The sequence below is a fragment of the Micromonospora sp. NBC_01392 genome (assembly GCF_045040125.1).
Lineage (GTDB): Bacteria > Actinomycetota > Actinomycetes > Mycobacteriales > Micromonosporaceae > Micromonospora.
The window spans coordinates 6617533-6675203 of record NZ_CP109549.1; the positions used below are offsets into that span (position 1 = coordinate 6617533).

A 57671-nucleotide genomic window follows, 5' to 3' on the forward strand; every position below is an offset into this window, starting at 1 on the left:
CCAGGCGTGCACCACCAGGTGCAGCCGGTGCGCGTCCCGGATCACCGAGGTCGGCGCCAACAGCCGGCCGGCGGCGTCGCGGGGCACGATCAGGTTCTTGTTCAGGCCGACGCCGTCGGCGTACCGGGACACCCAGGCCAGGCCCGCGGCGGTGGCCAGATCGGCGTAGGTCCGGCGGTCCCCGGCCGCGGTGAAGTCGTAGGGTGCGCCGGTCGCGTCCATGAGCTGCACCAGCCGCACGTCGGTCATCGTGTCGAGCTTGCGCAGGTTGGCGGTCTCGAAGCTCTGCACGAAGACCGGGTCGTTGCGGTGGGTCAGCTTGTTCTTCCGCAGCGTCGCGACCAGCGGCTCCTCCAGCGCGCGCCCGATCGACGCGAAGTAGGTCGGGTGCTTCGTCTCCGGGTAGATGCCGATGGTCCGGCCGCGTGCCTTCGACTCGGCCCGCGCCAGGTCGATGACCTCCTGGAACGTCGGGATCTCGAACTGGCCGTCGAACGCGGTGTTGGTCACCCGCACCTGGGGCAGCCGCTCCTTGGCGCGCAGCGTCTTCAGCTCGGCGAGCGTGAAGTCCTCGGTGAACCAGCCGGTCACCGCCACCCCGTCGATGGTCTTCGTGGCCCGGCGGGCGGCGAACTCGGGGTGGGCCGCCACGTCCGTCGTACCGGAGATCTCGTTCTCGTGCCGGGCGACCAGGACGCCGTCCTTCGTCGACACCAGGTCCGGCTCGATGAAGTCGGCGCCCTGCCGGATCGCGAGCCGGTAGGACTCCAGGGTGTGCTCCGGGCGGTAGCCGCTCGCGCCGCGATGACCGATCACGATCGGCCGTTGGGTCGCGCGGGGACGCTCGGCGCGCGGGTCCGGGCCGGCCTGGGCGGCCACGGCCGGCACCACCACGGCCGCGGCCGCGAGCAGCGCGCCGGCCACGCCGAGGGCAGAAAGGGTACGTCGCAACGCCGTCTCCTGTCGTTGATGGGTACGCACAGCAGACCCGGCGTGGTTGACGTCCAGTTGGTCGGTTCCTGACCTGCCGGTGAATCTCCGGACGGAAGATGACCTGGTGCGCCGCCTGCTCCGGAAGCCGGTCCGGCTGGTGCCGCTCGGATTCCTGGCGGTGATCCTGGTCGGCACCGGGCTGCTCATGCTGCCCTGGGCCACCCGTACGCAGCACTGGACGCCGTTCGAGACCGCGCTGTTCACGTCCACCTCGGCGGTCTCGGTGACCGGCCTGGCGGTGACCGACACCCCGAACTACTGGACCGACTTCGGGCTCGTGATGATCACCGTGCTCACGCAGCTCGGCGGTCTCGGCATCCTGACCGGCGCGTCCCTGCTGATCCTGGCCGTCTCCCGTCAGCTCGGACTGCGCAACCGGCTGCTGGTGCAGGCCGAGACCGCCGAGTTCGGCCTCGGCGACGTACGCCGGCTGCTGCTCCGCATCGCGGCCACCGTCTTCGTCACCGAGGCGCTGATGACCGCCGTGGTCGGCGGGCGCTTCTGGCTGGCCTACGACTACCCGCCGGGGCGGGCGCTCTGGTACGCGGTGTTCCACTCGGTCCAGGCGTTCAACAACGGCGGCTTCGCGCTCTACTCCGACGGGCTGGTCGCCTTCGCCCGGGACCCGTGGGTGGCGTTGCCGCTCAGCGCCGGCGCGATCATCGGCGGGCTCGGCTTCCCGGCGTTGTTCGAGGCGTCCCGGGAGTGGCGGCGGCCGGGCCGGTGGGCGGTCGCCACCAAGCTCACCGTCTGGGGCAGCCTGGTGCTCACCGTCGGCGGCTTCGGCTACCTGCTGCTGGCGGAGTGGACCAACCCGGACACGATCGGCCGGTTCGACGTGCCGGGCAAGGTGCTGGCGACGTTCACCCAGATCGCGCTGAGCCGCACCGGCGGCTTCGACGTGATCCACGTCGGGCACCTCACCGAGGAGAGCTACCCGATGCTCATCGCCCTGATGTTCATCGGCGGCGGCAGCGCCAGCACCGCCGGCGGCATCAAGGTCTCCACGTTCTTCCTGCTCGGCTTCGCCATCTGGGCGGAGCTGCGCGGCGAGCCGGACACCACGGTCGGGCACCGCCGGGTGTCCCCGGCCAGCCAGCGGCAGGCGCTGACGGTCGCGCTGCTCAGCGTGGCGCTGGTGGCCGCCGGCACGGTCGGCCTGATCGCGATGACCACGCACGTCCGTTTCTACGCCGCGCTCTTCGAGGTCACCTCCGCGTTCAGCACCACCGGTCTGACCGTCGGCCTCGCCCAGCGGCTGTCGGCGCCCGGCCAGTACGTGCTGACCGCGCTCATGTACATCGGTCGGATCGGCCCGCTCACGCTCGGCTCGGCGATCGCGTTGAACACCCGACGACGTTTGTACCGCTACCCGGAGGAGCAACCCATTGTCGGCTAGACACGCGGACGACACCGGTGTCGTCGTGATCGGCCTGGGCCGGTTCGGCCACCACCTCGCCAGCTCGCTGGCACGCCTCGACCACGAGGTGCTCGCCATCGACCGGGACCCGGCCCGGGTCCAGCGGTGGTCGGCGGAGCTGGACCGGGTGGTGCAGGCGGACGCCACCGAGGAGATGGCGTTGCGGCAGCTCGGCGTGGCGGACTTCCACCGGGTGGTGGTGGCCATCGGCGCCTCGGTCGAGGCGAGCGTGCTCACCGTGCTGGCCCTGGCCGAGCTGGGCGTCCCGCAGATCTGGGCGCGGGCCACGTCGGACAAGCACGCCAAGATCCTGCACTCGGTCGGGGCGCACCACGTGGTGTTCCCGGAGGCGGAGACCGGTGAACGGGTCGCCCACCTGATCGTCAGCCGGATGCTCGACTTCATCGAGTTCGGCGACGACTTCGCCATCGCCAAGGTACGGGTGCCGGCGCCGCTTGTCGGACGCGCGCTGCGCGAGCTGTCCCCGCAGGAGCATTACGGGGTGATGGTGGTCGGCGCGAAGCTGCCCGGCCAGCCGTTCCGCTACGCCGGGCCGGAGACGGTGCTGGCGCCGGAGAGCGTGCTCATCGTGGAGGGCAGCATCACCCAGGTGCAGCGCTTCGCGGCGCTGACCTGACCGGCGCGGACCCCGACCCGACCGTCAGCCCTTCGGTCCCTTGCCCTTGCCTTTGCCGTGCCCACCCCCCTTCGGCTGCTTCACTTCCCTTTTCCCTTACCGCTCTCCTTGCCGCCCTTGCCCTTGGGCTTCGGCGGCTCGGCCTTGGGCTTCGGCGCCGGCTTCGCCCTGGTCGGCCCGCTCTTCGCGGCCGGCTTGGCGGCCGGCTTGACCGGCGCCTTCGTCTTCGCCGGCGCGGTGGTGATCGGCACCGAGCCGGCGATGCCCGACACCTGCACGCCGCACGTGCTGTTGTCGAGCTTGAACTCCACCGGCAGCGTGTTGCTCCCGGTGTAGCGCCCGCTCAAGGTGAGCTTCGTCGACGCGCCCGGTGCCAGCGTCGCGTCCGGCTTCGGGGCCGCCACCGACACGGTGCGCCCCACCTGCCGGACCGGCGGCTGCGCCGCGGTGACCGCCTGCTTGCCGGGGAAGCTGAAGCTCATCGTCCAGCCGCGCAGCTCCCGAGGGCCGGTGTTGGTCAGCGTCAGCTCGGCGGAGAAGTCCTTGCCGGTGTCGCGGCGCAGCGAGTAGTCGACCGCGCAGGGCACCGGCTCGGGCAGGCCCATCGACGCCTCGGTCGGCTCCACCCCGCCGCTGGCCGGGCTCCGCGACGTCAGCCCCCACATCGTCGCGGTCACCGCGAGCAGGCCGGCGGCGGCCACCCCGGCCTCCACCTTGCGCCGCCGGGCCGCCGCCCCCCGGGTCCGGGTGCGGATCGCCGAGTACGGCACCGCGTCGGTCGCCGCCGACCAGGGCAGGATGGTGGTGCCGGCGTTCGCCATCAACGCCGGGTCGATGCCGCCGAACGCCGGTGACACCGGCACGATCGACGCGATCCCCACCGCCTCGGCGAGCGTACGGGCCACCTCGGCGGTGGGCGGGCGGTCCTCGGGGCGCTTCGCCAGGCACCGGTGCACCAGTTCGGCGACCTGGCCGGGAAGGCCGGGCACCGGCGGCATCGGGTCCGGGTCGCGGTACATGTGCGCGCGCAGCATCTCGGTGGTGGTGCTGGCCTGCCACGGCAGCCGGCCGGTGAGCATCCGGTAGAGCAGCAGGCCGACCGCGTAGATGTCGGTGGCGGGCGAGACGTGGCCGTTGTCCAGCCGTTCCGGGGCCAGGTAGGCGGGCGTGCCGAGCAGCGCGCCGTCCGGCCCCTTGTCGCTCTCCCCCACCAGCGCCGAGATCCCGAAGTCGACGACCTTCACGCCGGTCCCGGTGAGCATGACGTTGCCGGGTGTGACGTCCCGGTGCACCACGCCCCGGGCGTGCGCGGTGGCCAGCGCGGAGGCGACCTCCGCGCCGATGGTCAGCGCCTCCCGCCAGGGCAGTTGCCCGTCCCGGCCGAGCCGGCTGCTGAGCGGGCCGCCGTCGACCAGCTCCATGACCACGTACGGCACGGTCAGCCCGACCTGGACGGACTCGCCGTAGTCGTACACGTTGGTGATGTTGGGGTGGCAGAGCCGCGCGGCGGCCTGCGCCTCGACGCGGATCCGGTGCCGGAACGCCTTGTCGCTGGCGAGCCGGGAGGCGAGCACCTTGACCGCCACCTGCCGGCCGAGCACCTCGTCGTAGCCGCGCCAGACCACCGACATGCCGCCGGCGCCCAACTGCTCGACCAGGCGGTACCGCTCACCGAGCAGTTGCACGCCGTTCCTGACCGGTCCACCCATGGTCGGTGCAGTTGCCCGAAGTGGCCCCCGCTACACCTGAACTGTCGGAATCGGTCAGAAACATCACCCGATCAGGCGGTCGCGAGGAGTTGGTCCACCGGGGCGTAGTCGTCCGTGAGCACCCGCGCGTCCCCGATCCACTCGGCGGTCGCCGCCTCGTCGAGCAGCTCGGCGGGCTCCGGGAGCGGCTTCAGGCCGGGCGGGATCGCGGCCAGCGGCAGCGGCGCGTCCGAGGCGACGATCACGAAGTTCGCGCCCTGCCGGCCGTCGACCGCGCCCGGCGGGGCGATCAGCGCGACGTGGTCGAACACGGCGGAGACGGTGGCCAGCTCGGCCCGGATGAACCGGCCCGGCGGGTAGTCGATGACGTTCTGCACGTAGATCCCGTCCGGGCGGAGCACCCGGCGGATGTCGGCGGCCATCTCCCGGGTGGCCAGGTGCCACGGCACCACCAGGTGGCCGAACGCGTCGCCGACGATGAAGTCCCGGCTGTCGGTCGGCTCGGCGCGCAGCAGCACCCGGGCGTCACCCACCCGGGCGGTCAGCTCCGGGCCGGTCCGCAGGCCCAGCTCCCGCCGGTCCAGCTCGACCAGGCCGCCGTCGACCTCGAAGACCAGGTTGTCGGTGCCCGGCCGGGTGGCGGCCAGGTAACGCGGCACGGTGAAGCCGCCGCCGCCCAGGTGCAGCGCGTCCATCCGCTGCTCCGCCGGCCGCGCCACGTCCGCGACCAGGCCGATCCACTGGGTGTACGCGTACTCCAGGTGTCTCGGGTCGGTCAGGTCGACGTAGGAGTGCTGGGCCGAGTTGAGGTAGAGCGTGCGCCCGTCCGTCCGGTCCGGGGCCGCCTCGACCCGGGCGCAGTGGTAGGCGGTCTCCACGTCGCACGGGTTCGGCGCCGCCGCGCTGAGCCCCGCGGCGGCGAGCCCGATCAGCGCCAGCGCCGCCTTGGCCCGACCCGGCGTGGACAACGCCGCGCCGGAGCGTCGCCGCAGCCAGAACCCGAGCACCAACCCGGTCACGCCGAGCACCGCGGCCAACGCCAGCACGATCACCGAACTGGGCAGCGCCGCCACCAGGATGAAGCCGGTGCCCAGCGTGGCGGTGATGCCGCCGAGCGTGCCGATGCTGGACAGCTTGCCCACCACCTGACCCGTGCGGCGCAGGTCGGCGAGCTGGAGCTTCACCACCAGCGGGGTGATCCCGGCCAGCAGCGCGGCCGGCAGCAGCACGGTCAGCGCGGTCAGCAGCAGCACCGCGCTCGCCGCGCCGCCGCGCAGCGCCTCACCGGCGTACCTGACGATGGGCAGGGTGACCGCGGTGGCGATGCCGGCCAGCACCAGCGCCGGGGCGAGCAGGGCGCGCGGGTCCCGCCGGTCGGCGAGCCACCCGCCCATCCACGCCCCGTACGCGATGGCGGCCAGCGCCATGCCGATGACCGAGCTGGTCACCTGGAGCGTCACCCCGACGTACGGGCCGACCAGGCGCAGCGCGACGGTCTCCAGCACCAGCACCGCCCCGCTGGAGAGGAAGACCAGGAAGGCGGCCAACCCGTTCGGCAGGGCCCGGGGCGGGGCCGGCGTCTCGGTCGCCGGCGCGGTGACGGTGTCGGACGATGTGCTGCTCACCGTGGCGAGGTTACGCGGCGTTCCTGACCGTTCGGGTCAGTACATCGAGATGTGAACATGGTTTGTGTGGTCGGCGGCCGGACTGCCGCCCCCGCTGTACGCCCGCCAACCGGTGTTCGGCATCCAGATCTGCCGGTACCAGATCACGTACATGATGCCGAGCCGGCCCGCGTTGTTCTTCGCCCAGTTGGCGAGGCTGTCGCCGTACGACTTGTCGCCGCCGGTCGCGGTCTTGTCCTCGAAGCCGCCGCTGGCGGCGGAGAAGTCGCAGGCCCGCCCCTTGGGGTGCTCGCCGCCGCCGCCGCTGCGGTGGCAGGACGCGTACCGCTTGTACCCGGCGGCCTGGGCCTGCTGGAGCATGTGCAGCGTGCGTGGCGTGATGCAGCCGTCGGCCGGCGTCGGGTCGCTCACCGAGCAGGACTCCGACGGCCACGACCCGTCCGAGTTGCGCGGCGCCGGCCTGGCCGACGAGGAGCTGCCGCTGAAGCCGGAGCCGGCACCGGAGCTGACCTTGGCGAGCGCGACCTCGGCGTCCTTCTTCTTCTTGGCCAGCACGGCGAGCTGCTTCTGCTGCTCGCGCACCTCGGCGTCGAGGGCCAGTTTCGACTCGGTCGCCTCGGCCTTCGCGTCGGCCAGGTCACCGAGCCGCTTGCTGTCCCGGTGGGCCATCATGTCCAGCTCGGCGGCCCGGTGCAGGAAGTCGTCCGGCCCGGAGGCGGCCAGCAGCATCGACGCCGGAGTCAGCCGGCCCTGCCGGTAGGACTGCACGGCCACCTCACCGGCCTGGGCGGTCAGCCCGACGAGGCGTGCCTCGATGTCCTTGAGCTGGGCGGCCAGCGCGGTCTGCCGGCGCTTGGAGTTGTCCAGCCGGTTCTTCGCCTCGATGTGGCCCTTCGCCGCGGCCTCCAGCGCGTCCCGGAGCTTCTTGCTGCCGCCCTCGTCGGGGGCGTTCGGGCTGGGCGCGGCGGCGGCCGGGCCGGCGGTGGCGAGGCCGGCGCCGAGCAGCACGGCCGTCGCGGCGAGCAGCGCGAGCAGCGACCGGCGGACGCGCCGGCCGGTGAGCCTGGTCCTGGGCACGTGATGGTCCTTCCGTCGACCGCCGGCCCCCGATTCGACCGTGCGCGGCGGCGGCTCCACCGGCGCCGGGCGGCGGCCTGCTGGCGGAGACCGCCGGTCACGATACCGGACCGGACGCGCCGCGCCAGGCCGGTGACCGCCCGGGACACGCAACGTCGACGCAGCGTGCCGCCGTCGACGCTCAGCGTGCCAGCAGTGCCGCGTAGACCTCGTCCCAGATCTCCGCGCTGGCCGCGACCAGCAGGCCCCGACCCTCGTCGGCCGGGTGGTAGTCGGTGCCGTCGAAGCGGCGGGCCACCCCGCCGGCCTCCCGCACCAGCAGCGTGCCGGGGGTGTGGTCCCACGGCAGCGTGCGCCAGAACAGCACGAACTGCTGCGCGCCGGTGAGCACGTCCAGGTATTCCCGGCCGGCGCAGTGCTGGCCGGGCAGCAACTCGCCGATCCGGCGGCCCCCGGCCTCGACGTCGCGGCGGAAGTCGGCGGGCAGGAACTTCGTCATCGCGGTGCCGCGCAACGCGCCCACCTCGGGCACCGGCCGGTCGGGCCGGACGGGCGTGCCGTCCAGCCGGGTGCCCGCGCCGAGCCGGCCGGCCGCCATCGTGTCGTCGAGCGGGTCGTAGACCCAGGACGCCGCCGGTACGCCGTCGGTGAGCAGCGCCACCATCAGCGCGAACGGCCGCTTCCCGGCGGCGAAGTTGGCGGTGCCGTCGACCGGGTCGACCAGCCAGACGTCACCGTCGCCGCGCAGGTGCCGGAGCAGGTCCGGATCCTCGGCGACGCCCTCCTCGCCGACCACCACCGAGCCGGGACGCAACCGGCGCAGCCCGTCGGAGATGAGCTTCTCGGCCTCGCGGTCGGCGACGGTGACCACCTCGCCGGGCGCCTTCTCGGAGATGTCGGACGGGTCGAGCCGACGGAACAGCGGCACCACGACCTCGGCCGCGGCCTCCCGCAGCAGCCCGGCGACGTCGTCCAGCAGGGGGTCAGCCACGCGGCGGCAGCTTGACCACGCTGACGAAGAACTCGTCGATCTGGCGGACCACCGAGATGAAGCGCTCGAAGTCCACCGGCTTGGTCACGTAGGCGTTGGCGTGCAGCTGGTAGCTGCGCAGGATGTCCTCGTCGGCCTGCGAGGTGGTGAGCACCACGACCGGGATCCGGCGGAGGTGCTCGTCCTTCTTGATCTCCTCCAGCACCTCCCGGCCGTCCCGGCGGGGCAGGTTCAGGTCGAGCAGGATCAGGTCGGGCACCACCGCGTCGGTGTACTGGCCCTCCCGGCGCAGGTAGGCCAGTGCCTCGGCGCCGTCGGAGACGACCGTCAGGCGGTTGCGGAGCTTGTGCTCCTCGAACGCCTCCTGGGTCATCAGCACGTCGCCCGGATCGTCCTCGACGAGCAGGACCTCGATCGGGCTCTTGCCGTCCGCAGGCGCCGTCATCCCACCGTCTCCTTCATGCCACCGTTGGTTTCGTGCCGGTCCGCCGCAACGGGCGGCTCCTCGCTTGCCGCGCCGTCCGGCTGCCGGGCGACGTCCACCGGGGCGTCCTCGGCCGACCCGGCGGCCCCGGTCTCCTCCGCCGCCGCGTTCTCGGCCGCCTGCGCGGCCTCGACGTCGGCCTCCAGCGCGGGCAGCGTGAACCGGATGGTGGTGCCTTCCTCGGCGTCGGTGTCCACCCAGACCCGGCCGCCGTGGTATTCCACGATCTTCTTGACGATCGCCAGCCCGATGCCGGTGCCCGGGTACGCGTCCTTCGAGTGCAGCCGCTGGAAGATCACGAAGATCTTGTCGGCGAACTCCGGCTCGATGCCGATGCCGTTGTCCCGGCAGCTGATCTCCCACTCGCCGTCGACCAGCCGGGCCGACACGTGCACCTTCGGCGGCACGTCCGGACGGCGGAACTTCACCGAGTTGCTCACCAGGTTGACCAGCAGGTTGGTCAACAACGGCTCCTCGCCGCGGATGGTCGGCATCTCGTCCCAGGTCAGCTCCGCGTCGGCGTACTGCCGGGCCGCCTCGGTCTGCCCGGCCACGTCACCCATCACCCGGTTCAGGTCGACCTCGGTGAAGCCGGTGGTGAGCCGGCCGATCCGGGAGAACGCGAGCAGGTCGTTGATGAGCCGCTGCATCCGCTGCGCGCCGTCCACCGCGAACGCGATGTACTGGTCCGCCCGCTCGTCGAGCTGCCCGGCGTAGCGCCGCTGGAGGAGCTGGCAGAAGCTGGCCACCTTGCGCAGCGGCTCCTGGAGGTCGTGCGAGGCCACGTACGCGAACTGCTCCAGGTCACGGTTGGAGCGGGTCAACTCCTCGGCCTGCTTCTGGAGCTGGTCGTTCACCCACTCGATCCGCTCCCGGGCCTGGCGTACCTCGTCCAGCTCCTGGGCGATCTTCTGGCGCATCTGGTCGATGTCGTCGGCGAGCCGCAGGAACTCCGGCGGGCCGGAGCCGGAGATCCGGTGCTGGTAGTCCCCCTCGGCCACCTCGCGCACCTGACCGACCAGCGCGGCCAGCGGACGGATCAGGATGCGGTCGAGCGAGAGCAGCATGACCGCGCCGGCCACCGCCACCACCAGCGCCGCGACGATCAGCAGCACCACCAGCGCGTTGCTCGTCGAGTTGACCCGGTCGGCGGTCTGCTTCCGGACGGTGAGGATCTCGTCCTGGAGCGCGGTGACGGACGCTCTTATCCCGTCGAACTGCTGCCGGGTCCGGTCGGTGATCAACGCCTGGCCGGCGGCCGGGCCGCTGCGCTCCGTGGTCGCGATCACCGGCTCGGCCACCTGGGCCCGCCACTGCGCCGTCTGCCGCTCGACCACGTCCACCTCGCGGCGCACGTCCGGGTAGCCGGCGGACAGACCACGGATCGAGGTGATCAACTCCTGCTCGCGCCGCACGCCCTCCTGATAGGGGGTCAGGTCGTTGCGGTCGCCGTTCACCGCGTACCCGCGGACCGCGGTCTCCTGGTCGAGCAGGACGCTCATCAGCTCCTGCGCCTGAACCCGCAGCGGGCCGGTCTTGAGCAGCACCGCGTCGATGTTCTGCCGGTTCTTCGCGGCGACCGCCGCCTCGGCGGCAGCCAGCCCGAGCAGCAACGCGAGGACCACGCCGAGCAGCGCGGCCACCCGCCGCCGCAGCGTCCACCCCTGCTGGTACCTCTGCACGGTCAGCGCCCCCCGCCCCGAGTCACCAACAGCATCGCCACGTCGTCGGCGAGCGGACCCCCGTTGATCTGCTCGGCGCGGCCGACCAGCCACGCGGGCAGCTCGGAGAGCGGCACCGCCCGGTTGGCCGGGTCGGCGAGCAGGCCGGTCAACCCGGGCACGTCGAGCCGTTCGTCGCCGCCGTCGACGCGACCCTCGATGAGGCCGTCGGTGTACATCAGCAGGGACCAGTCATCGGTGTCGAACTCCAGGTCGAAGGCAACGGGGCGACGGGGCCGGACGCCGAGCAGCAGCCCGCCCTTGGCCGGCACCGGGGCGACCTTACCGCCGCTGAGCAGCAGCGGCGGCGGATGACCGGCGAGTCGCACGGTGGCCCGCGCGGACGCCAGGTCGAGGCGGGCGGTGGCCACCGTCGCGAAGATCTCCTGGAGCCGGCGCTCGCTCATCAGCACCTGCTCCAGCGCCGGCAGCACCTCGTCGTCCGGCACGCCGGCCAGCACCAGCGCCCGCCAGGCGACGCGTAGCTCGACGCCGAGCGCCGCCTCGTCCACGCCATGGCCGCAGACGTCACCGACGATCAGGTCGATCCGGTCCGGCCGGGTCTGCACCACGTCGTAGAAGTCGCCGCCGATCAGCGCGGCGTGCCGGCCGGGCCGGTAGAACGTGTGCACCGACACCTCGTCGGTGGTCATCAGCGGCTGCGGCAGCAGACCGCGCTCCAGGCGGGCCGACTCGGCCTGGCGCAGCTCCACCTCACGCAGCCGGCGGGCGTTCTCGTCGGCGCGCTTGCGCTCCACCGCGTACCGCAGCGCCCGGGTCAGCAGCACACCGTCGACCTGGCCCTTGACCAGGTAGTCCTGCGCGCCCTCGGCGACCGCCACGATGCCCAGGTGCTCGTCGGAGCGGCCGGTCAGCACGCAGACCGCGGCGCCGCTGGCCATCTCCAGCACCCGGCGCAGCCCGTCCAGGCCCTGCGCGTCGGGCAGACCCAGGTCGAGCAGGACGCAGTCGACGCCCATCACCCGCTGGCGGGCCTCGCTGAGGCTGGTCGCGACCAGCAGGTCGATCATCGAGTTGGTCTCGGCGAGCAGCTCGCCGACCAGGAAGGCGTCGCCCTCGTCGTCCTCGACCAGCAGCACCCGCAGCCGCTCGCCGGGCGGCAGGCCGCCGGGCAGCCCCGCGCCGGCCCGGGGCACGACGGCGGCACCCGGAACGCCGGTCCCCCGGTGCGGCCGGGCCACCGCCGCGAGTCGCGGGAGGTCGCTGGTGATGTCGTGCTCCTTCCGAGCGCCGTGGGCGATCCAGGCTAAGACAAACGGCCGTAACCCACCCGACCGCCGTCGGCACCGGCGGTCGGTGAGCCCGTCCACCCGGACAGCGACGCGGCCGACCCCCGATGTTACGCGGGAGCGCGACCAGTCCGGCAGCGCACCGACGCCGGGAGTGCCGCCACGACGGGCGGGGGTGCAGGATGATCCCCACCCCCGTAGATCCACCCCCGAGGAGTCCCCGTGGGCGCACCCCCCACCCGCCCCGCCGACCGGGCGTTCGCCAAGCCCCGCCGCCGGCTGCCCGCCGCCGTCGCCGCGCTTGTCGCGCTGCTCGCCGTCGGGGCGGGCGTCCTGGTCACCCTGTCCACCCCGGCGCCGCGCCCGGCCGACGCGCCGGCCGGCGAGTTCAGCGCCGCGCGGGCGTACCGGAACGTCGAGGTGATCGCCGCCCGGCCGCACGTGGCCGGCAGCGCGGCCAACGACCGGGTCCGCGAGCACCTGGTCGGCACGCTGCGCGGGCTGGGCCTGGAGACCGAGGTGCAGGACGCGGTGGCACCCGAGGCCGGGCAACTGTCCGGCGCGGCCGGCGGCGCGACGCTGGCCCGGGTCCGCAACGTGGTGGCCCGCCTCCCCGGCACCGACCCGACCGGCAAGGTCTTCCTGGTCGCGCACTACGACTCGGTGCAGACCGGGCCGGGCGGCAACGACGACGCGGCCGGCACCGCCACCATCCTGGAGGTGGCCCGCGCGCTGACCACCGGCCCGCGCCCCCGTAACGACGTGGTCTTCGTGCTCACCGACGCGGAGGAGGCGTGCCTCTGCGGCGCGGCCGGCTTCGCCGCCGACCATCCGCTCGCAGCCGACGGCGGGGTGGTGCTCAACCTGGAGGCGCGCGGCTCCACCGGCCCGGTGATCATGTTCGAGACGTCCCGGAACAACGCGAAGCTGGTGGACGTGTTCGGCCGGGCCGCGCCGCACCCGGTGGGCACGTCGTTCGCGGTGGAGATCTACCGGGCGCTGCCCAACGACACCGACTTCACCGCGTTCTCCGACCGCCGCTTCGCGGGCTTGAACTCCGCCTACATCGACGGCGGCGCGATCTACCACACCCCGCTGGACGTGCCGGCCCGGATGGACCGGGGCAGCCTCCAGATGCACGGCGACAACGCGCTCGGCCTGGCCCGCGAGTTCGGCCGCACCGACCTCGGCGACCTGCGTGCCGGCCACGACGACACCTACTTCCCGGTGCCGGGCGGGCTGGTCCGCTACCCCGGCGGGCTGACCCTGCCGCTGGCGGTGGCCGCGCTGCTCGCCGTCGGCGCGCTCGGCTGGCTGCTGCGCCGCCGGGGCCGGGCCACCGTCGGCACGCTCGCCGCCGGCGCCGGGCTGGCCCTGGTGCCGGTCGTCGTGGCCCCGCTGGGCGCCTGGCTGCTCTGGGCCGCGATCACCACGATCCGACCGGGGTACGCCGAGCTGCTCGACCCGTACCGCCCGGTCTGGTACCGCCTCGCGGTGGTGGCGCTCGCCGCCACCGTGCTCCTCTGCTGGTACGCGCTGCTGCGCCGCCGCGTCGGCCCGGCCGCGCTGGCGTTCGGCGGGCTGCTCTGGCTGGCCCTGTTCGGCGTGCTGCTCGCCGTGCTCGTACCCGGTGGGGCGTACCTGACGACCCTGCCGGCGCTGGCCGGCGCGGTCGCCGGCCTCGCGGCGCTGGCCACCCGCCTGGACGGCCCGTGGCCGGTGGTCGCGGTGACGCTGGCCGGCGCGGTGGCCGTGGTGGTGCTGCTGCCCCCGGTGGTGCTCCTGTTCCCGGCGCTCGGCATGGGCATGGGCGCGGTGGCCGCGCTCGTCGCGGTGCTGCTCGGCCTGGCCCTGCTGCCGGTGGTGGACCTGCTGCACCCGCGCGCCGGCGGCCAGCGCGGCCTGCTGGCGCTGCGGGCCCGCCGCCTCGGCGCGCTGCCGGCCGGCGCGGCGTTCGTCGCGGCGGTGACGCTCGCCGGGGTCGGCCTGGCCGTCGACCGCTTCGACGCCGCGCACCCGGTGCCCACCCACCTGATGTACGCGCTGGACGCCGGCTCGAAGAAGGCGGCCTGGCTCAGTCACGAGGACATCCCGCAGCCCTGGACCGACCGCTACGTCGACCGGACCATCTCGGTGGCCGACGACTTCCCCGGCCTGGGCGACGGCGAACTGCGGGCCGGCCCGGCCCCGGCGGCGTCGCTGCCCGCACCGAAGCTGGAGACGCTCGCCGACACCCGCAACGGTGACCAGCGGGTGCTGCGGGTGCGGGTCACGCCGCAGCGGACGGTACGGCTGCTCACGCTGCACGTGGACACGCGCACCGCCACCGTCCGGTCCGCCTCGGTGGCGGGGCGGGACGTGCCGGTGAAGGCGCGCGACGGCCGGTGGGGCTTCGGGATCGTGTTCCACGCCCCGCCGCCGGAGGGCGTCGAGGTGACGCTGACGTTGACGACCTCGGCGGACACGGTCAACCTGCGCGCCATGGACGCCAGCGACGGGCTGTCCACGCTGCCCGGCTTCCGGCCCCGGCCGGCGACCGTGGGCGTGGTCGGCTCGCACACCTCGGAGATGCTGGCGGTGGCCCAGACGTACGCGCTCTAGCGGGCCGTTCCGGGGGCGGGCACCGCGTGCTCGGCGGCGCGGCTGACCCGCTCCCAACCGGCCCAGGTGTCCATCCGCCGGCGGGCGATGTCGAACGCCAGGTCGTACACCATGCTCCCGAGCAGCAGCCGCAGCGGCGGGTCGTCGCTGTCGACGAGTCGCAGCAGAGCTTCGGCGGCCAGCCGGGGCTCGCTGTCGACCGAGCCGGCCGCCCACTGTCGCGCCAACTCGGCGCGCAACGGCGCGTACGCCTCGATCGGGGTGGTGGCGCTGACGCTGGTGTAGAGGTCGGTCCAGTAGCCGCCCGGCTGGACGATGCTGAGTCTGACGTCGAAGGCCGCCGCCTCCATCGCGATGGCCTCGCTCATGCCTTCCAGGGCGAACTTGCTCGCGCTGTACATGCCGGTGCTCGGGAAGCCACCGAGGGCGGCGATGCTGGAGACCTGCACGATGTGGCCGGACCGTTGGGCGCGCAGGTGCGGCAGCGCCGCCTGGCTGACCCAGAGCGCGCCGAAGAGGTTGACCTCGAACTGGGCCCGCGCCTCCGCCTCGGTGAACTCCTCGACCATGCCCATGGACAGGGTGCCGGCGTTGTTGACGACGATGTCGAGCTGCCCGAAGTGCTCGACCGCGGTGGCCACGGCGGCGAAGACGGCCGCCCGGTCGGTCACGTCGAGGGTCAGGGCCAGCAGCCGGTCGCCGTGTCGCGCGTCGAAGTCGTCCGGGGTGACGGTCCGGGCGGCGGCGACCACCCGGTCACCCCGGTCGAGCGCGGCCTCGGCGAACGCGCGGCCCAGGCCGCGGCTGGCGCCGGTGATGAACCAGGTCCGCATGTGGGCGATTCCCTTCGTTCATTGAGACGAGACGGTCCGTCTCGCTGGTACGGTACCCCACATGACGCCGCCGAACACGGCCCGCCGGAGCGAGACCTCTCGCCGCGCCATCCTCACCGCGGCCTTCGACCTGGTCCAGGAGATCGAGTACGCGAAGGTCACCATCGAACGCATCGCCGCCCGCGCCGGCGTCGGCAAACAGACCATCTACCGCTGGTGGCCGTCCAAAGGTGCTGTCGTCTTCGACGCGTTCCTCATGCTCAGCGAAGGCGCCGAGGGCGAGCCGGTGCGACTCCCCGACACCGGCGACCTGGCCGCCGACCTGACCGAGGTGCTCCGCGCCACGGTGGCGGAACTGACCGACAGCCGGTACGAGCCACCGATGCGCGCGCTGGCCACCGAGATCGCGCACGACCCCGAGCTGGCCGCCACCTACGCCGAACGGCTGGACGGGCCGCTGCGAGAGGCCAAACGGCAGCGCCTGCGCAGCGCCCAACAGGCCGGACAACTCGCCGAGTACGTCGACCTCGACGTCGCGGTGGACCTGATCTGGGGTCCACTGTTCCAGCGTTGGCTCCACCGCAGCGGACCGCTCACGACCGCGTACACCGATCGCCTCGTCGCCACCGCGCTCGACGGGCTGCGACCCCGCCGCTGAACTCTTTCCGGCCGGGATGTCGAGGACGGTACCGGCGGGCTGGGCGCCCGAAGGCGAGTCCTTCGTGTTCGTCACCGACGGCATCGAGCGGGCGGTCGAGCGGGCCCACGCCCTGGCGGGTGGCAAGGAGGTAGGCGTGAACGCCGGGACGATCGCGCGGCAGGCGCTGGAGGCGGGGCTGCTCGACGAGGTGCACGTCGACCTGGTGCCGGTGCTGCTCGGCGACGGGATTCCGTTCTTCTCCGGGCTGGGGATCGCGCCGGTGGAGTTCGACGGGCCGTTCCGGGTGGTCGAGGGCGTCGGCGTCACCCACCTGGCCTATCGGGTACGGCGACCGGCCTGATCTGCTGTCGCCCCGGCTTCCCGACCAGCACGGGGCCGGGGCAGTCCGGAGGCCCGCCCGTTTGACGAAGATCGAGCGTCGGGCCACGGCGTCACCGCGCTCGTCGAGCTGATAGCCGTCGAGCCACACCCATCCGTCGTAGGTGGTCCAGTCGAGCTGGCGGATGAGCCGGAACCGGATCGGGGCCATGAACTGCACGCTGGCCGCACGTCCGATGAACAGCATGTCACCGGCCTTCACCTCGCCCATGGTGCTCATTCCGTCTCCCCCGGCCAGTGAGCTCGACTGATCGGGACGCGGTGGCGGGCTCGGCACGGCAGGTCCGCTCCACATCGACAGACATAGCGCCATCTGGGCCAAGACCACACCGGCCGATGTCGGCGAGCAAGCGTGAGCGCAACGGCTGCCAGATACTCCCCGTATGAGACGGATTGCGCCATGGGTCCACGATCTCGCCCACCCGATAGTCTAGTCAAGTAGCTATATCCAAAAGGATAGGTCCGATCTACCTACGTTCGGAAGCGTGGACCGTGGGCCAGGCCGTCTGATGGGGCCGTACGAGATCGCGCAGCGCCTCGGCGTCTCGCGACAGCGGTTCCAGCAGCTCGCCCGGTACCCCACCTTCCCGAAGCCGTACCAGGAGCTTCGTGGGATGAAGGTGTGGCTGGCCGAGGACGTCGAGGCGTGGATCAAGGAACACCGCCAGCCCCGGCCCACCGACGAGGACTGACGCTCGCCACCTTGAATTGACTGGTCGGCGAAGCGAGAGTTGACGGGTGTGGCACACGCCCGAAGCCGACTGCTGGCTTCACCCGGACGTCGAGGTCCGTCCGTCCGGGATCTCGGGTGAGGGCCTGTTCGCCCGTGCTCCCCTCCCGGCCGGGACGCCGGTGTCCCGGCTCGGCGGCCAACTCGTCACCGACCAGGAGCTGCGCGACCTGTTCGCCCGACCGGACCGCCCCTACGTCGACACCATCACCGTGTGGGAGGACCGACATCTGGTCCTGCCGCCCGGGCGCCCCAACGGCAAGGGCAACCACGGCTGCGACCCGAACCTGTGGTGGGACGCGCCCTGGACCCTCGCCACCCGTCGAGACGTCGCAGCCGGTGAGGAACTGACGAACGACTACGCCACCAGCACCGGCACCGCCGACCTCGTCTTGGAGTGCGGATGTGGCTCGGCGCGCTGCCGCCGGCTCGTGACCGGCGACGACTGGCGGCTGACGGACCTCCAACACCGGTACGGGAACCACTGGGTTCCCGCACTCCTGGCCCGGATCAGGGCCGCCGATACCCGGTCGCCCGGCCCGGGTCCGCTGGCTAGGCTGCCCCGCATGCGGCTGGCGAAGATCACCCCCGACAACTACGAGGCGGCTCTCGCACTGTCGGTACGCCCCGACCAGGAGGATCTGGTGGCGCCGGTGGTCAAGTCGCTGGCCGAGGCGTACGTCTTCCCCGAGCACGCCTGGCCGCGACTGGTCTACGACGGTGACCGGCTGGTCGGCTTCCTGATGGCGTTCTTCGACATCCCGTGGGGCGACGACCCTGGCGACCTGCGGGCCGGCCTGTGGCGGCTCAACATCGCGGCCGACGCGCAGGGCCACGGCTACGGCCGGTTCGCGGTCGACGCGGTTTGCGAGGAGATCCGGGCCCGGGGCGGCGACCGGGCCTACGTCACCTGGGAGCCACGCGCCGGCGGGCCGGAACCGTTCTATCTGAAGCTGGGCTTCCGGCCGACAGGTGAGCAGAGCGGCGGTCAGACGGTCGCCGTCCGGGACCTCTAGGCACCTCCCGGTGTCGGCCCTCGCTGGCATGATCCACGCCCGTGGGCATTCTCTGTGACTACTTCTCGGCTCCCACCGACGAGACAGCCGCCGCAGTCGCCGACGTCCTTGGTGGTCCGCGCGCCGCGTCCGAGCCCGGGTTCGACGTCGTCGAACTGAAAGGGCTCGAACCGACCGTGCAGCTCGGCACGCTGGAGGCGCTCCTGACCAGCGTCGACTACGACGTCGTGACGCGGAACCCGAGGCAGGGCAAGGCTGTCGCGATCCACAATGACGGCGAGGTGCTGGTCATCTCGCTGACCGACGAGCTGCGCGCCGCGCTGGCTGCCGCCTCGGAGAGCCGGCTCCGCGAGGTGGCTGCGCCCTGGTCCGAGACCGAGGAGTTCTGGGGGCAGGCGGAGCCGTCGATCCTCGCCGAGGCCCTGATCGAGCTGGCGGGGCTGGCCCGTCGAGCGGCGACCCGCGGCGAGCGGCTGTACTGCTGGGTCTGCGTGTAGCTCCACCACCGCTGAAGATCTTGGTATGGAATGGCCCCTATGGGGGCCGTTTCGTTCCAAGATCTCGAAGGAAGTCACCACCTCAGTGAAGTGGAGTGGATCAAGCGCTACTTCCAGCGGAAGTGGACGAAGAGGCGGCCGAAGTTCTTCGAGTCCTTCTCGACGCGGTGGTAGAGCTGCTTCACGTCCTTCTGGTCGAGGAAGCGCAGCACCTTCTTCTTCAGCGCGCCGGAGCCCTTACCCGGGATGATCTCCACGAGCGTGGCCTTCTTCGCCACCGCCTCGTCCATGATCCCGCGCAGCGCGCGGTCGATGTCGTGGCCCTTGTTGTAGATGTCGTGGAGATCGAGCTTCAGCTTCACAAGCCCATCCTAGGTACGCCGAAGGGCAGCCCAGCCGGGCTGCCCTTCGACGGAACTCAGCGACCGACCCGACCCTCGACCCGGCGAAGAGCCGTGGTGTAGTCGGCGTTCGTCGAGTACATCGCCGCCGCGATGCGCAGGTGCCGCAACGCGTCGGCCGGCCGGTTCATCCGCTCCAGCGTCCGGCCCAGCACGTGGTGCGCGTAGTGGTCGCTCGGGTCCCGGTCGACCAGCTCACGTAGGTGCTCCTCGGCGCGGTTGAGCTGCGCCGACTGGAAGTACGCCCGGGCCAGCAACTGGCGTACCGAGGAGTTGTCGGGCTCCGCCTCGATGATCGGCTCCAGCAGCCGGGCCGCTCCGGTCGGGTCCCCCGAGTCGAAGAACATGGTCGCCCGCCGGTACTCCGCCAGAAGGTCCACTCGACCCACCTCCTCGTGTCGCGTCAGCCCTTTGTCCGACGCTGGCACAACACCGGCGGAAGCGCGAGTGTTCCACGGGGTAAGGATCAGGGCGCGGGGTCGTACCTGTCGCCCACCAGGTCCCAGGCCCGGACACCACCCACGATTCCGGCCGTGTTCGGGACGACCACGACGTCGTCCCCCATCCGGGCCACCTGCTCCGGCCGGATCAGCCGCGAGTTGCCGCCGCCCAGGTAGAGCCGGTCCCAGTGGAACACCGGCCGCAGGCCGTCCACCACCTGCCGGATCCGCCGCGACCAGAACGCGTCACCGAGGCGCCGCCGTTCCGGCTCCCCGACGTACGTGTCGTAGGTGGTGTTCCACCGCACCGGCGCGTGCGACAGCTCCAGGTGCGGCGCGATCATCCCGCCGTCGAAGAGCGCGCTGCCCAGCCCGGTGCCGAGCGTCAACACCAACTCGCAGCCGGTCCCGGCGACCACGCCGGCGCCGTGCACCTCGGCGTCGTTGAGCACCAGCGCGGGCATCCCGAACGCCTCGGCCAGCGCGCCGCGCGCGTCGTACCCGGACCATTCCGCGACCAGGCCCTCATCGACGCGGCTGCGCGGCCCGGCGCGGGTCACGTAGTGCGGCGTGGCCACCACGACGCCGTGCCGGATCATGCCGGGCATGCCGACGGTGAGCCGGTCCGCCGCGGGCAGCCGGGCGCCGAGATCCAGCAGCGTCCGCACGAACAAGGTCGGGGGCAGCGGGTACGGCGTGGGCACGCGCAGCGGGCGGGCCCGCATGGTGCCGGCGGCGTCCAGCACGGAGGCCTTGATCCCGCCGCCCCCGCAGTCGATCGCCAGTGTGGTCGCCACGGCTGTGAGTCTCCCTCAGCGGTGTACCTGCCCGAGCGCGGGTCACGGTAATCCGGATGCGCCCGCCGGTAGGCTCGGTGACCTGATGAGCGCCACGTTGATCGCCAAGGATCTCACCGCCGGCCACGGTGACCGTCTCCTCTTCGAAGACCTGAGCCTGGTCGTCGCGCCCGGCGACGTGATCGGCCTGGTCGGGGTGAACGGCGCCGGCAAGTCCACGCTGCTGCGCACGCTCGCCGGGCTCCAGCCCCGCGAGCAGGGTTCGGTGGCGTTGAGCCCGCCCGGCGCCACGGTCGGCTACCTGCCGCAGGAGCCGGAACGCCGGCCGGGTGAGACGGTCCGGGACTTCCTGGCCCGGCGAACCGGCGTGACCGCCGCGCAGGCCGCGCTGGACGCCGCCACCGAGGCACTGACCGCCGGCGCGGCCGGCGCCGACGACGCGTACGCGAATGCCCTGGAACGCTGGCTCGACCTCGGCGGCGCGGATCTGGACGAACGGGCCGAGCAGGTCGCGGCCGAACTGGGCCTGGACGTCGGCCTGGACCATCCGACGACCGGGCTCTCCGGCGGGCAGGCGGCCCGCGCCGGGCTGGCGTCGCTGCTGCTCAGCCGCTACGACATCTTCCTGCTCGACGAGCCGACCAACGACCTCGACCTCGCCGGGCTGGACCGGCTGGAACGCTTCGTCACCGGGCTGCGCGCCGGCACGGTGCTGGTCAGCCACGACCGCGAGTTCCTCACCCGCACGGTCAACCGGATCGTCGAGCTGGACCTGCACCAGCGGCAGGTCAACCACTACGGCGGCGGCTACGCGGCCTTCCTGGAGGAGCGCGCCGTGGCGCGCCGGCACGCCCGCGAGGAGTTCGAGGAGTACGCCGACACGAAGGCCGACCTGGAGGCGCGTGCCCGCACCCAGCGCGCCTGGATGGAGAAGGGCGTGAAGAACGCCCGGCGCAAGGCCACCGACAACGACAAGATCGGCCGCAAGTTCCGCACCGAGTCGACCGAGAAGCAGGCCGCGAAGGCGAAGCAGACCGCCCGCCTGATCGAGCGGCTGGAGGTGGTCGAGGAGCCGCGCAAGGAGTGGGAGCTGCGGATGGAGATCGCCGCCGCGCCCCGCGCCGGCGCCGTCGTGGCCTCGCTCCGAGGAGCCGTGGTACGCCGGGGCGGCTTCACGCTCGGCCCGGTGGACCTCCAGATCGACTGGGCGGACCGGGTGGCGATCACCGGGGCGAACGGCTCCGGCAAGAGCACGCTGCTGGCCGCGCTGCTGGGGCGGCTGCAGCTGGACGAGGGGCACGCCGCGTTGGGGCCGGGCGTGGTGGTGGGCGAGGTGGACCAGGCGCGCGGGCTGTTCCTCGGCGACCAGCCGCTGCTCGACGCGTTCGCCGCCGCCGTACCCGATCTCAACCCGGCGGACGTCCGCACGCTGCTGGCCAAGTTCGGCCTGCGCGCCGACCACGTGCTGCGCCCGGCGGCGACACTCTCCCCCGGCGAGCGGACCCGGGCCGCGCTGGCGCTGCTCCAGGGCCGCGGCGTCAACCTGCTGGTGCTCGACGAGCCGACCAACCACCTCGACCTGGCCGCGATCGAGCAACTGGAGTCGGCGCTCGCCACCTATCCCGGCACGCTGCTGCTGGTGACCCACGACCGGCGGATGCTGGACGCGGTGAGCGTGAACCGGCGGCTGCGGGTGACCGAGGGACGGATCGCCGAGGACTGATCCGTGCCGACCGGCCGGCCCGGGGCCACAATGACCTCATGCTCAAGTGGGAGTACGCGCTGCTGGTCCGCCGCCGCCAGGCGGCCGCCACCGACGCCGGGTGGGAGATCGTGTTCATCTGGTACGGCCCGGACGGCTCCATGATCGACGTCACGCCGTACGGCGACACCGCGCTGGCCCACCTCAACCGGGCCGGTGACCAGGGCTGGGAGCTGGTCTCGATGAGCGAGGACCCGTCCCTGCCCGGCAACGCCGAGCTGCACCGCTACCACCTCAAACGCCCGAAGCCGGCCTCCCCCCAGCCCCGCCAACGCATGCGCCCGACCCGCCCCACCCGCCGAACCCTCCCCACCTGACCCACCCCTTCCCGCCCTCCCCGCCCTCCCCGCCCTCCCCCGCCCTCTCAGGGGGTTGATCATGAAGTTGGCGGCAGCCGCTGCCCGTTTTGCCCCCGCCAACCTCATGGTCAACGGGGTGCCTGGGCGCGCGACCCACCCGCATGGCTCCCGAGGAGCCCGGTGGTCAATCCGGCCGGCCCAGGTCCGGCCCGGCCGGTCAGTCTGGTCGGCCCGGCCCGTCCGGTCAGTCCGGTCGGTCCGGTCAGTCCGGTCAGCACGGCGGCGCGCCCCGCCCACACGGCCCTGGCCCAGCCAGTCTGGTCCGGCCGGCGCGGCGGCGCGACCTCGCCCGCGCGGTCCCTGCCCAGCCCGACCCGGCCCAGCCCGACCCGGCCCAGCCCCAGCCCAGCCCAGCCCGGCCCAGCCCAGCCCGGCCCAGCCCGGCCCGACCCAGCCCAGCCTGGCCCGGCACGCGGGAGTTGACCAAGGAGTTCGCGTCAGTGGACAGCGCATCCGGCGACCACAAACTCCTTGATCACGGGAGTGGGGGGTGATGAGCGAGGACGGGGAGGGTGGGGCGGGGCGGGGGTGGGTGCCGGGGCGTCCGGCCGCAGGTGGGCGTATATCTGGGCGGAATGGGGGTAACGCGCCGCCGGAGGTGGCGCATGGTGGCGATGGGGCAGGCCGCGCTCTCGGGTGAGCGGCTCCGGCAGGCCGACGGCTTCCTCGCCGAGGCGTGGGCCGACCTGGCGGAGCACGACGAGCGGTTGCGCGGGACGACGGTCGAGGTGCGGTTCGACCGGGGCGTGGCGCATCTGACCGGCGAGGTCGACGATCCGGCGCAGCTACGGCTGGCCCGCGAACTGATCGGCAGGTTGTCCGGGGTGCTCGGGGTGTGGTGCCGGGTCGCTGTCGCCGGCCGTCCGCCGGTGGTCGTCGACCTGGGCTGCGGGGCGACCAAGCAGTGGCCGGGCAACCTGGGGCTGGACATCTATCCGGCGCCCGGGGTGGACGCGGTCGCCAACCTCTCCGGCTCGCTGCCGCTACGCGACGACTCGGTGGACGTGTTCTTCGCGGTGCACATCGTCGAGCACCTGATCGACTTCCTGCCGCTGTTCGACGAGTGCCACCGGGTGCTCCGGCCCGGCGGCGTGCTGCACGTGATGAGCCCCTGGTGGCGGCACGTCAACGCGGTGGCCGACCCGACGCACGTCCGCCTGCTCGACGTCCAGACGTTCAAAGGTATCTGCGGTCAGCGCCCGCCCGGCGCCCCGCGCTGGTATCCGCTGCACGTCGGCTGCGACGGCGCTTCGGTCTTCGCCGACCTGACCCCGCTCCCCCCGAACGCCCCCGCCCCACCCCTCTCCCACCTGGCCCGCTTCTTCGACTGACCCGACCCCACCCCGACCCCACCCCACCCCGCCCCACCCCACCCACCCCGCGATCTTGCACTTTGGGCCCCGCCCATGGGGCAAATGTCCCGTATGCCGGGGCGGGAACTGCAAGATCAGCGGGGAGAGGGGGCGGATTCGCGGAGGGCCAGGCGGTGCGGGGCGACCAGTTCGCGGGGCGGGGCGTCGCGGTCGGCGGTGAGACGGCCGGCGAGCAGTTCGACCGCCAGGCGGGCGATGCGCTCCTTGTCCGGGGCGACCGTGCTCAGCGTGGGGATCGAGAACCGGCCGTCCTCGATGTCGTCGAAGCCGGCGACCGCGACGTCCTCCGGCACGCGCAGGCCGGCCTCGTGCAACGCGCGCAGCGCGCCGAGCGCGAGCGTGTCGTTGAAGCAGAAGACGGCGTCGGGGCGTACCTCGGCGGTGAGCAGGTGCCGCATGGCGGCGGCGCCGTCCGCGCGGTGCCAGGCCGGCGCGGGCGCCACCAGGCTGTCGTCGTACTCGATGCCGGCCTCGGCCAGCGCGGTGGCGTAGCCGGCCAGGCGTAGCCGGGCGCTGGCGCCCTCGGGGGTGCGCTGGGAGCCGATGGCGGCGATCCGGCGGCGGCCGAGCCCGACCAGGTGGGCGGTGATCTCCCGGGCGGCGGCCACGTTGTCGATCATGACGTGGTCGGCGGGGCCGTGGTCGACGCGCTCGCCGAGCAGCACCATGGGCAGGCCGTCGAGGCTGGCGAGGTCGTCGGCGGTGAGCGCGAGCGGGCTGAGGATCAGCCCGTCGATCATGTGGTCGCCGATCCCGCTGGCGGCCTTGCGCTCCTGCTCCGGGCCGCCGCCGGTCTGGTCGATCAGCACCGTCCAGCCGTGCTCGGCGGCGGCGACGACCACGTGCCGAGCCAGCTCGGCGAAGTACGGGATGTCGAGCTCCGGCACGGCCAGCGCGATCACGCCGGTGCGCCCCTTGCGGAGGTTGCGGGCCGACAGGTTGGGCCGGTAGTGCAGCTCGGCGATGGCCTCCTCGACCCGGGCCCGGGTGTCGGCGCGCACGTGCTGGTAGCCGTTGACGACGTTCGAGACGGTCTTCACCGACACGCCGGCCCGCTCCGCCACGTCCTTGAGCCTGTGCCGCACTTGACTTCCCTCCCCGCTGAGCGCTCCGGCCGCACTCTACCGCGTCACGACGACGTAACGACCTCTTTACATTGCGGGTTACAACGTTGTAGAAACCAGGGGCACGGTGACCACGGTCACCGGGGAACAGCTCCGACGGAAAGGTGGCATACGTGCCGAACGCACAGCTCACGGTCGACCCGGCGTTCCGGGTCGGTCCGGCCGACCGCCGGATCTTCGGCTCCTTCGTCGAGCACATGGGGCGGTGCGTCTACGGCGGGGTCTACGAACCCGGTCACCCCGACGCCGACCCGCGCGGCTTCCGTCGCGACGTGCTCGACCTGACCCGGGAGATGGGCGTCTCCGTGGTCCGCTACCCGGGCGGCAACTTCGTCTCCAGCTACCGCTGGGAGGACGGCGTCGGCCCGGCCGGTGACCGGCCGCGCCGGCTCGACCTGGCCTGGAAGACGATCGAGACCAACGCGTTCGGGCTGAACGAGTTCATGACCTGGGCCGCCGAGGCCGACGTCGAGCCGATGATGGCGGTCAACCTCGGCACGCGCGGCGTCGCCGAGGCCTGCGACCTGCTGGAGTACGCCAACCACCCGGGCGGCACCCAACTCTCCGACCTGCGCCGCAAGCACGGCGCCGAGCAGCCGTACGGGGTACGGCTGTGGTGCCTCGGCAACGAGATGGACGGCCCGTGGCAGGTCGGCCACAAGACCGCCGACGAGTACGGCCGGCTGGCCGCCGAGACCGCCCGCGCGATGAAGATGATCGACCCGTCGATCAGCCTGGTCGCCTGCGGCAGCTCCAACCGGGGCATGCCCACGTTCGCCGGGTGGGAGGCGACCGTGCTGGAGCACACCTACGAGCACGTCGACTACATCTCCGCCCACACCTACTACGACCCCTCCGACGGCGACCGGGCCAGCATCCTCGCCTCCGCCGTCGACATGGACGCGTTCATCACCGAGGTGACCGCCACCGCCGACCACGTCGGCGCCAAGCTGCGGCAGAAGCGCAAGCTGAAGATCTCCTTCGACGAGTGGAACGTCTGGTACCAGTCGCGCCTCCAGGCCGACCTGGACCGGCGCGGCTGGGTGGAGGCGCCCGCGCTGATCGAGGACGACTACACCGCGGACGACGCGGTGGTGGTCGGCGACCTGCTGATCACGCTGCTCCGGCACGCCGACCGGGTCGGGGTGGCCTGCCAGGCCCAGCTCGCCAACGTGATCGCCCCGATCCGCACCCGGACCGGCGGCCCGGCCTGGCGGCAGAGCATCTTCCACCCGTTCGCGCTGACCGCCCGGTACGCGCGCGGCACCGTGCTGCGCACCGAGCCGGTCGGCCCGACGTACGAGACCAAGCGGTACGGCGACGTGCCGGTGCTGGACACCGTCGCCGTGCACGACGAGGAGACCGGCGAGCTGGCCGTCTTCGCGGTCAACCGGGGTCCGCACGACCTCCCGCTCGACCTGGACCTGCGCGGCCTGCCGGGGCTGCGCGGGGAGGCGCACACCACGCTCGCGGTCGGGGACGACCCGGCCGCCACGAACACCGAGGCGGATCCCGAGCGGGTCACGCCCCGGGAGCTCACCACCCCCACTCTCGACGGCGGCCGCTGCACCGTGGCGCTCCCCGCCACCTCCTGGAACCTGCTGCGCTTCACACCTCAGCAGTGACCGGCCCATACTCCACATCCGTCCCCCAAGGAGTTCCCATGATCCAGAACGAGTTGAGCCGGCGGCGTCTGCTCGGCCTCGGCGTCGGCCTCGGCGCGGCGGCCTCGCTGACCCTGGCCGGATGCGGTGGCGGCAGCAGCAGTCCCGACCGCGCCGGCTCGGCCGGCAACGGCGGCAAGGACTACACCGGCCCCAAGGTCGACCTGAAGCTGTGGAACGGCTTCACCGGCGGCGACGGCGAGATCTTCAAGACGCTGGTCCAGCAGTTCAACAGCGAGCACCAGAACATCGCGGTCAGCGTGGTCACCTACGAGTGGGCGGACTACTACAGCAAGCTGCCCGGCGCGGTCTCCAGCGGCAGCGGGCCGGACATCGCGGTCATGCACATGGACCAGCTCGCCACGTTCGCCGCCCGCGGCACGATCAGCGAGCTGGACGACGTGGCCAAGACGCTGGAACTCAGCGAGGGCGACTTCGCCCCCACGGTGTGGAAGGGCGGGCTCTACAACGAGAAGCGGTACGGCATCCCGCTGGACATGCACCCGCTCGGCTTCTACTACAACAAGGCGGTCATGCAGAAGGCCGGCCTGGACCCGGAGAAGCCGCCGGCCACCCGGGACGAGTACACCGCCGCGCTGACCGAGCTGAAGAAGTCGGGCGTGCAGGGCTTCTGGGTCAGCCCGTTCCAGTTCACCGGCGGCATGACGTTCTACAGCCTGCTGCACCAGTGGGGCGGGAAGCTCTTCGACGACGAGGTGGCCAAGGCGACGTTCAACTCCGACCCGGCGGTCGAGGCGTGCACCTGGCTGGTCGACCTGATCAAGCAGGGTCACTCACCGGCCAACGTCGGCCAGGACGCCGACTACCTGGCGTTCAAGAGCGGCAAGAACGCGTTCAACTGGAACGGCATCTGGCAGATCAACGACCTGAAGAAGAGCCCGAACGTGCAGTGGGGTGTGGCGCCGCTGCCCCAGATCGGCAGCCAGCAGGCCGCCTGGGCGAACTCGCACAACTTCACCATCGTCAAGCAGCGCTCGGCGAACGAGAACAAGGTCTCCGGCGCCAAGGTCTTCATCAACTGGCTCAGCCAGCACTCGCTGGACTGGGCCAAGGGCGGCCAGGTGCCGGCCCGTAAGGCGGTCCGGGAGAGCGCCGAGTTCAAGGCGCTCACCGAGGTCAACGCGCTCGCCCCGGAGCTGGAGTACGCGGCGTTCCCGCCGGCCGTGCCGGGCCTCGGCGAGGTCGTCCTGACGTTCTACAACGCCTTCAACGAGGCCGCGCTGAACAAGAAGTCGCCGAAGCAGGCGCTCGACGACGGCGTGGCCAAGGCCAACAAGCAGCTCGAGGACAACCGCAAGAAGTACGGGAACTGATCCGTCGTGGCGGACGTGATCGAGGTCGGGGCGGCGCGGAACGGCGCGCCGCCCCCGGCGGGGCGTACCCGGCGCCGGGGCGCGACGGAACGCGGCAACCGGTCGACGCCGTACCTCTTCCTCGCGCCGTACCTGGTCCTGTTCGGTGTCTTCGGGCTGGCGCCGATCCTGTTCGGTGTCTGGATCAGTCTGCACCAGTGGGACCTCCAGTTGCCCAACCGGCCGTTCATCGGGCTGGACAACTATCAGGACCTGTTCTCCAGTGACTCGGCCATCTACGGGGACTGGTGGTCCAGCGTCCGGGCGACAGGCATCTTCACGCTGTTCTCGGTGCCGCTGCTGGTGGTGATCCCGCTGGGGCTGGCGCTGCTGCTCAACCGCTCGTTCCCCGGCCGCACCTTCTTCCGGGCCGCGTTCTTCGCCCCGTACGTGCTGGGCGTGGCGGTGATCGGCCTGCTCTGGCGCTTCCTGCTGGACGCCAACCTGGGCCTGGTCAACCGGGTGCTCGGCGCGGTCGGGCTCCCGTCGGACACGCCGTGGGTCACCGACGTGCCGTGGGCCTGGGTCTCCCTGGTCGGCGTGACGGTGTGGTGGACCTGCGGCTTCAACGCGGTGATCTACCTGGCTGGCCTCCAGGACATCGCGCCGGAGCTGTACGAGGCGGCGAAGGTCGACGGCGCCGGCGGGTGGGACCGGTTCCGCCACGTGACGATCCCCGGCCTGCGCCCGGTCATGCTCTTCGTCCTCACCACCACGATCCTCGCCTCGGCGAACGTCTTCGGGCAGGCGCTCCTGATCACCCAGGGCGCGCCGGGCGAGCAGACCCGGACGGTGGTCTGGCGGATCGTGGACGAGGGCCTACGTGACTACGACGCCGGTCGGGCCGCCGCGATGAGCGTGTTCTTCGCGCTGATGCTGGCCGTGGTGAGCGTCGTCAACTTCCGGCTGTTCCGCTACCGGGAAGACTGAGGGGCCGACCATGTCGAAACTGCGCCCGGTGCTGCGCTACGCCGTACTGCTCCTGATCACCGCGATCTTCGTGACCCCCGTGGTGTGGATGCTGCTGACGTCGGTGAAGACGTACGACGCCGCCCAGCAGGTCCCGCCGAGCTGGCTGCCGAACCCGTTCTCCACCTACGGCTACGACCGGATCCTGAACGACACCGCCAACCCGGTGCTGCGCTGGTTCCTCAACAGCATGCTGGCGGCCACCCTGCACACGCTGCTGGTGCTGGTCACCGCGTCGATGGCCGCGTACGCGCTGGCCCGGATGCGGTTCCGCGGTCGCGGCCTGCTGTTCGCGCTGATCGTCGGCACGCTCTTCCTGCCGCCCACCTCGCTGATCATCCCGAACTTCATCATCGCCGAGAAGCTGAGCTGGATCGACACGCTGACCGTGGTGGTCGTGCCCGGCGCGGCGAGCGCGTTCGGGGTGTTCTTCCTGCGTCAGTTCTTCCTCTCCATCCCGGCCGAGCTGGAGGAGGCGGCGGTGCTGGACGGGGCGAACCAGTGGCAGATCTTCCGGCAGGTGCTGCTGCCGCTGTCGAAACCGGCCCTGGCCACGCTGGCGGTGTTGTCGTTCCTGACCAACTGGAACGACTTCCTCTGGCCGGTGTACGTGTTGTTCAGCCCCGAGCGGCTGACCCTGCCGGCGGGCCTGGGCCTGCTCCAGGGCGCGTACGTGACCGACTATCCGGTGATCATGGCGGGCGCGATGCTGGCCAGCGTACCGGTGCTGATCCTGTTCGTGTTCGCCCAGCGTCACGTCATCCAGGGCGTCTCCCGCAGCGGCCTGAAGGGATGACCGGCCGACTCACCAGGCGGCGCGGCGCGGTGGCCCTGGCCACCGCGCCGCTGCTCGCCGCGCTGCTGGTCGCCGGTTGTGACGGCGGCTCCACCCCATCGAGTACGCCGGAGGGCGCACGCGTGTTCACCAACCCGGTCGTCCGGACCGACGCTCCCGACCCGCAGGCGATCCGGGTCGGCGACACCTGGTACCTGTTCCACACCAACGCCGGCGGCCGGAACGTCCCGGTGCTCACCTCGCCCGACCTGGTCGAGTGGACCCCGGCCGGTGACGCGCTGCCGGAGCTGCCGGACTGGGCGGACGCCGGCAAGACGTGGGCGCCGGAGGCGATCCAGCTCGCCCCGGACCGGTTCGTCCTCTACTACACAGTCGCCGACCGCGCCTCCGGCCGGCAGTGCCTGGGTCGGGCGGTGGCCGGTACGCCGCTCGGGCCGTACCTGGACGACTCCGACAAGCCGCTGGTCTGCCAGCCGGAGCTGGGCGGCTCGATCGACGCCAGCCCGTTCCGGGACACCGACGGCAGTCTCTGGCTGCTGTGGAAGAACGACGGCAACGCGATCGGGGTGGACACCTGGCTCTGGTCGCAGCGGCTGACGCCGGACGGGCTGCGGCTGACCGGCCCGGCCACGAAGCTGCTGAAGCAGACCGAGCCGTGGGAGGGCACCCTGATCGAGGGGCCGTTCTTCCACCGGCACGACGGGAAGCTGTTCCTGTTCTTCGCCGCGAACGCCTACGACAGGGACGTCTACGCCGAGGGGTACGCGGTCTGCGAGAGCCCGACCGGCCCGTGCGTGAAGGCGCCGGAGAACCCGATCCTGAAGAGCAACGACGTGGCCACCGGGCCGGGGCACGCCTCGATCGTCGAGCAGGACGGCCGCACCTGGCTGCTCTACCACGCGTGGCCGCCGGGCCAGGAGGGCACCACCGACCCGGGCCGCCAGATCTGGCTGAACGAGTTGCTCTGGACCAACGGCAAGCCATCCGTCCACGGCCCCCTCCAAACCGTGACCCGGTAAGGAGGGGCCCCCTCTTAACGCCTCCGGTATAGAAGGGGCCCCCTCTCAACACCGAGTGTTAAGAGGGGGCCCCTCCTTCAACTGCGGACTCAGGGGGTGGGGGCGGGCTCGGGGGTGTCCTCCGCGTGCTCGCGGCGGGCCAGCCGGTTCTTGCGGTGCCCGTAGCCGAAGTAGATGATCGCGCCGAGCGCCATCCAGATCAGGAACCGCACCCAGGTCTCCACCGACAGGTTGAGGCTGAGGTAGAGGCAGGCCACCGCCGTGACGATCGGCAGCACCGGCGAGAACGGCACCTTGAACGGCCGCTCCAGATCGGGGCGCCGCTTGCGCAGGATCGGCACCGCGAGCGCGACCAGCATGAACGCGCAGAGCGCGCCGATGCTGACCAGGTCGGCCAGCGCGGAGAGCGGCAGGAAGCCGGCGAGCAGCGCCACCACCACCGTCATGATCGCGGCGATCCGGTACGGGGTGCCCCAGCGCGGGTGCACCTTGGCGATCGACGGCGGGATGAGCCCGTCCCGGGCGATGGCGAAGCCGATCCGGCCCATGGCCACCAGGTCGACCAGGATGACGCTGGTCAGACCGGCGACGGCGGCGATGGAGACGAGCACCGCGGCCCAGCCGGCGCCGACCGCCCGGAACGCGGACGCGATCGGCGCGCCCTCGTCGATCTCGGTGTACTTCACCATGCCGACCACGACCAGCGAGACACCGATGTACAGCGCGGTGGAGATGACAAGCGTGCCGAGCAGACCGAGCGGCAGGTCGCGCTTGGGCTTGCGGGTCTCCTCACCCAGGTTCGCCACGGCCTCGAACCCGGTGTACGCGAAGAACACCACCGCGGCGGCGGTGAGCACCCCGACGAAGCCGAACACGGACGGCTCCAGCCCGAACAGGAGCTGGGTCACCGGCTGCTTGATGCCGTCGTCACCGGCGCCGGCCGGCTCGGCGGACGGGATGAACGGGGTGAGGTTGGCCGCCTTCACGAAGAACAGGCCGGCGATGATGACGAAGGCACAGATCGCCACCTTCACCAGCACCAGCACGTTGGTGACCCGGGCGGACTCGCGGATGCCGACGATGGCCACCACGCCGAGCACCAGCACGATGCCGATCGCGCCGAGGTTGACGATGCTGCCCTCCTCGGCGAACCAGGCGCTGGGCAGGCCGAACAGGTCGGTGAGATAGCCGGACCAGCCCCGGGCCACCACCGCCGCGCCGAGTGAGAACTCCAGCAGCAGGTCCCAGCCGATGATCCAGGCGACGATCTCGCCCATGGTCGCGTACGCGTAGGTGTAGGCGCTGCCGGCGGTCGGCACGCTGGAGGCCAGCTCGGCGTAGCAGAGCGCGGCGAGCAGCGCGACCAGGCCGGCGATGCCGAAGGAGATCACCACGCCCGGGCCCGCGCTGTTCTTCGCCTCCACGCCGGTCAGCGTGAAGATCCCGGTGCCGATCACGATCCCGATGCCGAAGCCCATCAGGTCGACGGGCCCGAGCCGGCGGCGCAGCCCCGGCTTGCCGTCTTCGCCGTCGGCGTCGCCCTGGGCGATGACGTCCTGGATCGGCTTGGTCCGCAGGACTGACATGGATCACCTCCCCCAACGGTGCGACCACCGTGGTCGGCGGTCCGTGACCGGCCAAGCTACCCAGCCGTTTCGGTCCCCAATCCCGCACGGGAGGTGTCGGAATGGTCACGATGCGCGGCGTGGGCCGGCTCACCCGTGGCCCCGTTCCGGCACGGCCGGCATCGATCCGGTCCAGGGTCTTGCGCCGGATCGGGAATGATGAAAGTTTCCTACTCGTGACGCACGTCGCACGGCGAATCTTGCCGACCGCGGCGGCGCCACCCGTCCCCCCGGACCCGACGAAGGGACCGCACCGCATGAAGGCAACTCCGCTCAGAGCCGCCGCGCTGGCCGTGGCGCTGCTCGGCGCGCTGGTCGCCGGCACCCCGGCGCAGGCCGCGCCGGACGAGACGACCACTAACTCCACCACCGACTGCGTGACGAACCCGGCCACCCCCAAGCGGCAGTTCCGGGCCATGTGGATCGCCTCGGTGACGAACATCGACTGGCCCAGCAAGGACTCCTGGACCGCGCCGGACCAGGTCGCCAAGCAGAAGGCCGAATACCTGGGCTGGCTCGACCTGGCCCAGAAGCTCAACCACAACGCCGTCGTGGTCCAGGTCCGTCCGACCGCCGACGCGTTCTGGCCGTCGCCGTACGAGCCGTGGTCGGAATACCTGACCGGGGTACGCGGCAAGGACCCGGGTTGGGACCCGCTGGCCTTCCTGGTCGCCGAGTCGCACAAGCGGAACCTGGAGTTCCACGCCTGGTTCAACCCGTACCGCGTCTCCATGCCGGCCCCCGGTGGCGCCGGCGCCGACCTGTCCAAGCTCGCCCCGGACAGCCCGGCCCGGGCGCACCCGGACTGGGTGTTCGCCTACCCGCCGGCCGGCGTCGCCGGCAGCCGGCTCTACTACAACCCCGGCATCCCGGCGGTCCGCGAGTTCGTCCAGACCGCGATGATGGACGCGGTCAACCGGTACGACGTCGACGGCGTGCACTTCGACGACTACTTCTACCCGTACCCGAGCGGCACCTGGCAGGTGCCCGACGACGCCACGTTCGCGCAGTACAACCGGGGCTTCACGGACAAGGCCGACTGGCGGCGGGACAACATCAACCTGCTGATGCAGGAGATGAACACCAAGATCAAGGCGGCCAAGCCGTGGGTGAAGTTCGGCGCCAGCCCGTTCGGGATCTGGCGCAACGCCTCGGCCGACCCGAACGGCTCGGACACCACCGGCTCGCAGTCGTACGACATCATCTCCGCCGACACCCGTAAGTGGATCAAGGAGGAGTGGATCGACTACGTCGTGCCGCAGCTCTACTGGTACATCGGCCAGTACCCGGCCGCCGACTACGCCCGGCTGGTGCCGTGGTGGGCCGAGCAGGTGCGCGGCACCAAGGTCCAGCTCTACATCGGCCAGGCCGACTACAAGAGCGGCGAGCCGGCGTACGGGTCGTTCTGGATGAACCCGCGCGAACTGTCCGACCACCTCACGCTCAACCGGTCGTACCCGGAGGTGCTCGGCAACGTGCACTTCTCCGCGGTGCAGGTCCGGGCCAACCGGCTCGGCGCCACCGACATCTACGCGGCCGAGCACTACTCGCGCCCCGCGCTGGTGCCCACCATGACGCACCTGCCGCACAAGCCGCTGCTGTTCCCGGTGGTCACCCGGGCCCAGCGGGAGGCGGACGGGGTACGGCTGAGCTGGCGGCAGCCCGCCGACGGCAAGGGCCCGCTCGGCACCGCCACCTCGTACGCGATCTACCGGTTCGACGGCCTCGGCCTGGCCGGGCGCTGCGACTTCGCCGACGCGTCCCACCTGGTCGGCACCGTCCGGGCCACCGACGGTGACGTGCAGTCCTGGGTGGACACCACGGCGGTCGCCGGCAAGCGCTACACCTACCACGTGACCGCGCTGGACCGCCTGGCGAACGAGAGCCCGGCCAGCCCGCCGCGCTTCGTCCGCTGACCCGTCGCGAATGCCCCCGGACCGCCACCACGATCCGGGGGCATTCGTCTGTTCGGGCGGATGTCAGCGAGCCGTTCTCCCGGCCATCGCCACAGGTCATCCCACTGATCGACACTCTTCCACATCCGGAGACCCCGGCCCCACCGTCCCGACGGAGGTACCCATGTCCCGTCGCCTCGCCACCACACTCGCCACCGCCCTGATCACGCTGCTCGCCACGCTCGGCCTGGCCGCGCCGGCCACCGCCGCGGTGAGCACCGAGCAGAAGCTCGCGGTGCTGTCCACCTGGACCCAGACCAGCGCCACCAGCTACAACGCCTGGAACAGCGCCCGCCTCGACCGGGCCCCCTGGACCGGGTACGGCTTCGACTGGTCCACCGACTACTGCTCGTCCAGCCCGGACAACCCGCTCGGCTTCCGCTTCAACCTCTCCTGCTACCGGCACGACTTCGGCTACCGCAACCACAAGGCCATGGGCATCTTCCCGGCCAACAAGTCCCGCCTGGACAGCGCGTTCTACGCGGACCTGAAGCGGGTCTGCGCCACCTACAACTCGGTGGTCCGGCCGGCCTGCTACAGCCTCGCCTGGACCTACTACCAGGCGGTCAGCGTGTTCGGCTCGCTCGCCGCCGTGCAGCAGGCCGACCTCGACCGCGCCGCGCGGATGAAGGCCGACGCGGAACGCCGCGCCACCACCCGCACCTGACCCACCCACCCACCACCCCACGCCCACCCCACCCCCACCCCACCCCGGGGCGCTCCGCGCCACCCCACCCCGGGCGCGCACGCTTTCACGGAAAGAGTGGCTATCCGGGCCGCAATAGCCACTCTTTCCGTGAATCTGCGAACAGGGGGCGGGTGGGGGGTGGGGGTGGGGTGGGGGTCAGCCTGTGGTGCTGCGGGGTTCGGCCGCCGGGCGGGGGGTGGGCGGGCCGAACCAGAGTGAGTCGGCCGACAGGTCCGGATGCTCGATGTGCAGCGCCAGCGCTGCCGCCTCGTCCAACCGCAGGCCCGCCCCCGCGCCGTACGCCGCGTCGAACGCCTCGTCGCCCAGAGTCCGGCGCAGCTCCGCCTGCCGGGTCAGCCAGTACGGCTCGTAGATGCCCGGGGTGGCGCGCAGGCTCGCCCGGGTGGCCTGGGCCGCGCCGAAGAGCCGGGCCGCGGCCACCGCGTCCCCGGCCAGCGCACAGCGCACCGCGATCGCGTTCACCGTGTCGCAGGCCCGACCCAGGTAGCCGTGACTCATCCGGGAGCGCAACGCCACCAGCAGGTGCTCGTGCGCCGCGACCAGATCACCCCGGGCCAGCGCCACCATGCCGAGCAGCATGTCCACCGAGCGGCGGCCCCGCTCCACCGGGCGGGTCGCCTCCACCGGGCGCGCCGCGCCGAGCACCTCGGCCGCCTCGTCCAACGCGCCCCGACGCCAGAGCAGCTCGGCGAGGTTGTAGACGGCGAGCAGCGCGTCGCCGACCACGTCCTGCGCGTACGCCCAGTCGATCACCTCGCGGCAGATCCGCTCCGCCTCGGCGAACTGGCCCATGTCCACGAGCGGCGCGGCGCGGCCGGCCAGCACCCGCGCCAGCAGGCCCAGGTCACCGGCCTGCCGGGCGGCCGCCTCGGCCCGCTGCGAGTAGCGCAGCTCCTCCGCGAACTCCCCGTCCGCGCCGGCGTGCAGCGAGTGCATGTGGTACGCGGCGGCCAGCTCGGCCTCCGGGATGTCCTCGCCCGTCTCGGCGATCCGGCCGTAGAGCCGGAACAGCCAGAGTCGCCCCTCCCGGGCCAGGCCACGCTCCCGCCACCACTGGTCCAGCCCGCCGGCCAGGTGCAGCCCCGACCGGGCGCTGCCCCCGGTGGCGCACCAGCGCAACGCGGCCCGAAGTTCCCCGGCCAGCGGGTCCAGCGCGTACAGGGAGAGCGTCACCGGCCGGCCGTCCGGCCCCAGGTGCGCCCGGTCCAGCGCGTGCCGGCACCAGGCGACGTGCCGGTCCCGGGCGCTCTGCTCCTCACCGGTCTCGATCAGCCGGCGGGCCGCGTACGCCCGGATCGGGTCCAGCATCCGGTAGGTGCTGCCCGAGGCGTGCGGCTCGGCCAGCACCATCGACTTGTCGACCAGCACCGACAGCGGGTCCAGCGGATCCTCGTCCAACAGCCACTGCACGGTCGGCAGGTCCACCGGGCCGGCGAAGACCGCCATCCAGCGCAGCAGCCGGGACGAGCGCGCGCCCAGCGTCCGGTACGACCAGGTCACCGTGGCCTGGATGGTCAGGTGCCGCTCGCTGGCCGACCGCTGCACCGCCCGGGTCGCCGGCGTCGGCGGGGCCGCCCCGGTCGCGGCGGCCACCAGGTCCACGGTGTCCTGCTGGTTGCCGCTCCAACCGGCCTCGACCGGGGGCGGCTCCGCCGACTCACGGCCGGCGTCCAGCGTGCCCAGCATGTCGTCGAGCCGCTCGGCCAACTGCCCGGCCGAGAGCACCCGCAGCCGCGCCGCGGCCAGCTCGATGGCGAGCGGCAGCCCGTCCAGCCGGCGCACCACCCGGCGCAGGTCGGCCTGCTCGGTCGCCGCCGGCGGCCGGCCGCCCCGGGCCGCCGCGGTCCGGTCCAGCAGCAGGGCCACCGCGTCGCTCGCGCCGCCGTCGGGCACCTCGTCGACCGACAGCGGCGGGATCCGCCACACCACCTCACCGGGTACGCCGAACGACTCCCGGCTGGTCGCCAGCACCCGCACCCCCCGGCCACCGGCCAGCAGCCGGGAGATCACCTCGGCCGACGCGGCCGGCTGGGCGTCGCAGGTGTCCAGCACCACCAGCATCCGGCGGGGGGCGGCGTACTCGACCAGGGTGTCGACCATCGGCCGGCCCGGCTCCGGGCGGAGGCCGAGCACGGCGGCGATCTCGAACGCGACCAGCCCCGGGTCGGTCACCGCGGCGATGTCGACGAACCAGACGCCGTCCGGGTAGTCCTCGACGATCCCGGAGGCCAGCTCCACGGCCAGCCGGGTCTTGCCCGCGCCGCCCGCGCCGAGCACGGTCACCAGCCGGTACGCCTCGACCAGCCGCCCCAGCTCGGCCCGCTCGAAGTGCCGGCCGACGAACGAGGTGACCTGGGTGGGCAGGTTGTGCGCCGCCGCGTCGGCGGTACGCGGACGCGGGAACCGCCGCTCCAGACCGGGCGCGACGAGCTGGAACAGCCGTTCCCGGTCGTCGAACCCGCGCAGCCGGTGCAGGCCGAGATCCAGCAGCGACGCGCCGTCCGGCAGCGGATCCGCGTGCCGGGCGGTGGCCGCCGAGCAGAGCACCTGACCGCCGTGCGCGGCGGCGGCCACCCGGGCCGCCCGGTGCACCTCCGGACTGGCGTACTCACCGTCGCGGGGTTCGGCGTAGCCGGTGTGCAGGCCCATCCGGACCCGGGGGACGGCGTCGGCGTTGGGCCAGTCGTGGCTGGCGAGCGCGCGTTGCGCGGTCAGGCAGGCGCGCACGGCGGCGGCCGCGTCCGGGAAGGCGAGGAAGAACGAGTCGCCCTCGGTCAGCAGCTCCGACCCGTCCGTGCCGGCGAGCGTGTCGCGCAGCAGCCGGCGATGCTCCCGCAGCACCGGACGGTAGACCGGGCCGAGCATCCGGGCCATCCGGGTCGAGCCCTCGATGTCGGTGAACACGAAGGTCACCCACCCGCTGGGGAGGTGGATCGGTGGCGACATGCGTCGAACCTCCCCCCGCTGACGTCGGGTTCATGCTGCCCTATGACCGCGTCGTCACGCATCGTGAGAACGGGTAGGCGGATTCCGACCAAAAGTTCCCACCGGCGAAGAACGCCCGACGGGGATCAGCAGCCGCAGGCGCCGCCGCAGCAGCCCCCGCCGGCCGGCGCGGGTGCCCCGCCGGCCGGGCCGGAGCCACCCCGGCCGGTGAACGCCACGGTGGAGAGCAGCTTCACCGTGTCGGCGTGGCCCTGCGGGCAGGTGGCGGGCCGGGCGGCCTCGGCCATCGGGCGGTTGACCTCGAAGGTGTCGCCGCAGGCGCGGCAACGGAATTCGTACCGGGGCATGCGTACAGCGTACGGCCGGGCCTGACGATGTCGCACGGATGGGTGATACTCAACGGGTGGTGGACGGCGAACGGCGAGCGACGGCCCGGCCCCTGCGACCCGCCGCGCCGCCCGACGGCGGCGCCGGGCCGGTTCCCGGCCCACGGCGCGGCGAGCCCGCCCCACCCGCGAAGCCGGCTCCGCCGGCAGATTCCACCGCGAAGCCCGCCAGGGCGGCGGAGGCGGAGCCCGCCAGGGCGGCGGAGGCGGAGCCCGCCAGGGCGGCGGAGGCGAAGCCCACGCCCGATGCGACGCCTTCCCCCGAGGTGACGCCCACGACCGGGGCGACGTCCGCGACCGGGGCGAAGTCCACGACCGGGGCGGCCTCCGCGTCGGGGGCGACGTCCGATCCGGTTGCCACGCCGGCAACCGGGGCCGCGTCCACACCGGAGCCCGGAGTGCCGAAGGCCGGCGGTCGGCGGCGGCGGATGCCGTTCGCGCACGCCGGCCCGGTCCGGCCGGGGCAGCTCGCCGCGGGCGCGGCCCGCGCCACCCGGGACTGGTCACGCCGACCCAGCGGGCGCACCACGTTGCCCGCGCTGTTCCTGCTCGCCCTGGTCGGGGCCGCCGTCGCGGCCGGCGCGGTGCTCGTGCCGGCGGCCGTCCGCAAGCCGGAGCCGGTCGCGGTCGAGGCCACCAGCGCTCCCCCGGTCTACGGCGTGCCGCAGACCGGCGCCGTGCCGGGGCTGACCGGGGCGCCGCCGCCCACCGGCCCGACCGGCCTGCCCGGCACCATCGGGCCGACCGGCACACCGCTGCCGGGCGGGCCGACCGCCAACCCGGTCCTGCCCGGCGGTCGCCCGGCCGACGCGCTGGCCGGTTGGGCGCAGCAGGTCGGCCGCGCCACCGACATCCCGACCGTGGCGCTCCAGGCGTACGGCTACGCCGAGCTGGTGCTGGCGCAGACCCACCGCAGCTGCCAACTGAGCTGGACCACGCTCGCCGCGATCGGCTTCGTGGAGTCCGGGCACGGCTCGGCCAACCAGGCCAAGCTGGGCGCGAACGGGGTGGCCGTGCCGGAGATCCTCGGCGCGCGGCTCGACGGGCAGGGCGGCCGGTCCCGGATCCTCGACACCGACCAGGGTCTGCTCGACGGCGACAAGGAGTTCGACCGGGCGCTCGGCCCGATGCAGTTCATTCCCAGCACCTGGCAGGAGATCGGCGCGGACGCCGACAACGACGGGGTGAAGAACCCGCACGACATCGACGACGCGGCACTCGCCGCCGGTGAATACCTGTGCAAGGGCGGCCGGAACATGACCATTCCCGGCGACTGGTGGGGCGCCATCCTCTCCTACAACGACGTTCGCCGGTACGCGCAGGACGTCTTCACCAAGGCCGACGAGTACGGGCGGCGCAGCGGCACGTGACGTGACGGCGCGCGTACATTCGCGGACTCAACCCTTCCGTCTAGCTGCGGTTGACGGCAAGCTGTACGGGTGATGGTGCGCGAGTGGGACCCTCGGACCGCGTCGTCCGCCGAGATCGCGTCGCTGCTGGACACGCTGAACGCGGTCCTGGCGGCGGATCTGCCCCAGGATCCGCCCTGGCAGGCGAACTCCCTGCGGGAGTACCTCTCCGAGGTGATGCCCGGCGAGCGGCGGATCTCCTGGGTCGCCCAGGACGACCCGGCGCCGGACGGCACGCCCGGTGCGATCGTCGGGCACGTGCACGTGCTGCTGCTCGGCGGCATCGGCGTGCTGGAGGTGCTGGTGCATCCGACGCTGCGTCGCACCGGGATCGGCCGTGAGCTGGTGCGGGTGGCCGCCCGCCGGGTCTGGGACGAGGGCTTCCAGTCGATCGGCGTGGAGGTGGTCGGCGGCACCCCGGCCGTCGCGTTCTACGAGGCGCTCGGTTTCACCAGGGAGTACGTCGAGACCCGCAGCGTGCTCGACCTGGCCGCGGTGGACTGGCCGGCGCTGACCGAGATGGCCGCCGAAGTGGGCGCGGGCTACCACGTCGAGTTCTGCCCCGGCGGGCCGCCGGACGAGCTGATCGAGCCGTACGCGCGGGCCAAGGCCGAGGTGCGCGACGCCGACGACGGCGAGCTGCGCCCCAGCTCCTACGATCCGGAGCGGCTCCGCGACAGCCTCGCCACGTTGCACCGGCGGGGCATGAAGCCGTACATCGTGCTGGCGCTGCACGAGCAGACCGGAGAGGTGGCCGGGCTGACCGAGGTGGTGGTGCCGGCGCAGCACCCGACCCGGGCCGACCAGTACGACACCATCGTGGTCCGGGACCACCGCGGCTACGGCATCGACCGGGCCATCAAGGCGCGGATGCTGCTGGAGCTGCGTTCGGCCGAGCCCGAGCTGACCGAGGTGCAGACCTGGAACGCGCAGGCCAACGAGTCGATGCTGAAGGTCAACGCGGAGCTGGGCTACCAACCCGACCGCGACTGGTGCGAGTACGGCGTGGACGTCGCCGAGCTGGTGCACCGGCTGGACCCCCACCGCTGACGCCTGTTCACCAAACGGCTGCCCGGGGGATGGACGCCGGCCCGCCACGACCCTTAACGTGCGTTAGTTCCCGCCCACCCATCGTGGAGGCTCCATGCGCCCGTGCCGCACCTTAGCCGCGCTCGCGACCACCGCGGCCGTGTCCGTCACGGCCATCGGGATCGCACCCCCCGCGGCCAGCGCCGCGCCCACCGACCTGTTCATCTCCGAATACGTCGAGGGGTCGTCCAACAACAAGGCCGTCGAGCTGTTCAACGGCACCGGCGCGCCTGTCGACCTGGCTGCCGGCGGCTACCAGCTCCAGCTCTTCTTCAACGGCGCCAGCACCTCGACCAACGTGGCGCTGACCGGCACCGTCGCCGCCGGGGACGTGTTCGTCTTCGCCGCCGCGTCGGCCGCGCCGGCGATTCTCGCCCAGGCCGACCAGACGTACGGCGGCGCGCTGTTCAACGGCGACGACGCGATCGTGCTGCGCAGGGGCGAGACGGTGGTCGACTCCATCGGCCAGGTGGGCGTGGACCCGGGCACCGAGTGGGGCAGTGGGCTCACCAGCACCGCCGACAACACGCTGCGCCGACTGCCCTCGGTGAGCGCCGGCGACACCGACCCGGCCGACCCGTTCGACCCGGCCGCCCAGTGGGCCGGCTACGCCACCGACACGTTCGACGGGCTGGGCAGCCACACCGTCGACGGCGGCGGCCCGGTCGACCGGCCGGCGACGCTGACCTGCGGCGGCGCGCTGACCCTGGAGGCGGGCGCCACCGCCACCCGCGAGGTGACCGCGACCGACGTCGACGACACGATCACCGACCTGGCGGTCACCTCGGTCGTGCCGTCGCCGGCGAGCGGCTCGATCAGCCGTACCGCGTTCACGCCGGCGACCGCGACCGGCGGCACCGCCACCGCCACGCTGACCGCGACCGGCCTGCCGGCCGGCGCCTACACGGTCACCGTGACCTCGACGGACGCCGAGGGCGGCACCGCCACCTGCACGCTCACCGTGCAGGCGACAAGCGTGCTGTCGGTGGGCGAGGTGCAGGGCCGCACCGCCGACGACGAGAGCGGTCGCACCGACCGGTCGCCGTTCGCGCCGGCCACCGGCAACGGCACCAGCACCACGCTGTACGACGTGCGCGGCGTGATCACCGGCAAGTCGCTGACCCGCACCTCGGCCGGGGCCGACCAGTGGGGCTTCTACCTCCAGAGCCGGCTCGGCAGCGAGGACGGCGACCCGCTCACCTCGGACGGCATCTTCGTCTTCATGGGCTCGTTCACCACGCTGATCGGCGGCTACGCCCCGACCGTCGGTGAGGAGGTGGTGCTGCGCGGCCGGGTCTCCGAATACTTCAGCCAGACCCAGCTCTCCGGTGCCTCGCTGGTCCGCAAGCTCGACTCCGGGCTCGACGTGGACACCGCGGTCCGGGTGGTCGACGCGGTCCCGCCGGCCGAGGCGGACGCCGCCGACCTGTTCTGGGAGCGGCACGAGGGCGAGCGGGTGCGGGTCCGCGCCGGCAGCGGTGTCTCCGCGCCCCGGCACATCTACTCCTCCACCGCGGACTCCGAGATCTACGTGCTGGACCGCGAGGACCCGATCATGAAGCGGTCCGACCCGTACGCCCGCCGGGTGTTCCGGGACGCGCACCCGCTTGACGACATCCCGGGCACGCTCTTCGACAACGGCAACAACCAGCGCATCCTGCTGGGCGCCGGTGGGGTGAAGGCGACCGCCGGTGACTCCGGCGCGCTGCTGCCCGAGGCGCGCACGTTCGACACGCTGACCGAGGACGCCTTCGGCTCCGTCTCGTACGCGTTCAGCAAGTACAGCGTGCAGCCCGAGCAGCTCACGCTGACCGGTGGCGCGGACCCGGCGGAGAACAACCCGCCGCAGCCGGCGGACCGCAACGGCGAGGTCGCGGTCGCCACCTACAACGTGGAGAACCTGTACGACTACCGGGACGACCCGTTCGACGGCTGCGACTTCGCCGGCAACAGCGGATGCCCCGGGGTCAGCCCGCCGTTCGACTACGTGCCGGCCAGCCCCGAGGCGTACGCCGCCAAGCTGGCGACGCAGGCCCGGCAGATCGTCAACTCGCTGCACAGCCCGGACCTGATCCTGGTGCAGGAGGCCGAGGACCAGGACATCTGTTCGGTGGTCGACGGCAGCCTGGCCTGCGGTGACACCAACAACGCCGACGGCGCGCCGGACACGGTGCAGGAGTTGGCGCTGGCCGTGGCGGCAGCGGGCGGCCCGGCCTACGCCGCCGCGTACGACCGGACCGGTGCGGACGCCCGGGGCATCGCCTCGGCGTTCCTCTACCGCACGGACCGGCTGACGCTGGCCCAGGCGACCGCCACCGACCCGCTGCTGGGTTCCGCGCCGACCGTGCAGTACCGCTCGGCGGCGCTGCCGTCCAACGCGGACGTGCAGAACCCGAAGGCGTTCAACGCGGTGCTGCCGGACGACGTGGACCGGTCGACCGGGGTGGACGGCAGCAATGTCTACACTCGCGCGGCGCAGCTCGCCCGGTTCACCGTGCGGGCCGCGCCCGGCTCGGGCGAGCGCTTCACGCTCTGGGCGGTCGCCAACCACTTCTCCTCCGGGCCGGACAGCCGGGTCGGGCAGCGCCGCGAGCAGGCCGCGTACGGGGCCGCGCTGGTGCGGGCCGTCGAGGCGACCGACCCGGACGCCCGGGTGGTCTACGGCGGCGACCTGAACGTCTTCCCGCGCCCGGACGACCCGATCGCGACCGGGCAGAACCCGACCCCGTCGGACCAGCTCGCCCCGCTCTACCAGGCCGGCCTGCACAACCTCTGGGACGACCTGGTCGCGGACGCCCCGGCGGCGGCGTACTCGTACACGTTCAGCGGGCAGGCGCAGACGCTCGACAACATGTTCGTCAACGACCCGATGCACGACGACCTGGTGCAGGTGCGGACGGCGCACATCAACGCCGACTACCCGACCGACGCCGCGGACCTGGGCGACCGGGGCGCCAGCGACCACGACCCGACGGTGGCCCGGTTCCGCTCCCGCGCCGCGTTGCGGGTGGCCGACACGTCGGTGACCGAGGGCGACAAGGGCACCACGACGATGACGTTCACCGTCACCGTGTCCCGTCCGCTCTCCGAGCCGGCGCTGCTCTGCGCGGCCACCTACGGCACCACGGCCCAGGCCGGCGCGGACTACGACCCGTACGTCGGCTGCCGGGTGCTGGCCGCCGGCCGCACCTCGCTCGCCTTCCCGGTCACCGTGCGCGGCGACCGCAAGCGCGAGGCGAATGAGCAGCTCACGCTGTACGTGGCAGGCGTGCCGGGGCTCCGGCTCACCGACCCGTCCGGCGTCGGGACGATCCTGAACGACGACTGAGCGGTGTTCCGCGCTGCGGCCCGTCATCCGGCTCTCCAGCCGGGCGGCGGGCCGCTGCGGTGTCCGCGCCGCTGCGGGTCGGGTGGGGGCGGCACGTTCCGGTACTTGGCCACCCGCACCTCCCACTGGCTGCGCCGCCGCAGCGCGTCCCGGACGGCGCGGTCCCGGTAGAACGTCTCCGGCGGCCGGGCCAGCCCGTAGATGTCGGCCCACCACTCCCCCGGCTCCGGGTCGGTGACCACGTCGAGGTGGGACGGGTATCGGCGCTCGGCACCGTCGCGCAGGTCGGCCCGGTCCCGCATCGGCTTGAGCACCGTGCCGGCCTCGTCGACGACGACCAGCCGGAAGCCGGCGACGCTGAGGATGCGCGACAACATGGCGACGCTGGGCACGAGCGTGCCGGCCTCGATCCGCCCGACGGTGGTCGGGTGCACCCGGGCGAACCGGGCCAGCTCACGTTGGCTGGCGTCGGCGCGGCGGCGAACCGCGCGAACGATCCCGGCCGCCGGGAAGGGGATGTCGAACGGCTCGGTGAGCAGCGCCGCCGAGCCGCCCTCGGGCGCGTGGGCGTCCTCTCGCGCGTGGTCGTCCTCTCGCGCGTGGCCTTCCCCGGGTGCCGTGGCTGCTTCATTCGCGCCGGGTGTCGCGGCCGCCGCGGGAGGGCTGTCGCCGGGTTCTGTCACCCCGCCACATTCGCGCCTCCTCGGGAGCCCGGCAACCCCCGCACTTCCCGCTGTGGAAAACCCGCCGGCCGGCGCTGACAGCCGCTATGCAGCCTGGCGAGCTGCGCGCGCCACAGATACGGAAAGTAATTATCACGATGAGTGACGGCAGTCACTGGAGGTATCACAATCTTCGGGCCAATAAAGTTACCAAAACGGGCATAAGCTGGCCGCTGGCGCTCATTGACAGTGCTACTGCCCTCGCCTTTGCTTTGCAGCCACGGAGTCAGCGGTAACAAACTGTGCCCGATGCGCCATTGGCTGCAGAGCAAAGGCGCGCGAGGGCACGACCTAAGGGGGACGGAAATTTACGCTCCGTAACCAGGGAGGTTCGTGACATCCCACGGAACGGCGAGCAGAGCGGGAGCCGCACCGAGCATGCGAGGCGTGGGCGCGGGCGTGGGGGTGGGCGCGGGCGCGGAGCAGGGGGATGCGCCGGCTCCGGGGTCACAGGTCGCAGAGTCGGCGGCCGGAGCGGATGTCGTCCAGCGCGGCGTGCAGCTCGGCGATGCGTCGCTCGGCCTCGGCGGTGAGCCCGTCGTGCAGCCGCTGCCAGTCGGCGAGGTCCGGCTCGGGCGGCAGCGCCGCGAGCAGGTCCCGGATCTCACCGACGCTGAGGCCGATCCGCTGCGCCACCCGGGCCACCCGCACCCGGCATGCCGCATCGGGACCGAACCGGCGCTGGTTGCCGCTGGTCCGGCTGGCCGCGATCAGGCCCTGCCGCTCGTAGAAACGGATCGCGGAACCACTGGCCCCGGCCTCCCGCGCCACCTCGCCCACCGTCAGCATGCCCACGACACTCCCCCGGAACGGCTTGACTTCAACATTTGTTCAAGTCTTAGCGTCCCTCACATGACGACGCAAGAACTGCCGCTCACCCTTGCCGTGCTTGTCGCCAGCGTCCGCCGGCCCCGGATGGGTCGGTTGATCGCCGACTGGTTCGTCGACCACGCCGACCGTCGCGGCGGCTTCCGGACCGACCTGATCGATCTCGCCGAGGTGCCGCTCCCGCTGGCTGACACGCCGCCCGGCGGCAACCCGGCCAGCCCGATCGCCGGTCGCCTCGACGCCGCCGACGCCTTCGTCGTGGTCACGCCGGAGTACAACCACAGTTTCCCCGCGGCCCTGAAGAACGCCATCGACTGGCATCACCGGGAGTGGGTGGCCAAGCCGGTCGGGTTCGTCTCGTACGGCGCCGGCTCGGGCGGGATCCGCGCGGTCGAGCAGCTCCGACTGGTCTTCGCCGAACTGCACGCCACCACCACCCGCACCGGCGTGGTGCTCACCGCGCCGTGGGACCGCCTCGACCAGCAGGGCCGGCTCGTCGACGACGGTCCGCTGGGGCGGGCCGCCGACGGGACGCTCGACGAGGTGGGCTGGTGGGGCGAGGCGCTGCGCGCCGCCCGCAAGCGCCGGCCGTACGGTCAGTAGCGCTCGCGGAGCAGCTGGGCCGCCTCGACCGCCCAGTAGGTGAGGATGATCTGCGCGCCGGCCCGGCGGATCGAGGTGAGCGTCTCCAGCATCGTCCGCTCCCGGTCGATCCAACCGTTGGCGGCGGCGGCCTCGACAGTCGCGTACTCCCCGGAGACCTGGTAGGCGGCGACCGGGACGTCCACCGCGGCGCGGACCGCCGACACCACGTCGAGGTAGGGCAACGCCGGCTTGACCATCACCATGTCGGCGCCCTCGGCGATGTCCAGCTCGACCTCGCGCAGCGACTCCCGCAGGTTCGCCGGGTCCTGCTGGTAGGTGCACCGGTCGCCGTCCAGCGCCGACTCCACCGCGTCCCGGAACGGGCCGAAGAAGGCGGAGGCGTACTTCGCGGCGTACGCGAGCACCGAGACGTCCTGGTGCCCGGCGGCGTCCAGGGCCCGGCGGACCACGCCGACCTGCCCGTCCATCATCCCGGACGGCCCGACCACGTGGACCCCGGCGTCGGCCTGGGCGACCGCCATCTCGGCGTACGCGGCCAGCGTGGCGTCGTTGTCCACGCCGCCGTCCGGGGTGAGCAGGCCGCAGTGCCCGTGCGAGGTGAACTCGTCCAGGCAGAGGTCACCCATCACCACCGTCGAGTCACCGACCTCGGCGATCACGTCCCGGATGGCCACGTTGAGGATGCCGTCCGGGTCGAGGCCGCCGGAGCCGGTCTCGTCCCGCGTCGCCGGCACCCCGAACAGCATGATCCCGCCGACCCCGGCCTGGACCGCCTCGACCGCCGCCTTGCGCAGCGAGTCCCGGGAGTGCTGGAGCACCCCCGGCAGCGACGCGACGGCCCGTGGCTCGGTCAGCCCCTCCTTGACGAACATCGGCACGACCAGCTCGGCCGGGGCGACGCGGGTCTCGGCGACCAGCCGCCGCACGGCCGCGTTGCGGCGCAGCCGGCGGGGCCGGATCTCGGGGTACGGCATGGGGGTGCCTCCTGTCAGCGGAACCTCAGGGCGGTCGGGCCCTGCACCTTCGAGCCGCGGCGCTGCTTCGCCGGCATGGCGGCGAGCTTCTCGCGCAGCTCGACGGCGTAGGCGGCGAGCGCCTCCACCAGGTCGGGCACCGAGGCGTGCGGAGGCTGCACGTCGACCCGCAGGCCGAACTCCGTCGCGGTCTCCGCCGTCTTGGGCCCGATGACAGCAACAACGGTACGGGCGTGCGGCTTCCCGGCGATGCCGACCAGGTTCCGGACGGTGGAGGACGAGGTGAAGAGCACCGCGTCGAACCCGCCCGACTTGATCGCGTCGCGGATCTCGGCCGGCGGCGGCGCGGCGCGTACGGTGCGGTACGCGGTCACGTCGTCGACCTCCCAGCCGCGCTCGGTGAGCCCGGCCGCGAGGGTCTCGGTGGCGATGTCGGCGCGCGGCAGCAGCACCCGGCCGACCGGGTCGAGGATCTCGTCGTGCGGCGAGAACTCGGCCAGCAGGCCCTCGGAGGACTGCTCGCCGGCGGGGACCAGCTCCGGCTGGATGCCGAACGCGCGGACCGCGTCGGCGGTCGCCTCACCGATGCAGGCGATCTTGACGCCGCCGAAGTGCCGGGCGTCCAGCCCGTGCTCGCCGAACTTCTCCCAGACCGCCCGGACCGCGTTCACCGAGGTGAAGATCACCCAGGCGTACCGGCCGTCGACCAGGCCCTTGACCGCCCGCTCCATCTGGGCCGGGGTACGCGGCGGCTCGACCGCGATGGTCGGCACCTCGCACGGGATCGCCCCGTACGCGCGCAGCCGCGCGCTCATCGCGCCGGCCTGCTCCTTGGTGCGGGGCACCAGCACCTTCCAGCCGTACAGCGGGCGGTTCTCCCACCAGCTCAGCTTGTCGCGGTCGCTGACGCCCGCGCCGACGGTGAGCACGACGCGGCCGGTGAAGCCGAGCGCCGCCGCGACGAACGAGTCCACGGTCGACGTGGTGGTGTACTGCGTCTCGCCGGTGCCGTCGCCGGTCACCCCGACCCCGGTGGTGCCGTCGACACCGGCGGCCAGCAGCCCGTCCCGGACGGCGGCCAGGTCACCGGCGTCCACGGCCAGCGCCAGCGAACCCCGGCCCACCGCGGTGGCGAGCGCGTCGAAGTCCAGCGTGTTGACGTCCTCGACGTCGGCGGCGGTGCGCACCCCCGGCAGCGGGACGCCCGCGTAGGTGGCGACGCCCTCGGCCTGGCCGACGCCCGGCACCACCTCGAAGTGCGCGGCGGTACGCGCCACCGCCTGCACCTCCTTGACCACCGAGTCGTGGCCGAACGGGTCGCCGGCCACCAGGTGCACGGCGTTCTGCCCGGAGCGGGCCGCGGAGATCAGCACCTTCGCCACGTCGCCGGGCACACCCTCGGCGGGGCTGAACTCGGCGTCGGGCCGGGCCTGGGCGCGGACGTGGGTCAGCAGCGACTCGGGGACTCCCCGGTCGTACACCACGTGGTCGGCCTCGACCAGGGCGTCGAGCGCCCGGCGGGTCAGCAGGCCCGGGTCGCCGGGGCCGGCCCCGACGAAAGCGATCCGGCCTACGGGCTTACGGGTGCGGGTCATTCTGTGCTCCCAAGTTGCTGGGTCCCCGGGCCGGCGTGTCCTTCTTGGCCGAGGATCGAGTCGGCGCCGAGTTCGAGGAGTTCGGCGGCGAGTGCCTTGCCGATCTCCGCCGCGTCGGCGGGCGTTCCGGTGCGGGACAGTCGGAGGTCACGGGAACCGTCCGGGCTGATCACCGCACCGCGCAGGTAGATCTCCTCACCGGTCTCACCCTCGGCGAGTTCGCCGTAGGCGGCCACCGGTGCGCTGCACCCGGCCTCCAGGGTGGCCAGCAGCGCCCGTTCCGCGGTGACCGCGGCGCGGGACGGTGCGTGGTCGAGCCGCGCGAGCAGCTCGACCAGCTCGTGGTCGTCGGCCCGGCACTCGACGGCCAGCGCGCCCTGGGCGGGCGCGGGCAGCATGAGCATCGGGTCGAGCGTCTCGGTGATGACGTCGGCGCGGCCGATCCGGGTGAGCCCGGCCCGGGCCAGCACGACGGCGTCGAGGTCGGCGTCCGGGCCGAGCACCCGGCCGAGCCGGGTGTCGATGTTGCCCCGGATCGGGGTGACCTCGAACTGCATGCCCAGCGCGTGCAACTGGGCGATCCGGCGCAGCGCGCCGGTGCCGATCAGCGCGCCGGGCGGCAACTCGGCGAGCGTCCGGCCGCCGGTGGCGACCAACGCGTCGCGCGGGTCCTCCCGGGGCGGCACGGCCGCGATGTGCAGGCCGGGCGCCGCCGCGGTGGGCAGGTCCTTGTACGAGTGGACGGCGAAGTCGATCTCGCCGGCGGTCAGCGCGTCCCGCAGCGCGGAGACGAAGACGCCGACGCCGAGCCGCTGCACCGGGGCGGTGGAGCGGTCCCCGGCGGTCACCACCTCGACCAGCTCGACCGGGCGGCCGGTGGCCGCGGTGAGGGCCTCGGCGACGTGGCCGGACTGGGCCAGCGCCAGGACGCTGCCCCGGGTGCCGAGGCGCAGGGGGGCGGTCATCGCGCACCTCCGGTGGGCGGGACGTCGGCGGCGTCGAAGGACGGCCGGCCGTCGGTGTCGGTGGCGACCACGTCGGGGACGGTGTCGACCGGGGACGTCTGTGGCACCTCCAGGTCGAACAGCTCGCGCAGCAGGGCCGCGTACTGGTCGCCGCCGGGCTCGGCGGCGAGCTGGCGGACCCGTACGGTCGGCTGGTGCAGCAGTCGCTGCACGACCCGGTGCACGGTGCGGGCCACCTCGGCACGCTGGTCGTCGCTGAGGTCGGGGCGGCGCTGGCCGAGCCGGCGCAGCTCGGCGGTGACCACGTCGTCGGCGCGCCCGCGCAGCGCGGCCACGGTGGGCGCCACGTCGGCGCCGCGCAGCCAGGTCAGGAACGCCTCGACCTCACCGGCGACGATGCGGGCCACCTCGGCGGCGTCGGCGGCGGCCGGCCCGTCGGCGAGGACGGCGGCCATCCGGTCGATGTCGATCACCTCGACGCCGGACAGCTCGGCGACGCCGGCCTCGACGTCGCGCGGGACGGCCAGGTCGAGCAGGACCAGCGGGCCCCGGTCGGCGTCGCGGCGGGCCAGCGCCCGGGTCACCACGTCGTGGGTGAGCACCGGCTCGGCGGCGGCGGTGGCGGCGACCACGATGTCCACCGTGGAGAGCGCGTCGACCAGTTCGGCCATCGGCACGGCGGTGGCGCCGTACGACTCGGCGAGCCGGACCGCGCGGGCGGCCCCCCGGTTGGTGACGGTGAGCGGGCCGGCGCCCAGCCGGGACAGCGTGGCCACGCTCAGCGAACCCATCGCCCCGGCGCCGACCACCATGGCGGGTCGGCCGGTCAGGTCGCTGTCGAGCAGGCCGGCGGCGAGGTCGAGCGCGGCGGTGACCACGCTCTGCCCGGCCCGGTCGATGTTGGTCTCGGCGTGGGCCCGCTTGCCGACCCGCAGCGCCTGCTGCATCAGCTCGTGCAGCAGCCGGCCGGCGGAGTCGGCGCCGCCGGCGCAGTGGTAGGCGTCGCGGAGCTGACCGAGGATCTGCGCCTCGCCGACCACCATGGAGTCCAGCCCGGCGGCGACCCGGAAGACGTGGTCCACGGCGGCGGCGTCGTAGTGCACGTACAGGTGCGGGGCGAGCGCCGCCGGCGGGCAGCCGGCCTGCTCGGCCAGGACCGCGCAGATGTCGCCGAGCCCACCGTGGAAGCCGGAGACGGCGGCGTAGACCTCCACCCGGTTGCAGGTGGAGACCAGCACGGCCTCGGCGACGTACGGCTGGGCGACCAGCCGGTCCAGCGTGCGGGTGAGATCCGCGGGTGGGACGGCCAGTTGCTCCAGGACGGCGACCGGGGCGGTGCGGTAGGACGCGCCGACGACGAGCAGTTTCACGTGCCGATCGCCTCCTGGGTGTCGGTGGTCGCGAGCCCGCCGGGCAGGGCGGTGAGCGCGGACCCGCCGGTGGCGGGCAGCGCGGTCAGCGACGCCTTGCGGTGCTCGTGGAAGGACAGGATCTGCAGCTCGATCGCGAGGTCGACCTTGCGCACGTCGACCCCTTCCGGGACCGAGAGTACGCACGGAGCGAAGTTGAGGATGCTCGTCACGCCGACGGCGACCAGCTCGTCGGCGACCGCCTGGGCGGCCGGCGCCGGGGTGGCGATCACGCCGATCGAGATGGTCTCCTCGACGACCACCCGGGACAACTCGTCGACGTGCCGGACGACCAGCCCGTTTATCCGCTCGCCGACGCGGGACGGGTCGGCGTCGAGCAGCGCGGCGATCCGGAAGCCGCGGCTGGCGAAGCCGTCGTAGCCGGCCAGGGCGTGACCGAGATTACCCACGCCGACCAGTGCGACGGCCCGGCACTGGGTGAGCCCGAGCACCGACTCGATCTGGTCGATCAGCAGCGCGACGTCGTAGCCGACGCCGCGGGTGCCGTACGAGCCGAGGTGGGACAGGTCCTTGCGGAGTTTGGCGGAGTTGACGCCGACGGCGCTGGCCAGGCCCTCGCTGGACACGGTCTCGTGGCCGGCTTCGGCGAGCGCGTGCAGCGCACGCAGGTATTCCGGGAGCCGGGACACGGTCGCCTCGGGCAGGTCCGGAAGCGCCGGTACGGCACCGGTGCGGCCGGGCGCGCCAGGGGGACGGTGCTGACTCATGAGACTCCGTGCGGTGCGATCCTCGACCGGCGACGGGGGCCGGCCGTTTCGGGACTCCCGCTGGCGACCGATGTTGCCGGCTGTGCTAGCAGGGCGCGTCGGAACTACAGAGTAGGCGCTTGTGAAGAGGTGCACAAATCGCGATCTTGATGACTCGCGATGCGGCTCCACCTGCCCCTCCATTCCTACAAGATCGATCAACCGCGCTCCTCGGTGGCGCGAGGCGATTATTGCTCAATCCCGACTTCTCTGACCAATCGCGTGCGTGCGGTAACGCTCCGCAGCCAACGCGGCGAGGCGCTTCTCACGTGCCGGGTGGGGAGAACCCCACCCCGGACCGGCCGGCGTACGGGATGGGCCGGCCGGGACCGCGCCCATAGCCTCGAACCATGACCGCCGCGCCGTTGGCCACCGCACCCGTTCCCTCCTCGCCCGTCCGGAGCCTGCTCCGGCGACTCGCCCACGACACCGGCTACGTGCTCTTCAGCCTGCCGCTGGCGATCGTCGGGTTCGTGCTCGCCGTGGCGGGGATCTCACTCAGCGTCGGGCTGCTGGTCACCACGCTCGGCCTGCCGGTCCTGGCCGGCGTGCTCTACGCGGCGCGCGGGCTGGCCGACCTGGAACGGCTCCGGCTCCCCGGCGTGCTCGGCCGGCCCCGGGTCCGCCCGGTCTACCTGACCCCCGGGCGCGGCGCCCGGTTCTGGCGGCGGGTGTTCACCCCGATCCGCGACCCGCAGTCCTGGCTCGACCTGCTGCACGCGTTCCTGCGGCTCCTGGTGACCCTGCCCACGTTCGTGCTGATGGTGGTCTGGTGGGCGCTGGCGCTGACCGGCACGCTCTACGGCGGGTACGACTGGGCCATCCCGCGCGGGCCGGACCAACAGGACCTCAGCCAGCTCCTCGGCATGGGCGACGGGGCCGGCGCGCGGATCGCGCTGAACACCGCCATCGGCCTGTTCGCGCTCCTCACCCTCCCGCTGGTGGCCCGGAGCCTGGCCCGGATCCAGGGCGGCCTGGCGTACTCGCTGCTCACCGGCGTGGCCGAGATGCGGCAGCGGATCGTCACGCTGGAGGAGCAGAAGCGGGCCGCCGCCTCGGCCGAGGCGTCCGCGTTGCGCCGGTTGGAACGGGACATCCACGACGGGCCGCAGCAACGCCTGGTCCGCCTCGCCATGGACCTGGGGCGGGCCCGCCACCAGCTCGCCGCCGACCCGGACGCGGCCCGGCGCACGCTGGACGAGGCGGTCGCCCAGACCCGGGAGACGCTCGACGAGCTGCGCGCGCTCTCCCGGGGCATCGCGCCGCCGATCCTGGTCGACCGGGGGCTGCCCAGCGCGCTCGCCGCGCTCGCCGCCCGGGCGCTGGTGCCGACCGAACTGATCGTCGACGACGACCTGGGCACCGCCGACGGCCGGCTCGACCCGGGCCTGGAGAGCACCGCCTACTTCGTGGTGGCCGAGGCGCTGACAAACGTCGCGAAGCACAGCCGGGCCGACGCCTGCCGGGTGGAGGTGACCCGGAAGGTGGGCCGACTGGAGATCACCGTCGCCGACGACGGGGTCGGCGGCGCGCACCTGGCCAAGGGGCACGGGCTCAGCGGCATCGCCGACCGGGTCCGGGCGGCCGGCGGCACGCTGGAGGTGGACAGCCCGGCCGGCGGGCCGACCCGGATCCACGCCGAGCTGCCCCGGTGACCGCCCGTCGACCGGCCCGGCGACCCGCCGAACCGCCCCGGTGACGGCCGCCGACGACGCGCCGCACCGGGTCGAGGCCGCGCGGTGGGACCCGGACGTGGTAGACACCGGACCCATGCGGGTGGTGATCGCGGACGACGCCGTGCTGCTCCGGGAGGGGCTGATCCGGCTGCTGACCGAGTTCGGGCACCAGGTGGTGGCCGCCGTCGGCGACGGGGACGCGCTTGTCGACGCCGTGGTGGCGCACCGGCCGGACATCTCGGTGGTGGACGTGCGGATGCCGCCGTCGCACACCGACGAGGGGCTGCGCGCCGCGGTGGAGGCCCGTCGCCGGGTGCCGGGCACGCCGATCCTGGTGCTGTCCCAGTACGTCGAGGTGTCGTACGCCGACGACCTGCTGGACACCGCGGGCGGCACCGGCGGCGGCATCGGCTACCTGCTCAAGGACCGGGTGGCCGCGATCGACGAGTTCCTGGACGGGCTGGCCCGGGTGGCCGCCGGCGGCACCGTGCTGGACCCGGAGGTGATCAGCCAACTGCTGGTGCGGCGGCGGCGCGACGACCCGTTGGCCGCGCTGACCCCGCGCGAGCGCGAGGTGCTGGCGCTGATGGCCGAGGGCCGCTCCAACACCGCCATCGCCCGCGCCCTGGTGGTGAGCGACGGCGCGGTGGAGAAGCACGTCCGCAACATCTTCACCAAGCTCGACCTGCCGCCGGACGCCACCACCCACCACCGCCGCGTGCTGGCCGTCCTGGCCCACCTCCGCGCCTGACGCGCCGGCTCAGCGCAGCGCGCGGGCCAGCGTGACCGCCTCGGTGAGGGTGTCGGCGGTCGGGTGACCGCTGGCGCGCAGCCGGGCCGGGTCGGAGAGGCCGCCGGTGTAGAGGACGGCCGCGCCGCCGACCGAGGTGGCCGCGTCGGCGTCGTCGAGCGAGTCACCGATCAGCACCACGTCGGCGCCGGCCAGCCCCAGCTCGGCGAGGTGCTTCTCCAGCCACTCGGCCTTGGGCCCGCCGCCGACCGCGGCACGCAGCCCGTCCACCCGGCTGAAGTGCGGGGTCAGCCCGTACGTGTGCACGGTGGGCACCAGCTCGTCGTGGAACCACATGGACAGCAGCGACTGGCTGCCCGGCCAGGCGGCGATCGCGGCGGTGGCGTCGGCGGCCAGCGCGCAACTGGTCAGCCCGGCCCGGTACGCGTCGTGGAAGATCCGGTCGAGCGCGCCGAACGCCTCGGCGTCGACCGCCCGGCCGAGCATCTCCGCGTAGTAGTCGGCGATCGGCCGGCGGAACCGCACCCGGTGCTCGTCCGCGCTGACCGCCGGACCGCCGGCGCTGGCGAACGCCACGTTGGTGGCGCGCACCACCAGGTCGAGGTCGTCGAGCAGGGTGCCGTTCCAGTCCCACACCAGGTGGCGCCGCGTAGCCGTCACCCGAGCACCATAGTTCACAGTTGCGGGGTGGTCAGGTCCCGCAGCAGCCGGTCCTCCTCGACCCGCCAGTAGCCGTGCTCCTTGCCGTCGAGCAGCACCACCGGCAGCCGGTCGCCGTAGTCGCGCTCCAACTCGACGTCGCCTGTCACGTCCTTCTCCACCCAGCGGTCGCCGGTGACCGCCACCACCCGGTCGAGCGCCGCCTTCGCGTCCTCGCAGAGGTGGCAGCCGGGCCGGGTGATCAGGATGAGCCTCGCGTCACTGGACATCGGGTACCTCCGTGCGGGTCTCGGTCGGCGGTGCCGGCGACGGCACCACGGGCGCCGGGCGCAGCTCGGTCTTGCGGACCTTCCCGATCGCCGAGTACGGCAGCGCGTCGACGAACTCGACGGCGGTCGGGCACTTGAACCGGGCCAGGTTACGCGCGCAGTGGGCGAGCAGCTCCGCCGCCGTCACCGACGAGCCGGCCGCGCGCACCACGTACGCCCGCACAGTCTCGCCGGTCCGGAGGTGCGGCACGCCCAGGACCGCCGACTCGGCCACCCCGGGGTGCGCCTGGAGCACCGACTCGACCTCGTGCGGGTAGACGTTGAAGCCGTTGACCAGGATCAGCTCGCCGAGCCGGTCGACCAGGAAGAGGTCGCCGTCGCCGTCGGCGTACGCCACGTCGCCGGTGGCCCACCAGCCGTCCGGGCCGGGCCCGCCCCGCCCGTCCGGCCAGTAGCCGGCGAACAGGTTCGCGCCGCGCACCACGATCTGCCCGGGGTCGGTGCCGACCGGGTCGTCGGTGAGGTCCATCCCGTCGTCGTCGGTCTCGGCGGCGGGCACCCCGTCGCGCCACAGCTCGTCGCCGTCGGAGCCGACCAGGCGCAGCTCGACGCCGGGCAGCGGGCGGCCGATCGAGCCGGGCTTCGGCTCACCGCCGACAAGCGTGGAGGTGAGCACCGGCGCGGTCTCGGTGAGCCCGTAGCCGACGTGCACCGGATGCCCGGTCAGCTCGGTGAAGCGCGCCCCGACGGGCAGCGGCAGCGGCGCCGCGCCGCACACCGCGACCCGCACCCCGGCCAGCGCCGCGCTCGGGTCGCCGGCCGCGTCGGCCCAGGTCAGGAACATCGACGGTACGCCGAGCAGCACGCTGACCCGGTGCCGGGCGATCTCGTCGAGCGCCCCGGTCGGGCCGGGCTCGTCGACGAGCACGCCGGTGGCGCCGTGGTGCAGCACGGCCCCGAGCCCGGCGTTCAGCCCGTACGCGTGGAACAGCGGCAGCGCCAGCAGCACGGTGTCGTCGGGGCCGACCACCGGCGGGTCGATCCGGTCGGCCTGGGCGTGGTTGGCGGCCAGCGCCCGGTGCGACAGCATCGCGCCCTTGGGCCGGCCCTCGGTGCCCGAGGTGTAGAGCAGTACGGCCAGGTCGTCCCCGTCCCGCGTCGGGAACCGGGACGGGGCGTCGTCGGCGGCGACCGGCGGGACGGTGTGCACCGCGCGCAGCGCGGGCAGGTCGGCGGGGTCCACCCGGGCGGTCACGTCGGCGGCGCCGACCAGGACGGCGGCGCCGGAGTCGGCGAGCACGTGCCGCAGTTCCCGGCCGGTCAGCGCGGGGTTGACCGGCACGGCGACCAGGCCGGCGCGGAGCGTGGCCAGGTAGGTGACCACGAAGTCGGGGGTGTTGCCGAAGCCGATCGCCACCCGGGGCGGGTGTGGCGTCCGGTCCGCCTGCGGCGCGGCGGCGTGCAGCGCGTGGGCGGTGGCGGTGACCGCGGCGTCCAGCGCGGACCAGGTGAGCGTGGTGTCGCGCCAGTGCAACGCGGCCCGGCCGCCGTGGTCGGCGGCGGCCCGGCGGAGGCGGTCGGCGGGGTTCGGCGCGGTGCTGTCGGCGGCGTCCTGCACGGTGGCTGAGTCTGGCACAGCGGGGTGCGCCGGGCCATGCCCCCGAGCGCCGCCCGGGTCCGCCGGGTGAGACCGCAATTGACAGTGGACGCAATTCCCATACGTGGGAGCGTGATCTTCGCGGGCTGTGGAGGCGTGACTGGAGACGGGTTCACGAACCACGCTCACGACACGCCGAGCGGACGAAAAATCGGCCTCGACCTGGACTTCCACTGCGGACCAGGTTGCCGCACGAAAGTCAACCACGAGCGACGGACAACCGGTCCGGCAGGAGTGCGACCACGCGGGAAATACTTCCGCTCTGTGTAACGGACTTGCCACGCGCGGGTGACGTTGGGCCTATCATCACTCGGGTCGGCTCACCCATTTGCCGTGAGTCGACACCCCTCAGCCCGAGGAGGCCCCCGTGCCCGTGAGCGCATTGGACCAGCACCTCAACGGTACGTGCCGCCCGCCGACACGTCCCGCACCGGCCGCGCCCCACCGGGTCGCGCCCGGCCCCGCAGCGCCGCACCGGCGCCCGGCGAGGTCGCTGCCCATCTGGACCGGGGAGGCACGGTGACCACGTTCGGTTACGCGGAACGGCCGGCCGGGGTGACCGGCCCGACCCAGCGGAACCCGCTCAACGAGCGCGCCGAGCCCGCGCCACGCGCGGACGGCCTGCTCGCGCTGAGCGGCGAGGCA

General features: G+C 73.0%; 51 protein-coding genes and 2 pseudogenes (2 of these 53 only partly in view). 26 read left to right on the forward strand and 27 right to left on the reverse strand.

The features are described from left to right. Positions 1-951, reverse strand: partial view of a glycerophosphodiester phosphodiesterase gene (locus tag OG767_RS28940; RefSeq protein ID WP_405091304.1) — the 5' portion only. Its footprint begins 168 nt before the window's first position; 951 of the gene's 1119 nt are visible here — the first part of the coding sequence; its start codon is at positions 949-951; the stop codon falls past the left edge of the window. 106 nt (positions 952-1057) lie between these two features. On the opposite strand from OG767_RS28940, the gene OG767_RS28945 reads away from it, so the two are divergent. Together OG767_RS28945 and OG767_RS28950 are read left to right on the forward strand one after the other, a co-directional pair. Beyond that, positions 1058-2392 carry a TrkH family potassium uptake protein gene (locus OG767_RS28945; RefSeq protein WP_405091305.1) on the forward strand — a complete coding sequence of 445 codons (1335 nt, stop codon included), beginning with the start codon at positions 1058-1060 and terminating at the stop codon, positions 2390-2392. Continuing rightward, positions 2382-3050, forward strand: coding sequence for a potassium channel family protein (locus OG767_RS28950; protein ID WP_405091306.1), 669 nt, complete (start codon positions 2382-2384; stop codon positions 3048-3050). The genes OG767_RS28945 and OG767_RS28950 overlap by 11 nt, the downstream gene beginning before the upstream one ends. Before the next feature lie 80 nt (positions 3051-3130). Here OG767_RS28950 and OG767_RS28955 read toward each other — a convergent pair whose 3' ends face one another. The 7 genes from OG767_RS28955 to OG767_RS28985 form a co-directional block, all read right to left on the reverse strand. Continuing rightward, complete coding sequence (locus OG767_RS28955) at positions 3131-4759, reverse strand: serine/threonine-protein kinase (protein ID WP_405091307.1); 1629 nt, start codon at positions 4757-4759, stop codon at positions 3131-3133. Positions 4760-4830: 71 nt separating this feature from the next. Beyond that, the gene (locus tag OG767_RS28960; RefSeq protein WP_405091308.1) at positions 4831-6384 is read right to left on the reverse strand and encodes a fused MFS/spermidine synthase; all 1554 of its coding nucleotides are present in this window, start codon (positions 6382-6384) and stop codon (positions 4831-4833) included. Positions 6385-6420: 36 nt separating this feature from the next. Next, complete coding sequence (locus OG767_RS28965; RefSeq protein WP_405091309.1) at positions 6421-7461, reverse strand: coiled-coil domain-containing protein; 1041 nt, start codon at positions 7459-7461, stop codon at positions 6421-6423. A gap of 181 nt (positions 7462-7642) precedes the next feature. Next, positions 7643-8452 carry an inositol monophosphatase family protein gene (locus OG767_RS28970; protein WP_405091310.1) on the reverse strand — a complete coding sequence of 270 codons (810 nt, stop codon included), beginning with the start codon at positions 8450-8452 and terminating at the stop codon, positions 7643-7645. Then, entirely contained in the window at positions 8445-8897 is a 453-nt protein-coding gene (locus tag OG767_RS28975; RefSeq protein ID WP_107161837.1) for a response regulator, read from the reverse strand. The genes OG767_RS28970 and OG767_RS28975 overlap by 8 nt, the downstream gene beginning before the upstream one ends. After that, a complete protein-coding gene (locus tag OG767_RS28980; protein WP_405091311.1) occupies positions 8894-10618 on the reverse strand; it encodes an ATP-binding protein in 1725 nt (574 codons plus the stop codon). Before OG767_RS28980 ends, OG767_RS28975 begins: the two co-directional genes overlap by 4 nt. A gap of 2 nt (positions 10619-10620) precedes the next feature. After that, entirely contained in the window at positions 10621-11814 is a 1194-nt protein-coding gene (locus OG767_RS28985) for a PP2C family protein-serine/threonine phosphatase (protein WP_405091312.1), read from the reverse strand. Positions 11815-12129: 315 nt separating this feature from the next. On the opposite strand from OG767_RS28985, the gene OG767_RS28990 reads away from it, so the two are divergent. Continuing rightward, positions 12130-14508 (forward strand): M28 family peptidase, encoded by a 2379-nt coding sequence (locus OG767_RS28990; RefSeq protein WP_405091313.1) that lies wholly within the window; start codon positions 12130-12132, stop codon positions 14506-14508. On the opposite strand, the gene OG767_RS28995 is transcribed toward OG767_RS28990, so the two are convergent. Further along, positions 14505-15341, reverse strand: coding sequence for an SDR family oxidoreductase (locus OG767_RS28995; protein ID WP_405091314.1), 837 nt, complete (start codon positions 15339-15341; stop codon positions 14505-14507). The two genes, OG767_RS28990 and OG767_RS28995, sit on opposite strands and share 4 nt — an antisense overlap. 61 nt (positions 15342-15402) lie before the next feature. On the opposite strand from OG767_RS28995, the gene OG767_RS29000 reads away from it, so the two are divergent. Beyond that, entirely contained in the window at positions 15403-15999 is a 597-nt protein-coding gene (locus tag OG767_RS29000) for a TetR/AcrR family transcriptional regulator (RefSeq protein ID WP_405091315.1), read from the forward strand. Between the two features lie 16 nt (positions 16000-16015). Next, the gene (locus OG767_RS29005; RefSeq protein ID WP_405091316.1) at positions 16016-16342 is read left to right on the forward strand and encodes a dihydrofolate reductase family protein; all 327 of its coding nucleotides are present in this window, start codon (positions 16016-16018) and stop codon (positions 16340-16342) included. Positions 16343-16372: 30 nt separating this feature from the next. On the opposite strand, the pseudogene OG767_RS29010 reads toward OG767_RS29005, so the two are convergent. Further along, positions 16373-16591: pseudogene (locus OG767_RS29010) on the reverse strand (hypothetical protein); the annotation flags it as partial. A gap of 274 nt (positions 16592-16865) precedes the next feature. On the opposite strand from OG767_RS29010, the gene OG767_RS29015 reads away from it, so the two are divergent. From OG767_RS29015 to OG767_RS29030, 4 genes and pseudogenes are all read left to right on the forward strand, one after another. Continuing rightward, positions 16866-17072: an AlpA family transcriptional regulator gene (locus OG767_RS29015; protein ID WP_278109326.1), complete on the forward strand. Its 207-nt coding sequence runs from the start codon at positions 16866-16868 to the stop codon at positions 17070-17072. Between the two features lie 46 nt (positions 17073-17118). Beyond that, positions 17119-17460, forward strand: a pseudogene (locus OG767_RS29020) (SET domain-containing protein); the annotation flags it as partial. 216 nt (positions 17461-17676) lie between these two features. Then, the gene (locus tag OG767_RS29025; protein ID WP_405094339.1) at positions 17677-18126 is read left to right on the forward strand and encodes a GNAT family N-acetyltransferase; all 450 of its coding nucleotides are present in this window, start codon (positions 17677-17679) and stop codon (positions 18124-18126) included. 41 nt (positions 18127-18167) lie between these two features. After that, a complete protein-coding gene (locus tag OG767_RS29030) occupies positions 18168-18623 on the forward strand; it encodes a hypothetical protein (RefSeq protein WP_405091317.1) in 456 nt (151 codons plus the stop codon). Positions 18624-18730: 107 nt separating this feature from the next. Here the strand turns inward: OG767_RS29030 and OG767_RS29035 are convergent, their stop codons facing one another. The 3 genes from OG767_RS29035 to OG767_RS29045 form a co-directional block, all read right to left on the reverse strand. Then, positions 18731-18985 carry a Smr/MutS family protein gene (locus tag OG767_RS29035; RefSeq protein ID WP_013288724.1) on the reverse strand — a complete coding sequence of 85 codons (255 nt, stop codon included), beginning with the start codon at positions 18983-18985 and terminating at the stop codon, positions 18731-18733. A 56-nt stretch (positions 18986-19041) separates the two neighbouring features. Continuing rightward, a complete protein-coding gene (locus OG767_RS29040; RefSeq protein WP_405091318.1) occupies positions 19042-19404 on the reverse strand; it encodes a tetratricopeptide repeat protein in 363 nt (120 codons plus the stop codon). A gap of 86 nt (positions 19405-19490) precedes the next feature. Beyond that, a complete protein-coding gene (locus OG767_RS29045; protein ID WP_405091319.1) occupies positions 19491-20261 on the reverse strand; it encodes an ROK family protein in 771 nt (256 codons plus the stop codon). 85 nt (positions 20262-20346) lie between these two features. Here OG767_RS29045 and OG767_RS29050 point away from each other — a divergent pair, with 85 nt between their 5' ends. The 3 genes from OG767_RS29050 to OG767_RS29060 all read left to right on the forward strand — a co-directional run bounded on the left by OG767_RS29050 (position 20347) and on the right by OG767_RS29060 (position 23713). Continuing rightward, positions 20347-21984 carry an ABC-F family ATP-binding cassette domain-containing protein gene (locus OG767_RS29050; protein WP_405091320.1) on the forward strand — a complete coding sequence of 546 codons (1638 nt, stop codon included), beginning with the start codon at positions 20347-20349 and terminating at the stop codon, positions 21982-21984. Between the two features lie 38 nt (positions 21985-22022). Beyond that, entirely contained in the window at positions 22023-22340 is a 318-nt protein-coding gene (locus OG767_RS29055; RefSeq protein ID WP_405091321.1) for a hypothetical protein, read from the forward strand. Positions 22341-22987: 647 nt separating this feature from the next. Then, entirely contained in the window at positions 22988-23713 is a 726-nt protein-coding gene (locus OG767_RS29060) for a methyltransferase domain-containing protein (protein ID WP_405091322.1), read from the forward strand. Positions 23714-23829: 116 nt separating this feature from the next. Here OG767_RS29060 and OG767_RS29065 read toward each other — a convergent pair whose 3' ends face one another. Next, on the reverse strand, positions 23830-24840 hold the full coding sequence (locus tag OG767_RS29065) for a LacI family DNA-binding transcriptional regulator (protein WP_405091323.1): 1011 nt from the start codon (positions 24838-24840) through the stop codon (positions 23830-23832). A 152-nt stretch (positions 24841-24992) separates the two neighbouring features. Between OG767_RS29065 and OG767_RS29070 the strand changes: the two genes are divergently transcribed. The 5 genes from OG767_RS29070 to OG767_RS29090 are packed head-to-tail and all read left to right on the forward strand — an operon-like array spanning position 24993 to position 30700. After that, entirely contained in the window at positions 24993-26504 is a 1512-nt protein-coding gene (locus OG767_RS29070; protein WP_405091324.1) for an alpha-N-arabinofuranosidase, read from the forward strand. Positions 26505-26542: 38 nt separating this feature from the next. Then, positions 26543-27877 (forward strand): ABC transporter substrate-binding protein, encoded by a 1335-nt coding sequence (locus OG767_RS29075; protein ID WP_405091325.1) that lies wholly within the window; start codon positions 26543-26545, stop codon positions 27875-27877. Positions 27878-27883: 6 nt separating this feature from the next. Further along, positions 27884-28846 (forward strand): carbohydrate ABC transporter permease, encoded by a 963-nt coding sequence (locus tag OG767_RS29080; protein WP_405091326.1) that lies wholly within the window; start codon positions 27884-27886, stop codon positions 28844-28846. 10 nt (positions 28847-28856) lie between these two features. Then, positions 28857-29681 (forward strand): carbohydrate ABC transporter permease, encoded by an 825-nt coding sequence (locus OG767_RS29085; RefSeq protein ID WP_107161896.1) that lies wholly within the window; start codon positions 28857-28859, stop codon positions 29679-29681. Further along, positions 29678-30700 carry a glycoside hydrolase family 43 protein gene (locus tag OG767_RS29090; protein WP_405091327.1) on the forward strand — a complete coding sequence of 341 codons (1023 nt, stop codon included), beginning with the start codon at positions 29678-29680 and terminating at the stop codon, positions 30698-30700. Before OG767_RS29085 ends, OG767_RS29090 begins: the two co-directional genes overlap by 4 nt. An 89-nt stretch (positions 30701-30789) precedes the next feature. Here OG767_RS29090 and OG767_RS29095 read toward each other — a convergent pair whose 3' ends face one another. Next, complete coding sequence (locus OG767_RS29095) at positions 30790-32286, reverse strand: APC family permease (RefSeq protein ID WP_405091328.1); 1497 nt, start codon at positions 32284-32286, stop codon at positions 30790-30792. Positions 32287-32582: 296 nt separating this feature from the next. Between OG767_RS29095 and OG767_RS29100 the strand changes: the two genes are divergently transcribed. Beyond that, positions 32583-34241, forward strand: a complete 1659-nt coding sequence (locus OG767_RS29100) for a glycoside hydrolase family 10 protein (protein ID WP_405091329.1) — start codon at positions 32583-32585, stop codon at positions 34239-34241. 163 nt (positions 34242-34404) lie between these two features. Further along, a complete protein-coding gene (locus OG767_RS29105; protein WP_405091330.1) occupies positions 34405-34947 on the forward strand; it encodes a phospholipase in 543 nt (180 codons plus the stop codon). Between the two features lie 177 nt (positions 34948-35124). On the opposite strand, the gene OG767_RS29110 is transcribed toward OG767_RS29105, so the two are convergent. Both OG767_RS29110 and OG767_RS29115 read right to left on the reverse strand, forming a co-directional pair. Beyond that, positions 35125-37935, reverse strand: a complete 2811-nt coding sequence (locus tag OG767_RS29110) for an ATP-binding protein (protein ID WP_405091331.1) — start codon at positions 37933-37935, stop codon at positions 35125-35127. 125 nt (positions 37936-38060) lie between these two features. After that, complete coding sequence (locus tag OG767_RS29115; RefSeq protein ID WP_281938278.1) at positions 38061-38282, reverse strand: zinc ribbon domain-containing protein; 222 nt, start codon at positions 38280-38282, stop codon at positions 38061-38063. Between the two features lie 38 nt (positions 38283-38320). Between OG767_RS29115 and OG767_RS29120 the strand changes: the two genes are divergently transcribed. The 3 genes from OG767_RS29120 (at position 38321) to OG767_RS29130 (ending at position 44147) form a co-directional block, all read left to right on the forward strand. Beyond that, positions 38321-39691 (forward strand): lytic murein transglycosylase, encoded by a 1371-nt coding sequence (locus tag OG767_RS29120; RefSeq protein ID WP_405091332.1) that lies wholly within the window; start codon positions 38321-38323, stop codon positions 39689-39691. 72 nt (positions 39692-39763) lie between these two features. Next, positions 39764-40780 (forward strand): GNAT family N-acetyltransferase, encoded by a 1017-nt coding sequence (locus tag OG767_RS29125; RefSeq protein ID WP_405094340.1) that lies wholly within the window; start codon positions 39764-39766, stop codon positions 40778-40780. A gap of 94 nt (positions 40781-40874) precedes the next feature. Continuing rightward, a complete protein-coding gene (locus tag OG767_RS29130; protein WP_405091333.1) occupies positions 40875-44147 on the forward strand; it encodes a lamin tail domain-containing protein in 3273 nt (1090 codons plus the stop codon). A 23-nt stretch (positions 44148-44170) separates the two neighbouring features. Here the strand turns inward: OG767_RS29130 and OG767_RS29135 are convergent, their stop codons facing one another. Both OG767_RS29135 and OG767_RS29140 read right to left on the reverse strand, forming a co-directional pair. Next, positions 44171-44830, reverse strand: coding sequence for a multiprotein-bridging factor 1 family protein (locus OG767_RS29135; protein WP_405091334.1), 660 nt, complete (start codon positions 44828-44830; stop codon positions 44171-44173). Positions 44831-45316: 486 nt separating this feature from the next. Beyond that, on the reverse strand, positions 45317-45658 hold the full coding sequence (locus OG767_RS29140; protein WP_405094341.1) for a MerR family transcriptional regulator: 342 nt from the start codon (positions 45656-45658) through the stop codon (positions 45317-45319). Positions 45659-45721: 63 nt separating this feature from the next. On the opposite strand from OG767_RS29140, the gene OG767_RS29145 reads away from it, so the two are divergent. Beyond that, positions 45722-46300 (forward strand): NADPH-dependent FMN reductase, encoded by a 579-nt coding sequence (locus OG767_RS29145; RefSeq protein ID WP_405091335.1) that lies wholly within the window; start codon positions 45722-45724, stop codon positions 46298-46300. Here the strand turns inward: OG767_RS29145 and hemB are convergent. The 5 genes from hemB to OG767_RS29170 are packed head-to-tail and all read right to left on the reverse strand — an operon-like array spanning position 46294 to position 51974. Further along, the gene (hemB, locus tag OG767_RS29150; RefSeq protein ID WP_405091336.1) at positions 46294-47277 is read right to left on the reverse strand and encodes a porphobilinogen synthase; all 984 of its coding nucleotides are present in this window, start codon (positions 47275-47277) and stop codon (positions 46294-46296) included. The genes OG767_RS29145 and hemB overlap by 7 nt on opposite strands. A 14-nt stretch (positions 47278-47291) precedes the next feature. Continuing rightward, the gene (locus OG767_RS29155; RefSeq protein WP_405091337.1) at positions 47292-48872 is read right to left on the reverse strand and encodes a uroporphyrinogen-III synthase; all 1581 of its coding nucleotides are present in this window, start codon (positions 48870-48872) and stop codon (positions 47292-47294) included. After that, positions 48869-49837, reverse strand: coding sequence for a hydroxymethylbilane synthase (gene hemC, locus OG767_RS29160; RefSeq protein ID WP_405091338.1), 969 nt, complete (start codon positions 49835-49837; stop codon positions 48869-48871). The genes OG767_RS29155 and hemC overlap by 4 nt, the downstream gene beginning before the upstream one ends. Next, the gene (locus tag OG767_RS29165; RefSeq protein ID WP_405091339.1) at positions 49834-51207 is read right to left on the reverse strand and encodes a glutamyl-tRNA reductase; all 1374 of its coding nucleotides are present in this window, start codon (positions 51205-51207) and stop codon (positions 49834-49836) included. The genes hemC and OG767_RS29165 overlap by 4 nt, the downstream gene beginning before the upstream one ends. Continuing rightward, complete coding sequence (locus OG767_RS29170) at positions 51204-51974, reverse strand: redox-sensing transcriptional repressor Rex (RefSeq protein WP_405091340.1); 771 nt, start codon at positions 51972-51974, stop codon at positions 51204-51206. Before OG767_RS29170 ends, OG767_RS29165 begins: the two co-directional genes overlap by 4 nt. A 389-nt stretch (positions 51975-52363) precedes the next feature. Here OG767_RS29170 and OG767_RS29175 point away from each other — a divergent pair, with 389 nt between their 5' ends. Both OG767_RS29175 and OG767_RS29180 read left to right on the forward strand, forming a co-directional pair. Continuing rightward, entirely contained in the window at positions 52364-53668 is a 1305-nt protein-coding gene (locus OG767_RS29175) for a sensor histidine kinase (RefSeq protein WP_405091341.1), read from the forward strand. A 115-nt stretch (positions 53669-53783) separates the two neighbouring features. After that, positions 53784-54440, forward strand: coding sequence for a response regulator transcription factor (locus OG767_RS29180; protein WP_281938297.1), 657 nt, complete (start codon positions 53784-53786; stop codon positions 54438-54440). 9 nt (positions 54441-54449) lie between these two features. On the opposite strand, the gene OG767_RS29185 is transcribed toward OG767_RS29180, so the two are convergent. From OG767_RS29185 to OG767_RS29195, 3 genes are read right to left on the reverse strand one after another with little or no spacing between them, the layout of a single operon-like run. Next, positions 54450-55100, reverse strand: coding sequence for an HAD family hydrolase (locus tag OG767_RS29185; RefSeq protein WP_405091342.1), 651 nt, complete (start codon positions 55098-55100; stop codon positions 54450-54452). A gap of 14 nt (positions 55101-55114) precedes the next feature. Further along, entirely contained in the window at positions 55115-55369 is a 255-nt protein-coding gene (locus OG767_RS29190; protein WP_343444904.1) for a glutaredoxin family protein, read from the reverse strand. Next, positions 55359-56987 (reverse strand): AMP-binding protein, encoded by a 1629-nt coding sequence (locus OG767_RS29195; protein ID WP_405091343.1) that lies wholly within the window; start codon positions 56985-56987, stop codon positions 55359-55361. The genes OG767_RS29190 and OG767_RS29195 overlap by 11 nt, the downstream gene beginning before the upstream one ends. A gap of 558 nt (positions 56988-57545) precedes the next feature. Between OG767_RS29195 and OG767_RS29200 the strand changes: the two genes are divergently transcribed. After that, on the forward strand, positions 57546-57671 hold the 5' portion of the coding sequence (locus tag OG767_RS29200) for an ECF subfamily RNA polymerase sigma factor, BldN family (RefSeq protein ID WP_405091344.1). 846 nt of this gene lie beyond the right edge of the window; only the first 126 of its 972 coding nucleotides appear in the window; the start codon lies at positions 57546-57548; its stop codon lies beyond the right edge, outside the window.

Excerpts from the sequence above, each read along its gene's own strand:
- OG767_RS28955 (WP_405091307.1), bottom strand. The coding sequence starts at position 4,759 with ATGGGTGGACCGGTCAGGAACGGCGTGCAACTGCTCGGTGAGCGGTAC.
- OG767_RS28975 (WP_107161837.1), bottom strand. The coding sequence starts at position 8,897 with ATGACGGCGCCTGCGGACGGCAAGAGCCCGATCGAGGTCCTGCTCGTC.
- OG767_RS28995 (WP_405091314.1), bottom strand. The coding sequence starts at position 15,341 with ATGCGGACCTGGTTCATCACCGGCGCCAGCCGCGGCCTGGGCCGCGCG.
- OG767_RS29000 (WP_405091315.1), top strand. The coding sequence starts at position 15,403 with ATGACGCCGCCGAACACGGCCCGCCGGAGCGAGACCTCTCGCCGCGCC.
- OG767_RS29005 (WP_405091316.1), top strand. The coding sequence starts at position 16,016 with ATGTCGAGGACGGTACCGGCGGGCTGGGCGCCCGAAGGCGAGTCCTTC.
- OG767_RS29025 (WP_405094339.1), top strand. The coding sequence starts at position 17,677 with ATGCGGCTGGCGAAGATCACCCCCGACAACTACGAGGCGGCTCTCGCA.
- OG767_RS29050 (WP_405091320.1), top strand. The coding sequence starts at position 20,347 with ATGAGCGCCACGTTGATCGCCAAGGATCTCACCGCCGGCCACGGTGAC.
- OG767_RS29055 (WP_405091321.1), top strand. The coding sequence starts at position 22,023 with ATGCTCAAGTGGGAGTACGCGCTGCTGGTCCGCCGCCGCCAGGCGGCC.
- OG767_RS29060 (WP_405091322.1), top strand. The coding sequence starts at position 22,988 with ATGGTGGCGATGGGGCAGGCCGCGCTCTCGGGTGAGCGGCTCCGGCAG.
- OG767_RS29075 (WP_405091325.1), top strand. The coding sequence starts at position 26,543 with ATGATCCAGAACGAGTTGAGCCGGCGGCGTCTGCTCGGCCTCGGCGTC.
- OG767_RS29085 (WP_107161896.1), top strand. The coding sequence starts at position 28,857 with ATGTCGAAACTGCGCCCGGTGCTGCGCTACGCCGTACTGCTCCTGATC.
- OG767_RS29090 (WP_405091327.1), top strand. The coding sequence starts at position 29,678 with ATGACCGGCCGACTCACCAGGCGGCGCGGCGCGGTGGCCCTGGCCACC.
- OG767_RS29095 (WP_405091328.1), bottom strand. The coding sequence starts at position 32,286 with ATGTCAGTCCTGCGGACCAAGCCGATCCAGGACGTCATCGCCCAGGGC.
- OG767_RS29100 (WP_405091329.1), top strand. The coding sequence starts at position 32,583 with ATGAAGGCAACTCCGCTCAGAGCCGCCGCGCTGGCCGTGGCGCTGCTC.
- OG767_RS29105 (WP_405091330.1), top strand. The coding sequence starts at position 34,405 with ATGTCCCGTCGCCTCGCCACCACACTCGCCACCGCCCTGATCACGCTG.
- OG767_RS29110 (WP_405091331.1), bottom strand. The coding sequence starts at position 37,935 with ATGTCGCCACCGATCCACCTCCCCAGCGGGTGGGTGACCTTCGTGTTC.
- OG767_RS29115 (WP_281938278.1), bottom strand. The coding sequence starts at position 38,282 with ATGCCCCGGTACGAATTCCGTTGCCGCGCCTGCGGCGACACCTTCGAG.
- OG767_RS29120 (WP_405091332.1), top strand. The coding sequence starts at position 38,321 with ATGGGTGATACTCAACGGGTGGTGGACGGCGAACGGCGAGCGACGGCC.
- OG767_RS29125 (WP_405094340.1), top strand. The coding sequence starts at position 39,764 with ATGGTGCGCGAGTGGGACCCTCGGACCGCGTCGTCCGCCGAGATCGCG.
- OG767_RS29130 (WP_405091333.1), top strand. The coding sequence starts at position 40,875 with ATGCGCCCGTGCCGCACCTTAGCCGCGCTCGCGACCACCGCGGCCGTG.
- OG767_RS29140 (WP_405094341.1), bottom strand. The coding sequence starts at position 45,658 with ATGCTGACGGTGGGCGAGGTGGCGCGGGAGGCCGGGGCCAGTGGTTCC.
- OG767_RS29145 (WP_405091335.1), top strand. The coding sequence starts at position 45,722 with ATGACGACGCAAGAACTGCCGCTCACCCTTGCCGTGCTTGTCGCCAGC.
- hemB (WP_405091336.1), bottom strand. The coding sequence starts at position 47,277 with ATGCCGTACCCCGAGATCCGGCCCCGCCGGCTGCGCCGCAACGCGGCC.
- OG767_RS29155 (WP_405091337.1), bottom strand. The coding sequence starts at position 48,872 with ATGACCCGCACCCGTAAGCCCGTAGGCCGGATCGCTTTCGTCGGGGCC.
- hemC (WP_405091338.1), bottom strand. The coding sequence starts at position 49,837 with ATGACCGCCCCCCTGCGCCTCGGCACCCGGGGCAGCGTCCTGGCGCTG.
- OG767_RS29170 (WP_405091340.1), bottom strand. The coding sequence starts at position 51,974 with ATGAGTCAGCACCGTCCCCCTGGCGCGCCCGGCCGCACCGGTGCCGTA.
- OG767_RS29175 (WP_405091341.1), top strand. The coding sequence starts at position 52,364 with ATGACCGCCGCGCCGTTGGCCACCGCACCCGTTCCCTCCTCGCCCGTC.
- OG767_RS29180 (WP_281938297.1), top strand. The coding sequence starts at position 53,784 with ATGCGGGTGGTGATCGCGGACGACGCCGTGCTGCTCCGGGAGGGGCTG.
- OG767_RS29190 (WP_343444904.1), bottom strand. The coding sequence starts at position 55,369 with ATGTCCAGTGACGCGAGGCTCATCCTGATCACCCGGCCCGGCTGCCAC.